This is a genomic window from Pseudarthrobacter sp. B907 (assembly GCF_040137805.1).
In the GTDB taxonomy this organism is placed as follows: domain Bacteria; phylum Actinomycetota; class Actinomycetes; order Actinomycetales; family Micrococcaceae; genus Arthrobacter.
This window is the reverse complement of record NZ_JBEEQE010000017.1, coordinates 56029-100614: the sequence shown is the minus strand read 5'-3', so window position 1 is coordinate 100614 and position 44586 is coordinate 56029. Positions and strand designations below refer to the sequence as shown.

At 68.6% G+C, this 44586-nt stretch carries 40 protein-coding genes and 1 tRNA gene; 25 read left to right on the top strand and 16 right to left on the bottom strand.

Going from position 1 to position 44586, the window contains the following annotated elements:
- Positions 1-1039, top strand: a 1039-nt coding sequence (locus ABLI39_RS14370; RefSeq protein ID WP_349414118.1) for an HNH endonuclease signature motif containing protein, incomplete at its 5' end; no start/stop codon positions are given.
- 70 nt (positions 1040-1109) lie between these two features.
- Here ABLI39_RS14370 and ABLI39_RS14365 read toward each other — a convergent pair.
- Entirely contained in the window at positions 1110-1604 is a 495-nt protein-coding gene (locus ABLI39_RS14365; protein ID WP_349414117.1) for a GNAT family N-acetyltransferase, read from the bottom strand.
- A gap of 119 nt (positions 1605-1723) precedes the next feature.
- On the opposite strand from ABLI39_RS14365, the gene ABLI39_RS14360 reads away from it, so the two are divergent.
- The 4 genes from ABLI39_RS14360 (at position 1724) to ABLI39_RS14345 (ending at position 4563) form a co-directional block, all read left to right on the top strand.
- Positions 1724-2227 (top strand): RNA polymerase sigma factor, encoded by a 504-nt coding sequence (locus ABLI39_RS14360; protein ID WP_349414116.1) that lies wholly within the window; start codon positions 1724-1726, stop codon positions 2225-2227.
- Between the two features lie 2 nt (positions 2228-2229).
- Positions 2230-2988, top strand: a complete 759-nt coding sequence (locus ABLI39_RS14355) for a hypothetical protein (protein ID WP_349414115.1) — start codon at positions 2230-2232, stop codon at positions 2986-2988.
- A gap of 35 nt (positions 2989-3023) precedes the next feature.
- A complete protein-coding gene (locus tag ABLI39_RS14350; protein WP_349414114.1) occupies positions 3024-3512 on the top strand; it encodes an 8-oxo-dGTP diphosphatase in 489 nt (162 codons plus the stop codon).
- A 151-nt stretch (positions 3513-3663) separates the two neighbouring features.
- A complete protein-coding gene (locus ABLI39_RS14345) occupies positions 3664-4563 on the top strand; it encodes a DUF1330 domain-containing protein (protein WP_349414113.1) in 900 nt (299 codons plus the stop codon).
- A 79-nt stretch (positions 4564-4642) separates the two neighbouring features.
- On the opposite strand, the gene ABLI39_RS14340 is transcribed toward ABLI39_RS14345, so the two are convergent.
- From ABLI39_RS14340 to ABLI39_RS14325, 4 genes are all read right to left on the bottom strand, one after another.
- A complete protein-coding gene (locus tag ABLI39_RS14340) occupies positions 4643-5782 on the bottom strand; it encodes a bifunctional 2-methylcitrate synthase/citrate synthase (RefSeq protein WP_349414112.1) in 1140 nt (379 codons plus the stop codon).
- Between the two features lie 61 nt (positions 5783-5843).
- Positions 5844-6746, bottom strand: coding sequence for a methylisocitrate lyase (gene prpB, locus ABLI39_RS14335; RefSeq protein WP_138769677.1), 903 nt, complete (start codon positions 6744-6746; stop codon positions 5844-5846).
- On the bottom strand, positions 6746-8266 hold the full coding sequence (locus tag ABLI39_RS14330; RefSeq protein ID WP_349414111.1) for an MmgE/PrpD family protein: 1521 nt from the start codon (positions 8264-8266) through the stop codon (positions 6746-6748). Before ABLI39_RS14330 ends, prpB begins: the two co-directional genes overlap by 1 nt.
- 10 nt (positions 8267-8276) lie before the next feature.
- Positions 8277-8918, bottom strand: a complete 642-nt coding sequence (locus ABLI39_RS14325) for a GntR family transcriptional regulator (protein ID WP_349414110.1) — start codon at positions 8916-8918, stop codon at positions 8277-8279.
- A gap of 171 nt (positions 8919-9089) precedes the next feature.
- Between ABLI39_RS14325 and ABLI39_RS14320 the strand changes: the two genes are divergently transcribed.
- Complete coding sequence (locus ABLI39_RS14320; RefSeq protein ID WP_349414109.1) at positions 9090-11012, top strand: AMP-binding protein; 1923 nt, start codon at positions 9090-9092, stop codon at positions 11010-11012.
- On the opposite strand, the gene ABLI39_RS14315 is transcribed toward ABLI39_RS14320, so the two are convergent.
- Both ABLI39_RS14315 and ABLI39_RS14310 read right to left on the bottom strand, forming a co-directional pair.
- Positions 11009-11728 (bottom strand): response regulator, encoded by a 720-nt coding sequence (locus tag ABLI39_RS14315; RefSeq protein ID WP_349414108.1) that lies wholly within the window; start codon positions 11726-11728, stop codon positions 11009-11011. The two genes, ABLI39_RS14320 and ABLI39_RS14315, sit on opposite strands and share 4 nt — an antisense overlap.
- Complete coding sequence (locus ABLI39_RS14310) at positions 11725-13461, bottom strand: sensor histidine kinase (protein ID WP_349414107.1); 1737 nt, start codon at positions 13459-13461, stop codon at positions 11725-11727. The genes ABLI39_RS14315 and ABLI39_RS14310 overlap by 4 nt, the downstream gene beginning before the upstream one ends.
- A gap of 134 nt (positions 13462-13595) precedes the next feature.
- On the opposite strand from ABLI39_RS14310, the gene ABLI39_RS14305 reads away from it, so the two are divergent.
- The 10 genes from ABLI39_RS14305 to ABLI39_RS14260 all read left to right on the top strand — a co-directional run bounded on the left by ABLI39_RS14305 (position 13596) and on the right by ABLI39_RS14260 (position 23343).
- A complete protein-coding gene (locus ABLI39_RS14305; RefSeq protein ID WP_349414106.1) occupies positions 13596-14963 on the top strand; it encodes a cation:dicarboxylate symporter family transporter in 1368 nt (455 codons plus the stop codon).
- A 286-nt stretch (positions 14964-15249) separates the two neighbouring features.
- On the top strand, positions 15250-16149 hold the full coding sequence (locus ABLI39_RS14300; RefSeq protein ID WP_349414105.1) for a ParA family protein: 900 nt from the start codon (positions 15250-15252) through the stop codon (positions 16147-16149).
- An 8-nt stretch (positions 16150-16157) separates the two neighbouring features.
- Complete coding sequence (locus tag ABLI39_RS14295) at positions 16158-17003, top strand: segregation and condensation protein A (RefSeq protein WP_349414104.1); 846 nt, start codon at positions 16158-16160, stop codon at positions 17001-17003.
- Between the two features lie 98 nt (positions 17004-17101).
- The gene (gene scpB, locus ABLI39_RS14290) at positions 17102-17683 is read left to right on the top strand and encodes an SMC-Scp complex subunit ScpB (RefSeq protein WP_349414123.1); all 582 of its coding nucleotides are present in this window, start codon (positions 17102-17104) and stop codon (positions 17681-17683) included.
- A 109-nt stretch (positions 17684-17792) separates the two neighbouring features.
- Positions 17793-18980, top strand: coding sequence for a pseudouridine synthase (locus tag ABLI39_RS14285; protein ID WP_349414103.1), 1188 nt, complete (start codon positions 17793-17795; stop codon positions 18978-18980).
- Positions 18981-18982: 2 nt separating this feature from the next.
- Entirely contained in the window at positions 18983-20092 is a 1110-nt protein-coding gene (locus ABLI39_RS14280) for a prephenate dehydrogenase (protein WP_349414102.1), read from the top strand.
- Complete coding sequence (gene cmk, locus ABLI39_RS14275) at positions 20092-20820, top strand: (d)CMP kinase (protein WP_349414101.1); 729 nt, start codon at positions 20092-20094, stop codon at positions 20818-20820. The genes ABLI39_RS14280 and cmk overlap by 1 nt, the downstream gene beginning before the upstream one ends.
- Positions 20821-20869: 49 nt before the next feature.
- Complete coding sequence (locus ABLI39_RS14270) at positions 20870-21568, top strand: lysophospholipid acyltransferase family protein (protein WP_349414122.1); 699 nt, start codon at positions 20870-20872, stop codon at positions 21566-21568.
- The gene (der, locus tag ABLI39_RS14265; protein WP_349414100.1) at positions 21565-23115 is read left to right on the top strand and encodes a ribosome biogenesis GTPase Der; all 1551 of its coding nucleotides are present in this window, start codon (positions 21565-21567) and stop codon (positions 23113-23115) included. The genes ABLI39_RS14270 and der overlap by 4 nt, the downstream gene beginning before the upstream one ends.
- Positions 23116-23266: 151 nt before the next feature.
- Positions 23267-23343 (top strand) — tRNA-Pro (locus tag ABLI39_RS14260).
- Positions 23344-23423: 80 nt separating this feature from the next.
- On the opposite strand, the gene ABLI39_RS14255 is transcribed toward ABLI39_RS14260, so the two are convergent.
- Positions 23424-24293 (bottom strand): Fpg/Nei family DNA glycosylase, encoded by an 870-nt coding sequence (locus ABLI39_RS14255; RefSeq protein WP_349414099.1) that lies wholly within the window; start codon positions 24291-24293, stop codon positions 23424-23426.
- 153 nt (positions 24294-24446) lie between these two features.
- On the opposite strand from ABLI39_RS14255, the gene gcvH reads away from it, so the two are divergent.
- From gcvH to ABLI39_RS14230, 5 genes are all read left to right on the top strand, one after another.
- A complete protein-coding gene (gcvH, locus tag ABLI39_RS14250) occupies positions 24447-24833 on the top strand; it encodes a glycine cleavage system protein GcvH (RefSeq protein WP_349414098.1) in 387 nt (128 codons plus the stop codon).
- A 118-nt stretch (positions 24834-24951) separates the two neighbouring features.
- On the top strand, positions 24952-25425 hold the full coding sequence (locus ABLI39_RS14245) for an FHA domain-containing protein (RefSeq protein ID WP_146337876.1): 474 nt from the start codon (positions 24952-24954) through the stop codon (positions 25423-25425).
- A gap of 23 nt (positions 25426-25448) precedes the next feature.
- Entirely contained in the window at positions 25449-26165 is a 717-nt protein-coding gene (ftsR, locus tag ABLI39_RS14240) for a transcriptional regulator FtsR (protein WP_349414097.1), read from the top strand.
- Positions 26165-26668: a bifunctional nuclease family protein gene (locus ABLI39_RS14235; protein ID WP_349414096.1), complete on the top strand. Its 504-nt coding sequence runs from the start codon at positions 26165-26167 to the stop codon at positions 26666-26668. The genes ftsR and ABLI39_RS14235 overlap by 1 nt, the downstream gene beginning before the upstream one ends.
- Before the next feature lie 200 nt (positions 26669-26868).
- A complete protein-coding gene (locus ABLI39_RS14230) occupies positions 26869-27465 on the top strand; it encodes a MerR family transcriptional regulator (RefSeq protein WP_028275903.1) in 597 nt (198 codons plus the stop codon).
- Positions 27466-27562: 97 nt separating this feature from the next.
- Here the strand turns inward: ABLI39_RS14230 and ABLI39_RS14225 are convergent, their stop codons facing one another.
- Positions 27563-28432 (bottom strand): ParA family protein, encoded by an 870-nt coding sequence (locus ABLI39_RS14225; RefSeq protein WP_349414095.1) that lies wholly within the window; start codon positions 28430-28432, stop codon positions 27563-27565.
- 317 nt (positions 28433-28749) lie between these two features.
- On the opposite strand from ABLI39_RS14225, the gene ABLI39_RS14220 reads away from it, so the two are divergent.
- A complete protein-coding gene (locus ABLI39_RS14220) occupies positions 28750-32145 on the top strand; it encodes a pyruvate carboxylase (protein ID WP_349414094.1) in 3396 nt (1131 codons plus the stop codon).
- Between the two features lie 198 nt (positions 32146-32343).
- Here ABLI39_RS14220 and ABLI39_RS14210 read toward each other — a convergent pair whose 3' ends face one another.
- Together ABLI39_RS14210 and ABLI39_RS14205 are read right to left on the bottom strand one after the other, a co-directional pair.
- On the bottom strand, positions 32344-32925 hold the full coding sequence (locus ABLI39_RS14210) for a dihydrofolate reductase family protein (protein ID WP_349414093.1): 582 nt from the start codon (positions 32923-32925) through the stop codon (positions 32344-32346).
- Positions 32926-33075: 150 nt separating this feature from the next.
- A complete protein-coding gene (locus ABLI39_RS14205) occupies positions 33076-34893 on the bottom strand; it encodes an AMP-dependent synthetase/ligase (RefSeq protein WP_349414092.1) in 1818 nt (605 codons plus the stop codon).
- Positions 34894-35080: 187 nt separating this feature from the next.
- Between ABLI39_RS14205 and ABLI39_RS14200 the strand changes: the two genes are divergently transcribed.
- The gene (locus ABLI39_RS14200; RefSeq protein WP_349414091.1) at positions 35081-36169 is read left to right on the top strand and encodes an ROK family glucokinase; all 1089 of its coding nucleotides are present in this window, start codon (positions 35081-35083) and stop codon (positions 36167-36169) included.
- 14 nt (positions 36170-36183) lie between these two features.
- On the opposite strand, the gene ABLI39_RS14195 is transcribed toward ABLI39_RS14200, so the two are convergent.
- From ABLI39_RS14195 to ABLI39_RS14185, 3 genes are read right to left on the bottom strand one after another with little or no spacing between them, the layout of a single operon-like run.
- Positions 36184-36726 carry a hypothetical protein gene (locus tag ABLI39_RS14195; protein ID WP_349414090.1) on the bottom strand — a complete coding sequence of 181 codons (543 nt, stop codon included), beginning with the start codon at positions 36724-36726 and terminating at the stop codon, positions 36184-36186.
- Entirely contained in the window at positions 36719-37522 is an 804-nt protein-coding gene (locus ABLI39_RS14190; RefSeq protein WP_349414089.1) for an alpha/beta hydrolase, read from the bottom strand. The genes ABLI39_RS14195 and ABLI39_RS14190 overlap by 8 nt, the downstream gene beginning before the upstream one ends.
- Complete coding sequence (locus ABLI39_RS14185) at positions 37519-38343, bottom strand: alpha/beta hydrolase (RefSeq protein WP_349414088.1); 825 nt, start codon at positions 38341-38343, stop codon at positions 37519-37521. The genes ABLI39_RS14190 and ABLI39_RS14185 overlap by 4 nt, the downstream gene beginning before the upstream one ends.
- A 111-nt stretch (positions 38344-38454) precedes the next feature.
- On the opposite strand from ABLI39_RS14185, the gene ABLI39_RS14180 reads away from it, so the two are divergent.
- Together ABLI39_RS14180 and ABLI39_RS14175 are read left to right on the top strand one after the other, a co-directional pair.
- Positions 38455-39195 carry a lysophospholipid acyltransferase family protein gene (locus tag ABLI39_RS14180; RefSeq protein WP_349414087.1) on the top strand — a complete coding sequence of 247 codons (741 nt, stop codon included), beginning with the start codon at positions 38455-38457 and terminating at the stop codon, positions 39193-39195.
- Between the two features lie 128 nt (positions 39196-39323).
- Entirely contained in the window at positions 39324-40697 is a 1374-nt protein-coding gene (locus tag ABLI39_RS14175) for a class II 3-deoxy-7-phosphoheptulonate synthase (RefSeq protein ID WP_349414121.1), read from the top strand.
- Between the two features lie 81 nt (positions 40698-40778).
- On the opposite strand, the gene ABLI39_RS14170 is transcribed toward ABLI39_RS14175, so the two are convergent.
- Both ABLI39_RS14170 and ABLI39_RS14165 read right to left on the bottom strand, forming a co-directional pair.
- Positions 40779-42899 carry a protein kinase domain-containing protein gene (locus tag ABLI39_RS14170; protein WP_349414086.1) on the bottom strand — a complete coding sequence of 707 codons (2121 nt, stop codon included), beginning with the start codon at positions 42897-42899 and terminating at the stop codon, positions 40779-40781.
- Between the two features lie 100 nt (positions 42900-42999).
- Positions 43000-44400, bottom strand: a complete 1401-nt coding sequence (locus ABLI39_RS14165) for a LysM peptidoglycan-binding domain-containing protein (protein ID WP_349414085.1) — start codon at positions 44398-44400, stop codon at positions 43000-43002.
- Between the last annotated feature and the right edge of the window lie 186 nt (positions 44401-44586).

The window sequence follows — 44586 nt, the reverse complement described above, 5'->3', positions numbered from 1 at the left end:
CTGCGGCGCCGGGGAGCTCGTCCCGGGCCGGTTCCGGGCGAAGGCGCGCGCCTGGCGCGAACGCCACCACCCGGTCAGCATCCAGGCGCGCCACACCAAGAGTGCCGGGGACCGGCGGGTCGAATACGCCCCGGACCGGGACGGCATGGCCTGGCTTTCGGCCTACCTGCCGGCCGACACCGCCGCCGGGATCTGGGAACGAACCACCGCTGCCGCCCGCGCCCTGCAGGGCCCGGCCGAAACCCGGACCCTGACCCAGCTCCGCGCCGACATCGCCGCGACGTGGCTCCTCAGCAGCGGCACTGACTCCCTAACGCCCGACGACGGCACGGGAACCGGTGGCGTTCCGTCGCCCCGGGCGCAGGTCCTGGTCACAGTCCCGGCCCTGTCCCTGCTGGGTGCCACGGACGAACCGGCAATGCTGGACGGATACGGGCCGATCCCGGCATCGATGGCCCGCCGCCTCGTCGCGGACGGCGCCGAGTCGTTCCACCGGGTCCTGACCGACCCGCGCGACGGCGCCCCGCTGGAAATCGGCCGGACCAGCTACCGGGTCCCGAAGGCCCTGCGGCAATGGCTCCGCCTGCGCGACGGCAAATGCCCGTTCCCCGGCTGCAACAACGCCTCCCTCGACAACGACGCCGACCACCTCCTGGCTTGGGCCGACGGCGGGACCACCGGCATCGCCAACCTCGGCCAGCCCTGCCGCAAACACCACCGCCTCAAACACGGCTCCGCGTGGAGACCCACCGCGGGCGGCAAGAACCACCCGCCAGGCTGGACCTCACCATCAGGACGGACCTACCCCAGCGAACACCAGGACTGGGAACCACCCCACTGGCCGCCGCCAGCCGTTGCTGCGCATATGATCCAAGTCCAGGAATTTGGGTGGGAGCTCGAAGCGGAACCACCCCCGGATCCCGGACAATACCTCGACCCAGGTCCGGAGGCCGAGCTGCCTGAGGACCCCCTACCGGACTGGCACCTGTTCGCGGCCGGGCACCCTGTGCCCGAAAGCTCCCTGCTGCCTTGCGCCTGACCGGCCCGTGGCGTCGCTAACGACAGGCCCCCTGGTCGCGCCGCCGGTTTCGTACCACAGCGACCGTTTCCTACCTGACCATCCGGGCGTCGACGATCCGTGGAGCACCCGGGTCGATCTGCTCCGTACCGTCGAACGCAAACCCGTTGCGACGATAGAAAGCGATCGCCCGGGGGTTGTCTTTTGCGACCCACAACATGGCCGCAGCATCGCCAACAGACGCGTCCAGCAACCCCTGTCCCACGCCAGTTCCGTAGTGCTCCGCCGACACGTACAGGCTGAAGAGTTGACGATCGCGGGGGAGGTCCTGGCCTTCCGCTCCGTAGCTGGGGCCGGCAACACCGAAACCGATGATCTGCGCGTTGTGCTCCGCGATTCTGATCGTCCAATCCGGGCGTGGATTCTCAAGAATCTGGTTCCACATCAGGTGTCTGCCCTGGACGTACTCCGCGGTGAAGAACCCCTCGGGCAGCAAATGAGAGTACGCCTCCCGCCATGTGGCCACGTGCAGTTCGGCGATCAGGGGTGCATCCGGAAGCGTGGGTTCGCGCAAAGTGAAGGCCATCAGCACATCCTGCCAGAATCCTCGCCCGGTGAATGTTGTTATTGGTTCGTGTAAGAAAACCTGCCTGACGGGACACTTAGTCTTCAGGAAGAAGTCATCCGAGGTCCGGGGGAACCACCATGTTGGCTGCGAAAGAGCAAGCATTCATAGACCTGCACACCCAGCATTCCGCGCGGGTGTACAGCTACATCGCGTGCCGCATCAACGACGGGCACCGCGCTGAGGAACTTGCTGCCGATGTCTTCAGGATCGCCTGGGAAAAACAGCTCCCGGAGCCGCCGGGAATCGGGTGGCTCCTGGCGACCGCGCGAAACGTCGTCGGGAATGAGTACAAGGGCCGCCGGCGCAGACAGGATCTGGTGGAACGGCTCAAAGAGGAAGCCCGCACCGATGTCCCCGCACCACACCCCGAAGAACGGTCCGCCGTGGCGGAAGTGCTCGTGCAACTCAGGGAGCGCGACCGTGAAGTGCTGATGCTCAGCTACTGGGACGATCTGACCACCGCTGAACTCGCCCAGGCGCTGGGATGTTCGACGTCGGCCGCAGCGGTCCGCCTGCACCGGGCCCGCCGTGCGTTCGCAAAGGCCGCCCCCTCACACCTCATGACCGAACGGAAGGACTAGCCATGGACCGCATCGAACAGCTCATGAGGGATGCCAAGCCGCGGGTGGGAGCACCTGGCGCAGTCCCCGGAAGTCAGCAGGCCCGCTCGATTGTCTACTCTGACGACCCGAATGTCGTCAGCCTCGCAGGGCGAACTCCGGCGCGGCGCTCCGGGGCAAGGACTGGCGTCAGGACGGCCGCGGCGACCGTGCTCGCCGCCGCAGCGGTGGTGGCCGCCGTGGTTGTCGGCGGCAGCCTGATGCCACAGCCGGCGCCCGGGCCAGCACAGACCGGCTCCCCGGCCCCTGCTGTCTCGGCCACCTCCTCGCCAAACTCCCCAACGCCGTCCGCCGCCGTTCCCACCCCGACCCCCACGCAGGCGGCTTTGAGCACCGGCGGAGTCGCCTGCACTTTGGACAACGTGGACCAACAGCGCAGTGACCAGGTGCGGGCAATCATCCCGATCGCCCCCGCAGAACAGGGCTACTACACGGTGCTGGGCTGTGCCGGCGGATGGCTTGCCTACTCCATCTCCGATGACGGGATCAGGGCACTCCAGCTCGACGGCGGCAACGCCTGGTTCAAGATCGCCAAACTCCAGAACGGACGGTTCCTGTGCGATGTCCGGCAGCCGTGGTCCGACGTCCTGAACTGGGAGTTCCAGGCCACGAACAACGAAGGCCTCACGCCGCAGCAGGCTATGGACAAACAATTCGCGCAGAAAGGGATACCGGTTGAACTGCGCCCGCAGCTCGTGGGAGACGGGCCGGCCGCCGGGTGACTGCGGTCCACGGCGCCGGTTATAGGGTGGAGCACATGACGTCTACACCAGTCACCCTCTGCTTCCTGCTCCGCGAATCGGGGCGCGGCACCGAGGTCCTGCTGGGCCTGAAGCGGACCGGCTTCGGCCTCGGCAAGATCGTGGGCATCGGCGGCCATGTGGAGCCAGGGGAGAGCGACGCCGAGGCCGTGGTCCGCGAGGTCTGGGAGGAATCCGGCGTCGTGGTGCTCCAGGAGGACCTCGCCCACGCCGGCGTCGTCGAGTTCATCTTTCCCGCCCGGCCCGCGTGGAACATGTCCTGCCGGCTTTTCACCACCCGGCGCTGGGAGGGCGAGCCCGCCGAAAGCCCGGAAATCACGCCCGAATGGTTCGACGCCGCATCGTTGCCACTGGAGAGGATGTGGCAGGACGCGGAGCACTGGCTGCCTCCGGCGCTGGCGGGGGAGACGATCGACGTCGTTGTCGTCCTCAACGAGGACAACGAAACCGTCGCGTCGGTCAGGTACCCCTCTGCGCCCGGATGATCCGTAACCCCGCACCACCTAAGTTGGCGGCGCGGAATTACCCCGAATGCCGTCACGGGCCGGTAGCCTAGGGATCGACTCTCACACGCGGCAATCCGCGCTCTTCGTCGTTGAAGTCGGGAGCGGCACACTCACACTTTGGGGGCAGGGCATGGACTTGAGAGATCGCAACGCCGAGCGTTACAACGAAGACAGTTACGACGACGAACAGTCCCCAAACACCGGGGTTCGGCGGCGCCGGGTGTGGGCGGCCGTTGTCGTCGCCGTGGCTCTGGCGGCCGTGGCCGGGGGCGTTGCCCTGGCCGGAACCATGGGATTAGGGAAGCCGGCCCCCGCAGCAGCTTCGACGGCCGCTGTAGTCTCTCCCACGGCATCCGCAGGCATTTCGACGACGACGGCGCCCACCGCCGCGCCATCGGCGTCCGCGACGTCCCCCGCGGCCAACGCCTCCGTTCCGGCAACCGGGGCAGCTGCCGCCGGAGAATGGAAGACTTTCACCACCGCCGATTCGAGGGCGAGCTTCGAGTATCCGGCCGCCTGGCGTGTGTCCCCGACGCCCGGGGCTTCCGCCTACGCCGGCAACTCAGTCGACGTCGCCGATGAGGCCGGTGTGGTGGTGGCCTCCCTGACTTTTGGCCCGTCGGGCGGGCTGGGGGGCGCGTGCCAGGGCGCCGTTCCCTACACGGTGCTGGATACAGTTGAAGTCGATCTCCCGTACCAGGCCACGAAGGGGTCTGTCACGCCGAGGTTTGTCTTCCGCGCCCTCCAGGAAGCGGACCATGTCTCCGCCACCTACGGGCTGACCAACTCCGTGGCCGGGCAGAACGGCACCACCTGCATGTTCTACAACGTCGTCACCACCCTCGCCGACCCGCCGATGTACTCCTTCGCCGACCAATTTTCGGTCCGGGCGGGCGAGACGCAGCAAGACCCGGCCCGCAAGGGAGTCAAGTCCTTCCCTTCGATGGACGCCGCCCGGGCCTACATGCAGACCCCGGAGTACCTGAACGCGAAGCGCATGATCACCTCGCTGAAGTTCACCGCGGGCTAGCAGCGCCTTTAATCAACAAAAAGCGCGGGCCGGCCACCTCTCCAAGGTGGCCGGCCCGCGCTTTTACTCGTGGCAGGAACTACGGCACGTGCCGTTCCTCCACGCCGTTGTACTCGCTCAGCGGGCGGATCAGGGAGTTCGAGTCCAGCTGCTCCATGATGTGCGCGGTCCAGCCGGTGATCCGGCTCGCCACGAACAGGGGCGTGAACGTCGCGGTGTCGAAGCCCATCAGGTGGTACGTGGGACCGGCCGGGTAATCGAGGTTCGGCTTGATTGCCTTCGCCTCGTCCATGGCGGTCTCAAGCCCGTTGTAGAGCCCCAGTAGCTCCGGACGCCCGTAATGCGCGATCATCTTGTCCAGGGCGGCCTTCATAGTGGGAACGCGGGAGTCGCCGTGCTTGTAGACGCGGTGGCCGAAGCCCATGACCTTCTTCTTGTGCGCCAGGGCGTCTTCCATCCAGGCCTTCGCCCGCACCGCTGCCTCGTCGAGTGACTCCTCCTGCCGGATGCCGATCTCGTCGAAGGTGTGCATTACTGCCTCGTTCGCGCCGCCGTGCAGGGGGCCCTTGAGCGCTCCGATCGCACCCGTGACGGCCGAGTGCAGGTCGGAGAGCGTCGAGGTGATCACCCGGGCCGTGAAGGTCGAGGCGTTGAAGGAGTGCTCGGCGTACAGGATCATCGAGACGTTGAAGGCCTCCACGACTTCCTGGACCGGCTCCTCGCCGAACGACATCCACAGGAAGTTGGCGGAGTAGCCCAGGTCGTCGCGGGGCTCCACCACACCCTGGCCGTGTCGGCGCCGCTGGTCGTAGGCGACCACGGCCGGCATCGCGGCGAACAGGTCCACCGCCTTGGCCATGTTGGCCTCGCGCGAAGAGTCCTCGGCGAGCGGGTGCCGGGCACCCATTACCGAAGCCGCCGTCCGGCAGACGTCCATCGGGTGCGACGTCGTCGGCAGCGCGTCGATGACCTGCTTGACCACCGGGTCCAGCGCACGTCCCGCGCGTTCGCGTGCGGTGAACTCGGCCAGCTGCTCCTCGGTGGGCAGCTCCCCGTTCCACAGCAGGTACGCCACTTCCTCGAAGCTGCACTTGGCGGCCAGCTCCTGGACGGGGTAGCCGCGATAGAGCAGCGAATTGGTGTCCGGGTTGACCTTGGACACCGCGGTGTAGTCCACCACGACGCCGGCAAGGCCCTTTTTGATCTCATTTTCAGCCATGCTGAACTCCTTTGTTCCTAACGCCTGTTTACCGGCCGGGGCCGGCAGTCCGGTGGGGGTGTCAGATGCCGGGGATCTGGAAATTGAACACCCCGGTGTCAAAGCGGTTGTAGGCCTCGTAGTCCACAAGGTCGTAGAGCCGCGCACGGGTCAGCATGCTCGAAACCTGTGCCTCCTGGGTGCCGTCGGATTTGATCGATTCCAGAGTACGCTCAGCAGCGCCCATGGCACTACGGAGCAGCGTCACCGGGTAGATCACCATGTTGACGCCGACGCCGGCCAGCTCGTCCACCGTGAACAGCGCACTCTTGCCGAACTCGGTCATGTTGGCCAGGATCGGCACGTCGACGGCGTCGCGGATCGCCTGGAACTCGCTGAGGTCCTTCATGGCTTCCGGGAAGATCGCGTCCGCGCCGGCCTCCACGAGGGCCTTGGCCCGCTGCTGCGCCGCCTCCAGCCCATCCGTGGCCCGGATGTCGGTGCGGGCCATGATCAGGAAGTTCGGGTCCCGGCGGGCGTCCGCCGCGGCCCGGATCCGCTTGGTGGCGGTCTCCAGGTCCACAACGTTCTTGCCGTCGAGGTGGCCGCAGCGCTTCGGGTTGAACTGGTCCTCGATGTGAAGGCCTGCCAGGCCCGCGTTCTCGAGTTCCTGCACGGTGCGCGCCACGTTCATCGGCTCGCCGAAGCCGGTGTCGGCGTCGACGATCGAGGGCAGGTCGGTCATCCGGGCGATCTGCCCGGCCCGGGTGGCCACCTCGGTGAGGGTGGTCAGGCCGATGTCCGGTAGGCCCAGGTCATTGGCGAGGACGGCGCCGGAGATGTAGACCCCGGCAAAGCCCTTCTCCTCGATCAGCCGGGCCGAGAGCGGGTTGAACGCGCCCGGGAACTGCTGGATGGTCCCGGAGGCTAGCAGCTCCCGGAAACGGATCCGCTTCTGCTCCGGTGTGGTCTTCGAATACAGCATCAGAAGAGTCCCTTCGGTGCGGACGCCAGGTCGATCACGCCGTCGGCGGCCTTGATGTTGAGCTGGTCCAGCTCGCCGGCGGCCAGCTCGGGCAGCCGCGCGGCGGCGGCGAGGAAGCGCTCGATCTCTTCCTCGGCCACGAGGCCGGCGGCGAGGGTACGGAACTTGTTGACGTACTGCTCGCGGGCGAACGGCCGGGCGCCCAGCGGGTGGGCGTCGGCGACGGCGATCTGGTCGGTGATGACGGTGCCGTCTTTGAGGGTGATCTCGACGGAGCCGCCGAAGGCCTTCTCCGCGATGTCCAGGGAGTGGTAGCGGCGGGTCCATTCCGGATCCTCGACCGTGGTGACTTTGTGCCACAGTTCCACGGTGTCCGGGCGGCCCGCGCGCTCCGGGGCGTAGGAGTCGACGTGGTGCCAGGCGCCGTCCTGCAGGGCGACCGTGAAGATGTACGGAATGGAGTGGTCCAGGGTCTCGCGGCTGGCGGTGGGGCTGTACTTCTGCGGGTCGTTGGCGCCGGAGCCGATCACGTAGTGGGTGTGGTGGCTGGTCTTGATCAGCACGGATTCGACGTTGGCCGGGTCGGTGACCTCGGGGTGTTCGCCGTGCAGCTTGCGGGCCAGGTCGATCCACGCCTGCGCCTGGTACTCGGCGGAGTGTTCCTTGGTGTAGGTGTCCAGGATGGCGCGCTTGGCTTCGCCGTCCTCGGGCAGCGGCACGGTGTAGTTGGCGTCGGGGCCGTCCAGCATCCAGGCGATGACGCCGTCTTCGCCTTCGTAGATCGGCACGGGGGAGGTCTGGCCGCGCATGGCACGGTCGGCGGACTCAACGGCCATCTTGCCAGCGAACGCGGGCGCGTGCGCCTTCCAGGTGGAGATCTCGCCCTTGCGGGACTGCCGGGTGGCGGTGGTGGTGTGCAGCGCCTGGCCGACGGACTGGAAGATGGTCTCGACGTCGAGGCCCAGCAGGGTGCCGATGCCGGCGGCGGCGGACGGGCCCAGGTGCGCGACGTGGTCGATCTTGTGCTTGTGCAGGCAGATGGCCTTGACCAGATTGACCTGGATCTCGTAGCCGGTGGCGATGCCGCGGACCAGGTCCTGGCCGCTGGAACCGACGTGCTGGGCGACGGCGAGGATCGGCGGGATGTTGTCGCCCGGGTGGGAGTAGTCCGCGGCGAGGAACGTGTCGTGGTAGTCGAGTTCGCGGACGGCCACGCCGTTGGCCCAGGCCGCCCATTCGGGCGCCACGCGCTCCTCGATGCCGAAGACCTTCGAGCCCTTGCCGCCGGTGCTGGGGCCGTGGGTGAGCGCCTGGGCGCGGGCCGCGACGATGGGAGCGCGGTTCAGGGACGCGATGGCCACCGAGGCGTTGTCGATCACGCGGTTGATCACCATGTCGGTGACCTCGTCGGAGACCGCGACGGGATCCGCCGCCACCTTGGCGATTTTGTAGGCGAGCTGGTCCTCGCGGGCCAGGTTTTCCTCGCTCTTGTAAACGCGGACGTGGTGTTCCTTAACCATGGTTCTCCTTCTAGTGAGGTACGTGGGTGGCTTTGACGTGGGAAAGGCTGCGGTGCAGGTGCACGGTGGTGGCGGCCTCAGCGAGCCGGGGGTTGCCGGCGGCGATCGCTTCGGCAATGGCGGCGTGCTCGGCGGCGGCGGCGGTGAGGCGTTTGGCGTCGTCGGCCGCCAGCCTGCGGACCCGGACCAAGTGCACACGCAGGCTGCGCATGGCCTGGGCCAGGTAGGAATTGGAGATTGCGGCGTCGATGGCGGTGTCGAGCCGGCCGACCAGGCTGTAATAGTCGTGCCGCGCGGGATCGGCCCCGTTGATCAGTTCCGGCGCCCGCAGCAGCTCGCGCTGCAGCAGCTCGAACGTCGCTGCGTCGCCGCGTTCGGCCGCCAGCGCGGCGGCCTTGCCCTCCAGGGTTTCGCGCAGTTCGAAAAGCTCGTCGATGTCCTCCAGGGAGATGTCGGTGACGACGACGCCGCGGCCGCCGGCCGTCGTCGTCAGCCCTTCGGCGGTGAGCCGGCTCAGGGCTTCCCGGAGCGGGGTCCGGGAGATGCCCAGCCGCTCGGACTGCTCCACTTCGGCGAGCACGGTTCCGGGCGCCAGACGCCATTCGATGATGTCCTCGCGCAGGGCCGCATAGGCCTTGTCGCTGGCGCGCATCCTGACTCCTTCGTTGGCTGACCCCAACAGTGTATACACAATTCGAGTGCTGGCCCAGCTTTTTGTGTAGAAAGGGGGAATTACGCCGTCCACTGTATACACAGCTCTTGTGGAGGGACCCCCGCCGGGCTACCATGAGCTGCATCACAACGTCGTGGACGGGATTACTTCATGGTCACCAGCAGCTACCGGGACAGCTACGAACGCAGCGTTGAGCAGCCCGAGGAATTCTGGCTCGAGGCCGCCGAGAAAATCGCCTGGAGCACACCGCCGGTCCGCGCGCTGGATGCCGCCCGCGCCCCGCTCTATGCCTGGTTTCCGGACGGCGAGTTGAACACCTGCTACAACGCCCTGGACCGGCATGTGGCGGAGGGCCGCGGCGCCCAGGACGCCCTGATCTACGACTCGGCCATGCTGGGCATCCAGCAGCCCTTCAGCTATGCCGAGCTCACCGGCCTCGTGGCCCGCTTCGCCGGGGTGCTCCGCGGCCAGGGGGTGGGCAAAGGGGACCGCGTGGTGATCTACATGCCGATGATCCCCGAGGCTGCCATCGCGATGCTGGCCACGGCCCGGCTCGGCGCGGTCCATTCGGTAGTTTTCGGCGGTTTCGCGCCGAAGGAACTCGCCGCCCGGATCCGGGACGCCGCCCCCGCCGCGGTGGTCACCGCCTCTGGTGGGATCGAACCCTCTCGCCGGATTGAATACCTGCCGGCCGTCGCCGAGGCGCTTCAACTGGCCGGCACCCCGGAAATCCCCGTGCTGGTCAAGGCGCGGGACGGGTTCGTGGCATCTGCGGCGGACCATGCGGGCTGGCTGGACTGGGACGCGGCGATGGCAGCCGCCGAGCCCGCGGACCCGGTTGGCGTCAAGGCCACCGACCCGCTCTACATCCTTTACACCTCCGGGACCACCGGCGCCCCCAAGGGCGTGGTGCGGGACAACGGCGGCCACGCCGTCGCCTTGAGCTGGACGCTGGAGAACATCTACGACGTCGGCCCCGGAGACGTGATGTGGACCGCCTCCGACGTCGGTTGGGTGGTGGGACACTCCTACATCGTCTACGGGCCGCTGCTCGCGGGCGCCACCAGCGTGATCTACGAGGGCAAGCCGGTCGGCACCCCGGATGCCGGAGCGTTCTGGCGCGTGATCCAGGACCACAAGGTCAATGTGCTCTTCACCGCGCCGACGGCGCTGCGCGCCATCCGGAAGGCCGACCCCGAAGCGAACGTTCTCGGGCAGTACGACATCTCCAGCCTGCGGACCCTTTTTGCCGCCGGCGAGCGGCTGGATGCCGACACCTTCCACTGGGCGTCGCGCGTCCTCGGCGTCCCGGTGGTGGACCACTGGTGGCAGACCGAGACCGGCTGGGCCATCTGCGCCAACCCGCGCGGCCTGGACGGGCTGCCGATCAAGGCGGGCTCGCCAAGTGTGCCAATGCCCGGCTTCAGGCTGCGGATCCTCGACGGCGCGGGCGAGGAAGTGGAGGCCGGCACCGAGGGCAACATTGTCCTGGGCCTGCCGCTCCCGCCGGGCACCCTGACGACGCTCTGGGGCAATGACGAGCGCTACATCTCCTCCTACCTGCAGGCCTTCGAGGGCTACTACGCCACCGGTGACTCCGGCTACCGGGACGAGGACGGCTATCTGTTTGTGATGGGCCGCACCGACGACATCATCAACGTTGCCGGCCACCGGCTCTCCACCGGGGCCATGGAGCAGGTGATCGGCCAGCACCCGGCTGTCGCCGAATGCGCCGTGATCGGCCTCGCGGACCCGCTCAAGGGCCAGCGCCCCAGCGGCTACGTGGTCCTCAAATCCGGGGTGGACGTGCCGGAGGAGGTGCTGGTCAAGGACCTGATCGCCCTGGTTCGGCGCGACATCGGCGCCGTGGCGGACTTCAAGCATGTCACCGTGGTGGAGGCGCTGCCCAAGACCCGTTCGGGCAAGATTCTGCGCAAGACCATGCGCCAGATCGCCGACGGCGACGACTACGTGGTACCCTCCACGATCGAGGACGCCGGTGTGATCGACCAGCTGTTGGAGACGCTGCGGCCTGGTGCCGCGGGGGAGCGGCAGGGCCAGGTGTCCAGCTAGGACCCGGACCGGCTCCAGCGGTATTCGTTTTCCGGCCGGCCGGGCGCGCCGTAGCGGGCGGTGCGGGACACCGTGCCGGCGTCGGCGAGGTATTCGAGGTACCGGCGTGCGGTGACCCGGGACATGCCCAGCGCCTCCATCACCTCGCTGGCAGACACGGCCCCGGCCTGCTGTTTCATGAAGTCCTGGACGGCCTCCAGGGTGGACCCGGACAGGCCTTTGGGCAGCGGCAGTTCCGACGGCGCCCGGAGGCTCGCGAAGGCCTGGTCCACGTCGCTCTGGGATGCCCCGGCCCCGGCGCCGCCCGGTCCGGGGGAGGCCAGCTGCTCGCGGAACTGCCGGTAGCTGCGCAGTTTGTCCGCGAAGGTGGCGTAGGTGAAGGGTTTGATCAGGTACTGCACGACGCCGGTCGCGACGGCGCTGCGAACGATGTTCAGTTCGCGCACCGCGGTGATGGCGATGATGTCGGCGAACAGGCCGGAGGCGCGCATCCGGCGGGCGATGTCCAGGCCATGCAGATCCGGCAGGTTCATGTCCAGCAGGACCAGCTCGACGGGCTGCCCGGCGGCCGACAGCTCCGTCATCAGGCGCAGGGCGGACTGCCCGTCCGGGGCGGAGCCGGCCAGGGTGAAGCCGTCCAGCCGGCCGATGTAGGCCGCGTGGGCCGCCGCGGCAATCGGTTCGTCCTCGACGACGAGTACGCGGATGTCACTCATTGCTGTTCCTTCGCTGTCCCGGCGGGTTCATCGGCGGGTTCATCTGCGGAGCCTGCGGGGGCCGGCGCCGTCGGCAGCGTGACCCGGAACAGAGCCCCGGCCGGGCTGGTGATGCTCATGCTACCGCCCAGCCGCTGCACGGCCTGGCGGACCAGCGCCAGGCCCAGCCCGCGCCCGAAGGGCCCCGGGGCCTTGGTGCTGAAACCGTGCCGGAAGACGTCCTCCACCGCATTCGGATCGATGCCGGGGCCGCTGTCCTCCACCGAGATCTGCAGGGCGCCGCCCTCCGAGACGACCGAGAGCTCAACCAGCCGCGGCGGCGGCGCATCGGCGGCGGCGTCGATCGCGTTGTCGAGCAGGTTGCCCAGGATGGCCACCAGGTCCTGGACGGCCAGCCCGGTCACCGCCGTGGAGCCGCCGGTGGTGAGGATCAGTTCGACGCCGCGTTCGTGCGCCTCGGCCGCCTTGCCCATGACGAGCGCGCCGAGCACGGGCTCCTCCAGGGAGCTGACCAGGTCGTCCGTCAGCCGCTGGCTCAGCTCCAGGTCCTTGGTGGCGAAATCGAGGGCCTCGGCGGCGCGGCCCAGCTCCATCAGGGACACCATCGTGTGCAGCCGGTTGGCGTGCTCGTGGGTCTGGGCGCGGAGAGCGTCCGAGAGTGTGCGCATGGTTTCCAGTTCGCTGCCAAGGGACTCGATTTCCGTGCGGTCCCGGATGGTGGCGACCGTGCCGTAGACCGGACCTGCAGTTTGGCGCTGGCGGGACGCGGGGGAGCGGGGACCCACCGCCGGGCCCTGGTTGACCACGAGCACGCGCTCGCCGGTGAGGTGGATTTCGTCCTGGGCGGTCCGGCCGGACTCGAAGAGGTCCTTGAGGCTCGGGGCCAGCGGCAGTTCGGCCAGCGACGGTGCCGCCGCGCCCCGACCGCCCGCCGCGCCGCGGCCGGCCGGGGCCACGCCGTCGCCCGGGGCCACGCCGTCGACCGCGCGGGGCGGGACTCCGAGCAGCGCGGCCGCCTGGTCGTTATACATCACCACCTTGCCCCTGGGATCGATGAGGATCACCCCCTCACGGACCGAATGCAGCACCGATTCGTAGTAGGCGAACAGCTGCGCGAGCTGCTCCGGGCCCCAGCCGCGGGTCACCCGGCGCAGGTACCGGGCCAGCAGCCAGGAGGCCACCGATCCGGCCGCCAGCAAGGCGAAAGCGATCGCCAGCAGGGCCGGGAGCCGGCCGGAAAACGCGACATCCACCGTCCCCACCGTCACGCCCGCCGCCACCAGGGCCCGGACCGTGCCGTCCGCGTCCTTGACCGGGGCGATGGTGCGCACCGAAGGCCCGAGCGTCCCGGCCATGATCTCGGTGATGACCTCGCCCCGCAGGGCGGCGTCGATCGAACCGATGTACGGCTTGCCGAGCTCCTCGTCGCGGGGATGGGTCCACCGGGTCCGGTCCGGCGCCATGATCGTAATGAAGTCCGCGCGGGCGTCCCGCATCACCTGCAGGGCGTAGGGCTGGAGCCGCGCGGACGGGTCGGGGGAGGCCGCCGCCTGCAGGACCAGCGGGTTGTCGGCCACCGCGGTGGCGATCCCCGCCATCCGCCGGCCCGCTTCCTGGTAGGCGTGGTCGCGGGCGTCCACAAACGTCGCCGTGCCGACGACGGCGGTCAGGGCCAGCATGAACAGCAGGTGGGCCACGAACAGCCTGCGGGCAATGCTCCAGTGATGGATCAACGGCACCTTCCATGACCAATATGAACGCAACGGTGATGCGCGTCACTCCATCCCCAATGATGGAGGAACACGCAGAACGGACGTGATGCGCGCCCCAAGCCGCATCGAAGTCCAGCCTATCCAAGGAGAACACCATGGCCTCTCAACGAGGAGAGTCAGCGGCACCGGCCGCGGCGCCGGTCAAGCAGCGCAAGGGTCTGGACAAGTCCCACTACCTTTACATCGCGGTCATCGCCGCCGTCGTCCTCGGCGCCCTCGTCGGCCTGATGTTCCCGGAGGTCGGGAAGTCCCTCAAGCCCCTCGGCGACGGCTTCATCAAGCTCATCAAGATGATGATCGCCCCCGTCATTTTCTGCACCATCGTCCTCGGCATCGGCTCCATCGCCAAGGCCGCCACGGTTGGCAAGGTCGGCGGCCTGGCCCTCGGCTACTTCATTGTGATGTCGACGTTCGCCCTGGCCATCGGCCTCGTCGTCGGCAACCTGATCCACCCGGGTGAGGGCCTCAAGCTCGCCCCGTACGATCCGAACAAGAAGGCAGCGACGGACAGCACCGTCGACTTCCTGCTCGGCATCATCCCCAGTGACATCCCCGTGCTGCCCACCCTGCTCGCCGCCATCCTGGTCGGCTTCGCGCTGCAGAAGATGGGCCCGCAGGGCACCCCGATCCTGAAGGCCATCGGCCACGGCCAGGCCCTCGTGTTCCGCATCCTCATCATGGTCATGTGGCTCGCCCCGGTCGGCGCCTTCGGTGCGATCGCCGCCGTCGTCGGTGCCACCGGCGTCCAGGCCATCATCAGCATGGCCACCCTGATGATCGCCTTCTACATCACCTGTGCAGTGTTTATCGTTGTGATCCTCGGCGGCCTGCTCCAGGTCGTCTCGGGCGTCAACATCTTCCGCCTGATGAAGTACCTCGGCCGCGAATACCTGCTGATCTTCTCCACGTCCTCCTCCGAAGCGGCGCTGCCCCGCCTGATCGCGAAGATGGAACACCTCGGTGTTTCCAAGCCGGTCGTCGGCGTCACGGTGCCCACCGGCTACTCGTTCAACCTGGACGGCACGGCCATCTACCTGACCATGGCCTCGCTGTTCGTCGCCAACGCCATGGGCACCCCGCTGGACCTCGGCGCCCAGATCTCGCTGCTGATCTTTATGATCATCGCCTCCAAGGGCGCCGCCGGGGTCACCGGCGCCGGCCTGGCCACCCTGGCCGCAGGCCTCCAGGCCCACAAGCCGGAACTGCTCGGCGGCGTCGGCATGATCGTCGGCATCGACCGCTTTATGTCCGAGGCCCGCGCGCTGACCAACTTCACCGGCAACGCCGTGGCGACCGTCCTGATCGGCACCTGGGTCAAGGAGATCGACGGCGGCCAGGTCGAGCGGGTCCTCTCCGGAGCCGCTCCGTTCGACGAGCAGACCATGATCGCCGGCCACGCGGCTGAGCAGCCCGCTGCTGTGCCGGCTGCCCAGCCCGCACACCCGGTGCCCGCCAACGCCTAAGCACCGGCAGCTCCGCTTTCACCTCACACCAAAACCGCCCGGACGCGCCACCCGCGTCCGGGCGGTTTTGCGTGCCCCCGGGATCCGCCGGAGCGGAACCCTCGACCTCTACCAGAGGGTCAGACGCGCCGGTCGGCGGTTGTCAAGGTCCGTCGAATACCGTGTCGGGGGCTGTAACCTTGGGAGGAATAACGATCCGTGCCGGGCGGAGCCAGCCTCAGCAGGCAGCGCCGGACCGGCCGGATCCGGCAGGAAAATCACCGTCATCGAAAGTGTGGATAGATACGTGAGCAGCGAACAGGGTTCAGCCACTCTGGAAGGCACAGAACTCGACCTGGACGACGCCGTCATGGGCCCCACCGGGCGCCCCTACCGCGATTTCCCGGAGCCCGCGCCGCTGTCCTCCCACGGCCCGGCCCGGGTCATCGCCATGGTCAACCAGAAGGGTGGCGTGGGCAAGACGACGTCCACGATCAACCTCGCGGCGGCGCTGGCCGAATACGGCCGCCGGGTGCTGCTGGTCGACTTCGATCCGCAGGGCGCGCTCTCCGCCGGCCTTGGCACCAACCCGCACGAACTGGACCTGACGGTCTACAACGTCCTGATGGACCGCAAGGTCGACATCCGCGATGCCATCCAGAAGACCGGCGTCGAAAACGTGGACCTGCTGCCGGCCAACATCGACCTCTCCGCCGCCGAAGTCCAGCTGGTCAACGAGGTCGCCCGCGAACAGGTCCTGGACCGGGCGCTGAAGAAGGTCGAGGACGACTACGACGTCGTCCTGATCGACTGCCAGCCCTCCCTCGGCCTGCTCACCGTCAACGCCCTCACCGCGGCGCACGGCGTCATCATCCCGCTGATCTGCGAGTTCTTCGCCCTCCGCGCGGTGGCGCTGCTGGTCGAGACGATCGACAAGGTCCAGGACCGGCTGAACCCGCGCCTGCAGGTCGACGGCGTGCTCGCCACGATGTACGACGCCCGCACCCTGCACGGCCGCGAAGTCATCGCCCGGCTGGTGGAAGCCTTCGGCGACAAGGTCTTCGAAACCGTCATCAAGCGCTCCATCAAGTTCGCCGACGCCACCGTCGCCGCCGAACCGATCACCAGCTACGCGGGCAACCACGCCGGTGCCGACGCCTACCGCCGACTGGCCAAAGAGCTGATCTCGCGCGGCGGCGCACCCTAACCACGGCCGTGGCAGCGACAGCCCCGACGGCCGAACTGTCGCCGTCCGGAAAGAAGCCGGGCTTCGAGGTGCGGCTGGAGAACTTCACCGGCCCGTTCGACCTGCTCCTGGGACTGATCTCCAAACACCAGCTGGACATCACCGAGGTGGCGCTGGCCACGGTCACGGACGAGTTCATCAAATACATCAAAGGGCTGCAGCGGCTGGGGGAGGACTGGGCCCTGGATGAAGCCAGCGAGTTCCTGGTGATCGCCGCGACCCTGCTGGACCTCAAGGCCGCCCGGCTGCTGCCCGCCGGCGAAGTCGAGGACGACGAGGACATCGCCCTGCTCGAGGCCCGCGACCTGCTGTTCGCCCGGCTGCTGCAGTACAAGGCCTTCAAACAAGTCGCCGGGCTGCTCGCCTCCACCCTGGAGCTGGAGGCCCGGCGCTACCCGCGGCAGGTCGCCCTGGAGGGCCACTTCGCCGCGCTGCTGCCCGAGCTGGTCTGGAAGCACAGCCCCGCGGAGTTCGCGGCCCTCGCCGAGGCGGCCCTGAAACCCAAGGACGCCGCCCCCACCGAGGTCGGCCTCGCCCACCTGCACGGGACGCCGGTCAGCGTGAAGGAACAAGCGGAAATCCTCGGACTGCGGCTGCGGCTCGGCAAGCCGCTCACCTTCCGGTCCCTGATCGCCGACGCCGAATCCACCCTCGTGGTGGTGGCCCGGTTCCTTGCCCTGCTGGAGATGTTCCGGGACAAGGCGGTGGCCTTCGACCAGCTACTTCCCCTCGGCGAATTGTCCGTGCACTGGACCGCCGACGACGCGGACTGGAGCAGCCAGAACCTGAGTGAAGAATACGAGGAGCAGCCGTGAGCGACGCGCCCAACCTTCCCGCCGACGCCGGAGAGCCCGGCGTTCCCGACCTGGCAGCGCTGCCCGGCGGCGCCCGCGCGGCCCTCGAAGCGGTGCTGATGGTCATCGACGAGCCGGCCACGGCCACGGAGCTGGCCGCCGGCCTGAACCTGACGGTCGACGTCGTCGAGGGTCTGCTCGGGGAACTGCAGCGGGAGTATAACGGCTATACTGGTAATGCCCCGGATGCGGATGAGGCCAGCACGTCGTTGAATACTGCTGGATTCAGTGCCGCCCCCCGGGGTTTTGAATTGCGGAATATCGCCGGAGGCTGGCGGATCTATTCCCGCGCGGAGTTCGCCGACGTCGTAGGCGGCTTCGTGTTGGAAGGGCAAAGTGCCAGGCTGACGCAGGCGGCGCTCGAAACGCTCGCCGTCATCGCCTACCGCCAGCCCGTCTCCAGGGCGCGGGTCTCTGCGATTCGAGGGGTCAATGTTGACTCGGTGGTGCGGACGCTGACCCAGCGCGGCCTGATCGAAGACTCGGGAAACGATCCCGAGTCCGGGGCCATCCTGTACCGCACGACGTCGTATTTCCTCGAACGCATGGGAATCGGCTCGGTGGCTGAGTTGCCTCAGCTTTCACCCCATCTTCCAGGGCTTGAAGGCATAGCAGAGTTTTACGACGCAGGAAGAATGTAGGCAGGAATGCTGCCTGCGTAAGAGTATCCACCAGGGCAGAACCATTTGCCCGGCCGGTGGGGGACTGCCGTGAGGCAGCCGTCGCGGGCCACCAAACGAAGGACGGGTCATGACACAGGCGGGACGCCAGGGTTCACCACGTAACAGTTCGGGACGCACCAGCGCCGGACAACAATCAGCGCGCACCCAGGGTGCGGGCGGCGCCGGCCGCGGCCAGCGCGACTTCTCCAAGGGCGGCGTCGACCGTCCGTTCAAGCGGCCCAAGCCGCGCGAAGAGGCTTTTGTTGACCCGGACCTAAACCCGGGCGGCGGAGCCCCCGAGCAGGCTGACCGGAAGGCCGGCGCGAAGCCGGCACGGAAGCCCGCGGCCCGCAAGCCCGGTGCCGGCAAGGCTCCCGGCACCCCGGGCGCGCTCAAGCCCAAGCCGCGCATCGGCGCGGGGGCGGCCAAGGCCACCGGTTCCAGCGCGTTCGGCAGCGAACGGTTCGGCCAGAACCTCGGCCCCGTCCGCAAGCCCACCCGCAAGCGCGGCCCGCGCGGGCCCGTGCCGCAGTCCGAGCTGCACGACGCCGACGGCGTCCGCCTGCAGAAGGTCATGGCCTCCGCCGGCGTCGCCTCGCGGCGCGTCTGCGAGGAAATGATCGCCGAAGGCCGCGTCGAGGTCGACGGCCAGGTCGTGACGGAACTCGGCGTGCGCGTCGACCCCAAGACCGCCGTGATCCATGTTGACGGCCTCCGCATCCAGCTGGACGAGAACATGGTCTACATGGTCTTCAACAAGCCCAAGGGCGTTGTCTCCACCATGGAGGATCCGGACGGCCGCCCCTGCATCAGCGACTTCGTCCGCAACCACCACGGCGAACGCCTCTTCCACGTCGGCCGGCTCGACGTCGCCACCGAGGGACTGCTCCTGCTGACCAACGACGGCGAGCTCGCCAACCGCCTGACGCACCCCTCCTACGAGGTGCCCAAGACCTACCTCGTGCAGGTCCGCGGGCCGTTCCCGCAGGGCGTCGGCGCGCAGCTCAAGGCCGGCATCGAACTCGAAGACGGCATCGCCTCCGTGGACTCCTTCAAGCTCGTCGACTCGACCCCCGGCCACGTGCTGATCGAGGTCGTGCTGCACTCGGGCAAGAACCGCATTGTCCGGCGCCTCTTCGACGCCGTTGGATTCCCTGTGCTGCGGCTGGTCCGCGTCAAGGTCGGACCCATCGGCCTGGGCGACCAGCGCCAGGGCAGCATCCGCAACCTCGGCAAGCAGGAAGTCGGCCACCTGCTGGCATCCGTGGGGCTGTAGGCATGTCTGCATTTCGCACCCACGGCCGCGGCCACCTCAACGGCCCGGTGGTGGTTGTGGGGACCGGGCTGCTGGGCACCAGCATCGGGCTGGGGCTCCGCGGCCGCGGAGTCGCTGTGTACCTCTCCGACCCCTCGCCGACCAACCAGGCCGTCGCCGTCGACATCGGCGCCGGCCTGCCCTTGGCGCGCCTTGAGGGCGAGGCGCCGGAACTCGTGGTGGTCGCCGCGCCGCCGGACGTGACCGCCGACGTCGTCGCCCGCGCCCTGGCGGACTACCCGGAGGCCGTGGTGGTGGACATCGCCAGCGTCAAGGCGTCCATCCTGGCGGAGCTGCGGACCCGCGGCGCCGACCTGGGCCGCTACGTCGGAACACACCCGATGGCGGGCCGGGAGAAGTCCGGCCCGGTCGCCGCCCGCGGCGAGCTGTTCACCTCGATGCCGTGGGTGATCTGCCCAACGCCCGAAACCCGGCCCGAGGCGCTGCAGGCCGCCCGTGCGCTGGCCGGTGACCTGGGCGCCGTCGTCTCCGAATTCGGCGCCGAGGAACACGACGAAGCCGTGGCACTGGTCTCGCACCTGCCCCAGGTCATGTCCTCCCTCGTGGCCAGCCGGCTGCAGGGAACCCCGCTGCACGCCCTCTCGCTGGCCGGCAACGGCCTGCGGGACGTGACCAGGATCGCCGCGAGCGACACCACGCTCTGGGTGCAGATCCTCGGCGCCAACGCGGACAAGGTCGTGGACATCCTGCACGGCGTCCGCGAGGACCTGAACCGGCTGATCGGCACCTTGGAGGATCCGACGGCGCCGGGCGCCAGGCTGGACCTGGCCCAGCTGATCAGCGAAGGCAACGCCGGCCAGTCCCGGATCCCGGGCAAGCACGGCGGGCCGCCGCAGGCGTACTCCTGGCTGACCGTCCTGGTGGACGATACGCCCGGCCAGATCGCCAAGCTCCTGACCGAGATCGGCGAGATCGGCGTCAACCTCGAGGACCTCCGTCTGGACCACTCCTCGGGACAGAATGTCGGCATGGTGGAACTCTCCGTGCTGCCCAACAAGCACGAGCTGCTCATCGAAGCCCTCAACGACCGTGGATGGCGGGTACTCCAGTAATGACCCAGGAACTCATCGAAACGGTGGACATCGTCCGCCCCGGCAAGAGCCTCGTCGTCGCGATCGACGGCCCCTCCGGCTCCGGCAAATCCAGCGTCAGCAAAGAGGTGGCACGCCGGCTCCGGCTGGCGTACCTCGATACCGGCGCCATGTACCGGGCCCTGACCTGGTTCTGCCTGGACAGCGGCACGGACCTGGCCGACGGCGAGGCCATCGAGGCCGCCGCCGAGGGCCTCCAGCTCGAGATCAGCACCAGCCCCCAGGACGAATACGTCCGGGTCGCCGGGACTGACATCACCGAGGCCATACGTGAGCCTGCCATCTCCGCAGCGGTCAGCGCCGTCGCCACGACGCTCGGCGCCCGTACCGAACTGATCCGCCGGCAACGCGAGCTGATCGAAAAGCACCACCGCCGCATGGTGGTGGAGGGCCGGGACATCACCACCGTCGTCGCGCCCCACGCCGAGGTGCGCATGCTGCTCACCGCCAGCGAGGAGGCCCGGCTGCGCCGCCGCGGCATCCAGCTGGGCGGCAGCCAGAACGCCGAACAACTCGCCGCGCAGGTCACGGCCCGGGACGCCAAGGACTCCACCGTGGTGAACTTCACCCAGGCCGCCGACGGCGTGGTCACCCTGGACTCCTCGGACCTGGACTTCGCCCAGACCGTCGACGCGGCCCTCGGGATCGTGCACAAGGTTCTCAACCACACGGCCATCAACCGTGACTGAAGGCGCAGTCCGGGCGGGGCAGCCCGGCCGGGCGTTCCTCGACGGGACCATGGCCTGGAGCCGGCCGGTCGGCTGGATCCTGGACCACCTGGTCTACCGCACCACCGTCAAGGGCCGCGCCAACGTGCCGGACGCCGGACCGGTCATCTTCGCCGGAAACCACATCAGCTTCCTCGACGGTCCCGTGATGTTCGGGGCCGCGCCGCGGCCGATGCACATCTTCGTCAAGAAGGAGATGTTCCGGGGCTTCCCGGGCCTGGTACTGAAAGCCTCCGGCCAGCTGGCGGTGGACCGCTCCGGTGACCGGACCGCGCTGCAGCGGGCCAAGAGCGTCCTCGACGCCGGACGGTGCGTCGGGATCCTGCCCGAGGGCACCCGCGGGAGCGGCGAGGCCGCCACGATCAACAACGGGGTCGCCTGGCTCGCGCTGAACTCGGCCGCCACCGTGATCCCTGTCGCCATCCTGGGCACCAGGATCGGCGGCGAGCACCTCAATGCGGTTCCCCGGCCCGGCCGCCGGCTGCACGTCAGCTTCGGTGGCGCCCTCAATCTCAGCCGCAGGCCCGGCGAGACCGGGCGTGCTTCAATGGACAGGGTGGGAACCGAGATCCGCGCCGCCCTCGCCCGGCACGTCCAGGACACCATTCAGTCCACCGGGCAGGGCCTGCCCGACGCGGATTCCCCGCAAGAACGCCAGACAGCAGTAGCCGGGACGCCGGCAGATCACCACCTAAGGAAAGTGCAATGAGCGATACGACTCAAACCCCCGGCCACTTCGGCGCCGGCGAAGACGAATACACGCCCACCGGCACGGACCAGGTGGCTGAGAACCTTGCCGCCCTGGACGACGAGGAAGCCGAACTCTGCGCGGCCTCGCTCCGCGCCGGCCTGGATGACTACGAACTGGACGAGGAAGACGCCGCCCTGCTCAGCGGCCGCTACGAGGACGAAGACTTCGACGGCCCGGTCAAGCTCGACCCGGTCCTGGCCATCATCGGCCGCCCCAACGTCGGCAAGTCCACCCTGGTCAACCGCATCCTGGGCCGCCGCGAAGCCGTCGTCGAGGACACCCCCGGCGTCACCCGCGACCGCGTGATGTACTCCGCCAACTGGAACGGCCGGAACTTCACCGTGGTGGACACCGGCGGCTGGGAACACGACGCCCGCGGCATCCACGCCCGCGTCGCCGAGCAGGCCGAGATGGCCGTGGAGCTCGCCGACGCCGTGCTGTTCGTGGTGGACTCCGCCGTCGGCGCGACCGCCACGGACGAAGGCGTCATGAAGATGCTGCGCAAGTCCAAGAAGCCCGTCATCATGGTGGCCAACAAGGTCGACGACTTCGCCCAGGAAGCCGACTCGGCCGCCCTCTGGGGCCTCGGCTTCGGCGAACCCTACCCGGTCTCCGCGCTGCACGGCCGCGGCGTCGCCGACCTGCTCGACCACGTGATGGACACACTCCCGGAGTTCTCCACCATCGAAGGCCTCGAGCGCAGCGGCGGCCCGCGCCGCATCGCACTGATTGGCCGGCCGAACGTCGGCAAGTCCTCCCTGCTGAACAAGCTGGCGGGCTCCGAGCGCGTGGTCGTCGACAACACCGCCGGCACCACCCGCGACCCGGTCGATGAGTTCATCGAACTCGGCGGCCGCACCTGGCGCTTCGTGGACACCGCCGGCATCCGCCGCCGCCAGCACATGGCGCAGGGCGCGGACTTCTACGCCTCGCTGCGCACCCAGAGCGCGCTCGAAAAGGCCGAGGTCGCCGTCGTGCTCCTCGCCGTGGACGAAGTGCTCAGCGAGCAGGACGTCCGCATCCTGCAGCTGGCGATCGAATCCGGCCGCGCGCTGGTGCTCGCGTTCAACAAATGGGACCTGCTCGACGACGAACGCCGGACCTACCTCGAACGCGAAATCGAGCAGGACCTCGCCCACGTGGCGTGGGCCCCGCGCGTGAATATCTCGGCCAAGACCGGCTGGCACAAGGACCGGCTGGTTCCGGCCCTGGACACCGCACTGGAAAGCTGGGACAAGCGCATCCCCACCGGACGCCTCAACGCCTTCCTCGGCGAACTGGTGGCCGCACACCCGCACCCGGTCCGCGGCGGCAAGCAGCCCCGCATCCTTTTCGGCACCCAGGCCTCCAGCCGGCCGCCGAAGTTCGTGCTCTTCACCACCGGCTTCCTCGACCCCGGCTACCGCCGCTTTATCACCCGCCGGCTCCGCGAAACCTTCGGTTTCGAGGGCACACCGATCGAGGTCAACATGCGGGTCCGGGAAAAGCGCGGCAAGAAGCGTTAATTCCGACACACGCCGCCTGTGACATGGTGAAAGTGTCACGGGCACCCTCCGGAATCGTGTAAGCTTTTGGAGGTGGTTCGGCCGGACTGCTCAGATGAAATCCTATGGGGAACAACAGGAGATCATCGGGAGCGGAGAACGGCAGAACCAGCGGGCTGTAGCGCAGCTTGGTAGCGCACTTGACTGGGGGTCAAGGGGTCGCAGGTTCAAATCCTGTCAGCCCGACCAACAAGAAAGTACCCCGCCATTCCGGCAACGGAATGGCGGGGTTTTCTGTTTCCCGGGGGTGGGCTGTTTCAGGGAAGCGCCTACTTGAGGAAACGCGACGTCCGCCGGTCCGCGAGGATCTTCCCCTTCGTCTGGCAGCTTGGGCAGTACTGCAGCGCGGTGTCCGCGAACGAAACTTCGCGGACCGTGTCGCCGCAGACCGGACACGCCTCGCCGGTCCGGCCATGGACCCGCATGTGGCTCCGCTTGGCGTCCTTGAGCTCGCTGGGCGGTTTCCCGGCGGCCTCCGCCAGCGCCGTCCCGAGGATGTCGTGGATCGCGTCGTAGAGGCGCTCCACCGCCGCCCGGTCCAGGGAGCTGGCAATGGCGAACGGGGACGTCTTCGCCGCGTGCAGGATCTCGTCGCTATACGCGTTGCCGATGCCGGCGATGACGCCCTGGCTGCGGAGCACACCCTTGATCTGCTGGGAACTGCCCGCCAGGATCCCGGCCAGGGCATCGACGTCGAACCCGGGGCTGAACGGATCCGGGCCGAGCGCCGCGATCCCGGGAACGTCGGCCGGGTCTCGGACCACGTACATCGCCAGGGACTTCTTTGTGCCGGCCTCGGTCAGGTCCAGGTCGAGTGCTCGGTCCCCACCCGAAAACGACAGCCGGGCCGCGATGTGCCCGCCACCTTTCTTCAGCACCGCGCCGGTGGGGGCATCGGTGACCCGGACCCAGCCTGCCCGGGCGAGGTGGAAGACCAGGTGCAGCCCGCCGGCGTCCAGGTCCACGAACTTGCCGTGCCGGCCCACGCCGGTGACGGTCCTGCCTTCCAGGGCGGAGACGGGCGGATCCGCGGTCTTGAGCACCGCGAAGGAGACGATCTGGACCTTGGCCAGGCTGGATCCGCGCAGGCGCGCGTCCAGGAAGTCCGCCAGCGCCGCCACTTCCGGGAGCTCAGGCATGGGCAAATCCCTCCGTAACGGGTGCAGGTGCTGCCATGGCAACATCATGTCAGAGTCCTCCCGGGGCCCGGGCGGATGTGCCTATACTTTCAGCGGCGGCCCGATCGATCGGCCGCCGAAGACCTTGGTGATTGACCCGACGAAAGGCCCGTCATGAGCAACATTCCCGAAGAGCTGTCCTACACCGCCGAACACGAATGGGTCTCCGCGCCGAACGCCGACGGCGTCGTGCGCGTGGGCATCACTGATTTTGCCCAGGACGCCCTCGGGGACGTCGTCTACGCCCAGATGCCGGAGGTCGGCACCGACATCAAGGCCAACGACGTCGTCGGGGAAGTGGAATCCACCAAGAGCGTCAGTGACATTTACGCCCCCGTGAGCGGTGAAGTGGTGGCCCGCAACGAGGCGCTGGACACCGATTCCGCCCTGATCAATTCGGATCCGTACGGCGAGGGCTGGCTGATTGAAATCAAGCTGGCGGAAGCCGACGCGGTGGAGTCGCTGCTCAGTGCATCGGAGTACGAACAGCAGGTAGGCTAATGCCTAAGGTTCCCGGGCTGTGCTACTACGCCGGGAACTGACCACCGGATCTGCCAGGCTTTTCCGGACGCATGCGTTGTTTGCAGGGGGGACACCTGCAACGAATGAGGAGGACTCAATGGTTGGGCACGGACAGAACGACACCGGTGAATACGGCACGGGTGGAGTGAAAGCCTCGGAGACCACGTCGATCCATCTCACCCCCGTGCGCGATGAGCCCACCATCACCCCGAAGGTCTCGAACGAGGAACGGACGGCCATTGAGTCGCTCCCGGCCGGGTCCGCCCTGCTGGTGGCCCACAGCGGCCCCAACTCCGGCGCGCGCTTCCTGCTCGACTCCGACGTGACGACGGCGGGCCGCCACCCGGACGCGGACATCTTCCTCGACGACGTCACGGTTTCACGCCGCCACGTCGAATTCCGCCGCACGGCGCGCAGCTTCGAGGTGGTGGACACCGGGAGCCTGAACGGCACCTACGTCAACCACGACCGTGTCGACAGCGTGGAGCTGAAGTCGGGTAACGAGGTGCAGATCGGCAAGTTCCGGCTCACCTTCTACCTCAGCCCTGCCCGTACCGCAGGCCACGTCTGATATCGGGGTAGTTGCCGGTGGCCATGGCACAAGCCGAACGGCGCGGACCCCAGGTCCTGAACATCGGGGAGGTCCTGGCTCAACTGAGCGACGACTTCCCCTCCATGACTGCGTCGAAAATCAGGTTCCTTGAGGAAAAGGGCCTCATTAATCCGCAACGCACCCCGGCCGGCTACCGGCAGTACTCGGAAGGCGACGTCGAACGGCTCCGCTTTGTGCTGTCGCTGCAGCGGGACCAGTACCTGCCGCTGAAGGTGATCAAGGACTACCTCGACGCGATCGACCGCGGCGAACGCCCGGAGAGCCTGCCGCCGGGGGTGACGGTGTCGCCCCGGATCGTTTCCGAGGAGCTCGCCTCAGAGCTGAACAACCGGGTGCGGCTGCTCAGCGAGGAACAGCTCCGCACCGAGTCCGGGGCCAGCGTCCCGCTGCTCGAGTCCCTGCTCAGCTTCGGCCTGATCGGCCACGTCAACGGAAAGTTCGACGACCACGCCCTGCAGGTGGCCCGCGCCTGCGTGCAGCTGGAAAGCCACGGCCTCGAACCGCGGCACCTGCGGCCCTTCCAGGCCGCCGCCGACCGCGAGTTCGGGCTGGTGGAACGCGCGGTGGCCACGCTGACGTCCCGCAAGGACGCCGCCTCCCAGGCCCGCGCCGCCGAGGCTGCCCGGGAGATCAGCGAACTGTGCCTCTCGCTGCACCGGGCCCTGGTGCAGGACCGCATCTCGAGGATGGACAGCTGATGATTGAGGTGGAAATCGTAGGCGTGCGGATCGAACTGCCGTCCAACCAGCCGCTCGTCCTGCTCAAGGAACTGCACGGTGAGCGCCACGTCCCCATCTGGATCGGCACTCCGGAAGCCAGCGCCATTGCCCTCGCCCAGCAGGGTGTGGTCCCGCCGCGGCCGATGACGCATGACCTGCTCGTCGACGTCGTCGAAGCGCTCGGCCACTCGATCGTCAGCGTCAACATCGTGGCGGTGGAAGACAACATCTTCTACGGCCAACTCCAGTTCGAGGACGGCACCACAGTCAGCTCGCGGGCCTCCGACGCCCTGGCCCTCGGCCTGCGCGCGAAGTGCCGGATCTGGTGCGCCGACGCCGTGATGGACGAAGCCGGCGTGCGGATCACCGAACACGACGACGGCGAGGAGGCCCAGCCCGGGCCCGCCGTCGACGAAGAGGGGGAGCTGCGCCGGTTCCGGGAGTTCCTGGACGACGTCGAACCCGAGGACTTCGCCGGCTGAAACGGCTCAAAGCTTAAAGTCGAGGTCGAAAGTTTCGACACGCCCCGGCAATAGGCCCAAGGTCTTTGACCTTGGCCCCCGGCAGGCCTAACGTCAGAGGTACAAGTTCCCATTGCATACAACAGCCGCGCAAGTCACACTGGACAGTGGCGCGCTGGTGCTGCAAGTTCCCGCGGGAACTCATGACAAGGAGGATCCACGTGAGTCCGAAAGGCGAAGCAGGCGAGCTCAAGCAGGCCTCGACGGCAGGCGTTGCTGTGCCCGCGAGCGGTGCCCAGGGACTGCTCTTCACCGAGGATCTTCCCGTCCTGGACGAGGACGCGGGGTACCGCGGACCGACGGCCTGCAAGGCGGCCGGCATCACCTACCGCCAACTGGACTACTGGGCCCGCACCGGACTCGTTGAGCCCGCCGTGCGCGGCGCCGCAGGGTCCGGTTCGCAGCGGCTCTACGGCTTCCGCGACATCCTGGTCCTCAAGGTCGTCAAGCGGCTCCTCGACACCGGTGTTTCGTTGCAGCAGATCCGCACCGCCGTCGAACACCTCCGGGAACGCGGGGTCGAGGATCTCGCCCAGATCACCCTCATGAGCGACGGCGCCAGCGTCTACGAATGCACCTCGGCGGACGAAGTCATCGACCTGGTCCAGGGCGGCCAGGGTGTCTTCGGCATCGCCGTCGGCCGCGTCTGGCGCGAAGTGGAAGGCAGCCTCGCGGCCCTTCCGAGCGAGCACGCCGCGGACCAGTCGTTCCCCGACGATGAACTCAGCAAGCGCCGCGCGGCCCGCAAGATCGGCTAGCACGGCTCGAAGATTCAACTAAAAACGCGGGGCCACTTGGTGGCCCCGCGTTTTTTCATTTGCCGACGTCCCGGGCCGGGCCCGGGACGTCGTCCCGTCAGCGCTGGCTGCGGTTGCGAACCCGGCCCGCGGAAGCCACGTCCGTGTTGGAGCCGCCCGTGCGCATCAGGTTGGCCAGCAGCGAGTCGAACAGGGCCGCGGCGTTTTTGGCGGAATCGCCGGGCCAGTGGTGGACGGAGTGGGCCGCGCCCTGGATCTGCTGCCAGTTGGCCTGTTCGGGGATGTGCGGGGTCAGCAGCAGTTCACCGAACATGGACTGCATCTCGGCCAGGCGGAAGCTGTGCTCCGCGGAGCCGGTCCGCACCCGGTTGGCCACGATGCCGGCAGGGGAGAGGGCCGGCGCGAATTCCTGCCGGAACAGCTGGATGGCCCGCATGGTGCGCTCGGTGCCCGCGACGGAGAACAGCCCGGGCTCGGCGACCAGGGTGACCTTGTCGCTGGCCGTCCAGGCCATCCGGGTCAGGCCGTTGAGCGAGGGCGGGCAGTCGACCAGGACCAGCTCGTAGTCCCCGGCGCCGGCCAGTACGGCGGAGAGCCGGCGCAGGTCGCGGCGGCCAAGGTCGGGCCGGTCGTAGATGCCGGTGTAGGCGGACCCGACGGCGACGTCCAGGACGGGCGCCGTGCGGTGGCCGGAGCCGCCGTTGGAGGAAGCGAGGCTGGCGTGCTCCACCCAGCCGCTGGGAACCACGTTGTCGGCCAGGTGTGCCCGGCGCGGGGATTTCAGCATCCGGCCGATGTCCAGCTGTTCGTCGGGCCGGACGCCGAGGGCCGTACTGGCATCCGCGTGCGGGTCGAGGTCGACCACGAGGGTTGGGATGCCGGCTGCGAGTGCTGCCGACGCCAGTCCGGTTGTCACGGATGTCTTGCCGACCCCGCCTTTGAGGCTGCTGATGCTGACTACTTGCACTTGAAAAACCAATACCTAACGCCGGTTGCCGAGACTGGGTCATGCCGGCCCGTGCGTTCCTTCGGACCGGGGCGTGCATGCGCCACCCACCACCTCATCATATGTTGACCCGCCGTCGAATCCCGTCTCATCGGACCCGGCGGGCGCCCGGAGGGGGCCCGGACGGCCCGGGAGCACCCGCAACGTCAACGATCTGCCTTCTCCGGCCGAAATGACGCATAATCTTGTGACGGGCGCCACAATGATTTGTGTTTGCGCACGCCGGTCTTAGAAACTGTGACGACTTACCGAACCGCCCGCGATGATGCAGGAGAAGTATGTTTTCCAAGATTCTGGTGGCTAACCGCGGCGAAATCGCGATCCGCGCCTTCCGTGCCAGCTACGAGCTGGGTGCCAAGACCGTTGCCGTGTTCCCGACCGAGGACCGCAACTCCATCCACCGCCAGAAGGCGGATGAGGCATACCTGATCGGCGAGGAGGGCCACCCGGTCCGGGCGTACCTCGACGTCGACGAGGTGGTCCGGGTCGCGAAGGAAGCCGGCGCGGATGCGATCTACCCCGGCTACGGCTTCCTCTCGGAGAACCCCAACCTGGCCCGGGCTGCCGCTGCCGCCGGCATCACCTTCGTCGGGCCCCCGGCGGAGGTCCTCGAACTTGCCGGGAACAAGGTCGCCGCCCTCGAGGCGGCCCGCAAAGCCGGGGTCCCGGTGCTCAAGTCCAGCAAACCGTCCAAGGACGTTGACGAACTCATCGCCGCAGCTGACGAGATCGGCTTCCCCATCTTCGCCAAGGCCGTCGCCGGCGGCGGTGGCCGCGGCATGCGCCGGGTCGACACCCGGGAGGCCCTGCCCGAGGCCCTGCAGGCCGCGATGCGCGAGGCCGACGCCGCCTTCGGCGACCCCACCATGTTCCTGGAGCAGGCCGTGCTGCGGCCGCGGCACATCGAAGTGCAGATCCTCGCCGACGCCGAGGGCAACGTGATGCACCTCTTCGAGCGCGACTGCTCCATCCAGCGCCGCCATCAGAAGGTCATCGAGATCGCGCCGGCACCCAACCTCGACGAAGGCATCCGGCAGGCCCTGTACCGGGACGCCGTGAAATTCGCCAAGGCCCTGAACTACGTCAACGCCGGCACCGTGGAGTTCCTCGTCGACACCGTCGGCGAGCGGGCCGGCCAGCACGTCTTTATCGAGATGAACCCCCGCATCCAGGTCGAGCACACGGTCACCGAGGAAGTCACCGACGTCGACCTCGTCCAGGCCCAACTGCGCATCGCCTCGGGGGAGACCCTCGCGGACCTGGGCCTCTCGCAGGAGACCGTCAAGCTCAACGGCGCCGCGCTGCAGTCGCGCATCACCACCGAGGACCCGGCCAACGGCTTCCGCCCCGACGTCGGAAAGATCACCGGCTACCGCTCCGCCGGCGGCGCCGGCGTCCGGCTCGACGGCGGCACCGTGTACTCCGGCGCCGAAATCAGCCCGCACTTCGACTCGATGCTGGTCAAACTGACCTGCCGCGGCCGCGACTACCCCACCGCCGTCGCCCGCGCCCGGCGCGCCCTCGCCGAGTTCCGCATCCGCGGCGTCTCCACCAACATCTCCTTCCTGCAGGCCGTCCTGGACGACCCGGACTTCGTCGCCGGCGACGTGGCCACCTCGTTCATCGACGAGCGCCCCGAACTGCTCAAGGCCCGCGTCTCCGCGGACCGGGGCACCAAACTGCTGACCTGGCTCGCCGACGTCACCGTCAACAAGCCCAACGGCGAGCTCACCGTCCACACCGACCCGGCGGACAAGCTGCCCGCACTGCCGGACGGCGAAGCCGCCGCAGGCTCGCGCCAGCGGCTGCTTGAGCTTGGCCCGGAGGGCTTCGCAAAGGCGCTCCGCGGCCAGAACGCCGTCGCCGTCACGGACACGACCTTCCGCGACGCGCACCAGTCCCTGCTCGCCACCCGGGTCCGCACCCGGGACCTGGCGGCAGCCGGGCCGGCGGTGTCCCGGATGCTCCCGGAACTGCTCTCCGTCGAGGCCTGGGGCGGCGCGACCTACGACGTCGCACTGCGCTTCCTGGGCGAGGATCCCTGGGACCGCCTGGCGGCGCTGCGCAAGGTGCTGCCGAACATCTGCCTGCAGATGCTGCTCCGCGGCCGCAACACCGTCGGCTACACCCCGTACCCCGAAGAGGTGACGGTTGCGTTCGTCAACGAGGCCGCCGCGGCGGGCATCGACATCTTCCGCATCTTCGACGCCCTCAACGACGTCAACCAGATGGCGCCCGCAATCCGCGCCGTGCGCGAGACCGGCACCGCCGTCGCCGAGGTGGCGCTGTGCTACACCGCTGACATGCTCGACCCGGACGAGAAGCTGTACACGCTGGACTACTACCTGGAGCTCGCGCAGAAGATCGTCGACGCCGGCGCGCACATCATCGCGATCAAGGACATGGCGGGGCTGCTCCGCCCCGCAGCCGCCGCGCGCCTCGTGACGGCCCTGCGGGAGAAGTTCGACCTGCCGGTCCACCTGCACACCCACGACACCGCCGGCGGCCAGCTGGCGACCCTGCTGGCGGCCGTGGACGCCGGCGTGGACGCCGTGGACGTGGCATCGGCCTCCCTGGCCGGCACCACCAGCCAGGTCTCCGCCTCCGCCCTGGTCGCGGCGCTGGCGCACACCCCGCGCGACACCGGGCTGAGCCTGGCCAATGTCTGCGCCCTGGAGCCCTACTGGGAGGCCGTGCGCCGCGTCTATGCCCCCTTCGAGTCGGGCCTGCCCGGTCCCACCGGCCGGGTCTACCAGCACGAGATCCCCGGCGGCCAGCTCTCCAACCTGCGCCAGCAGGCCATCGCGCTTGGGCTTGGCGAGCGCTTCGAGGCGATCGAGGACATGTACACCGCGGCCGACCGCATCCTGGGCCGGCTCGTGAAGGTCACCCCGTCCTCCAAGGTGGTGGGCGACCTCGCCCTGCACCTGGTGGGCCTCAACGCCGACCCGGCGGACTTCAACGAGAACCCGCAAAAGTACGACGTCCCGGACTCGGTGATCGGCTTCCTCTCCGGCGAACTGGGCGACCCGCCCGGCGGCTGGCCCGAGCCGTTCCGGACCAAGGCCCTGCAGGGGCGCAGCGTGAAGGTCCGCGATGTTGAACTGAGCGCCGAGGACAGCGCGGCGCTCAAGGCCGACTCCAAGACGGTGCAGCAGACCCTCAACCGGCTGCTCTTCGCCGGCCCCACCAAGGACTACCAAAAGAGCGTTGAGGCGTACGGCAACCTCTCGGTGCTGGACACCCGCGACTACCTCTTCGGGCTCCAGCGCGGCGCGGAACACGAGATCGAGCTGGAGAAGGGCGTGCGCCTGATTGCGTCGCTGGAAGCCGTCTCCGAGCCGGACGAAAAGGGCATGCGCACCGTGATGTGCACCCTGAACGGCCAGTCCCGGCCGGTGGTGGTCCGCGACCGTTCCGTGGTCAGCAACGTCAAGGCGGCCGAACGGGCCGACACCTCGCAGCCGGGCCAGGTCGCCGCGCCGTTCGCCGGCGCCGTCACCCTGACGGTCAAGGCCGGCGACACAGTCAAAGCCGGGGACACCGTCGCGACCATCGAGGCGATGAAGATGGAAGCCTCCATCACGACGCCGGTGGCCGGCACCGTCTCACGCCTCGCCGTCGGCGCGGTTGAACAGGTCCAGGGCGGGGACCTGCTGCTGGTCGTGGAATAGCGGGCCGGCGCACGGCGGGCCAGGTGCCCGCCGTGCGCCCGCCGGATCGGTCAGGCCCCCGGATCTCTCAGCGGCGAACCCGGTAGCGCAGGTGGAGCACCCGGTTGCCCTGGATCACCGCGTCGGGATCCTCCAACAGCTGNGGTGGGTTGTTTCCCTCCCTTCCCCCCCGCCGGATCGGTCAGGCCCCCGGATCTCTCAGCGGCGAACCCGGTAGCGCAGGTGGAGCACCCGGTTGCCCTGGATCACCGCGTCGGGATCCTCCAACAGCTGCTGGGCGTGGACCGACCCGAAGTAGTTCTTGCCGGACCCGAACACCACGGGTGCGACGTCCATGCGCACCTCATCGACCAGACCCGCCGCGAACACCTGGCCACCGACGTCACCGGCGGCGACCTCCACCAGGCGCTCACCCGCCAGCTCCTGCGCCTTGGCCACGGCTGCCCCGACGCCGTCGACGAAGTAGAACGGCGCCCCCGGGTCCCAGCCCTCCGGCGCCGGCCGGTGCGTCACGACGACCACGTACTCAACCCCGCCCGGAGGCGTCCCGTCCCAGCCGTCCGTCAGGTCGAAGACGTGGCGGCCGACGACGGTGGCCCCGATCTGGTCCCAGTACGGCCTTATGTAGTCGTATGACGTCTGCGAGACCTTCAACACTCCGCTGTCGTCCAACGGCACGTCACCACCGGTCAGCCAGTCGAACAGGAGCCCGGGCTGGTCGTTGCCGTCCGCGATGAAGCCGTCCACCGACACCGAGCTGTACATGACCACCGTGCCCATGGGGCTCTCCTTTGCTTGAGGATGCCCCCAGATTAGCGGCTCTTGCCGGTCCGTGGCAGGTGGATAAAGCACAACGCGGGGCCAGCTACGGCCCGTCCGGTGACCCGGGGACGGGCGGCAGCTGACCCCGCGTTGCTGCGGGCCGGCGGCTTACGCGTTGGCGCGCTTCGCCGAGTACATCTCTTCGATCACGTTCTCGAAGTCCTTCATCACCTGGGCGCGCTTGACCTTCATGGACGGCGTGAGGTGCCCGGACGCTTCGGTGAAGTCGGAGGGCACAATCCGGAAGGACTTGATCGCCTCGGCCTGCGAGACGGACTGGTTCGCGCGGTTGATCAGTTCCTGGACGGCCGCGGTCACGGCGGCGTTCGTCGTCGCCTCGGCCCCCGTAGTCGACGCCGGGAGGCCGTGGCGCTGCAGCCAGCCCGGGAGCGCCTCTTCGTCGAGGGTCACCAGGGCACCGATGAAGGGACGGTTGTCGCCGACTACCAGGACCTGGGAGACCAGGGCGTCGGCGCGGATCTGGTCCTCGAGCAGGGCCGGGACGACGTTCTTGCCGCCCGCGGTGACGATGATTTCCTTCTTCCGGCCGGTGATGGTCAGGAAGCCTTGCTCGTCGAGCTGGCCGAGGTCGCCGGTGCGGAACCAGCCGTCAACGAAGGTCTCGGCCGTGAGGTCATCGCGGTTGAAGTAGCCGCGCATGACGCAGACGCCCTTGGCGAGGATTTCGCCGTCGTCGGCGATCTTCACGGCATTGCCGGGGATCGGCGCGCCGACGGTGCCGATCTTGATCAGCGACGGCGTGTTGACCGTGACCGGCGCGGTGGTTTCGGTGAGGCCGTAGCCTTCGAGGATCTGCAGGCCGATGCCCTGGAAGAAGTGGCCGAGCCGTGCGCCGAGCGGGCCGCCGCCGGAGACCGCGTGCGCGACCTGGCCGCCCATGGCGGCGCGGAGCTTGCCGTAGACGAGCCTGTCGAACAGGGCGTGCTTGAGCTTGAGGCCCAGGCCCACCTTGCCGGCCTGCCGCGCCCGCGAGTAGGCGATCGCGGTTTCCGCGGCGCGGTGGAAGATGGCGCCCTTGCCGCCGTCCTCGGCCTTGGTCAGGGCGGAGTTATAGACCTTTTCAAAGACCCGCGGCACCGCGAGGATGAAGGTCGGCTTGTAGCTCTGCAGGTCCGGCAGCAGGTTCTTGATGTCCGGGGTGTGCGCGACGGTCACGCCGGCCGCGACCGCGAGGACCGAGATGAAGCGGGCAAAGACGTGTGCCAGCGGCAGGAACATGATGGTCCGGGCGTGCTCGTGGACGGCCTGGCCGAGCGAGGTGGCGAGCACGTTGTCGGAGAGCTCCACGAAGTTGCCGTGGGTCAGTTCGCAGCCCTTGGGACGCCCGGTGGTGCCCGAGGTGTAGATGATCGTGGCGATATCCGAGAGCGAGGCCTGGCTGCGCCGGGCCTCCAGCTCCTCATCGCTGGTGTTGGTGCCGGCGCCGCGGAGCTCGTCGAGGGCGTCGCCTTCGAGCTGCCAGACGTGCCGCAGGCCGGTCAGCCCCTCCGAGGTCGCCGCCTGCCGGATGATGTCTTCGTGGTGGGCCGACTCGCCAAAGGCAGCCACGGCGCCCGAGTCGCCCAGGTTCCAGGCCACCTGGGAGGGTGAGGAGGTCTCGTAGATCGGGACCGAGACAGCGCCGGCGAACCAGATCGCGAAGTCGATCAGGGCCCACTCGTAGCGGGTGCGAGACATAATGCCGACGCGGTCGCCGGCCGCCACGCCGCTGGCCATCAGGCCCTTGGCGAGCAGGGACACATCGGCCAGGAAATCGGTGGCCCGGATGTCCTGCCACTGCCCGGCGGCGTCGAGCCGGGAGAACAGGGCCGGGTTCGATGCCTTGGCGGCCTGGCGCAGCACCAGGTCTGTGATGTTCGTTTCCGGGGGGACGGTGACCAGGGGCGGGACACTGATTTCTCGCACGATAGCTCCTTTGATATCCATAGACCCGCTAGGGGGTACGACTAACAGTAGTATGTGGCCACCGCGGGGTGTGTTCCACTTCACCTACTGGCGAGTAACTTTACGGTCAAGCCGCGTGCCGGCGCCACTTGCCCCGGCGTCCGGCTGCCCCGGCGCGCCCCTTCGTGCGGGCCTAGAATGGGGAACGATGCTAACTCCAACACCCGGTCCGCAACCCGGTCCGCAACGCAGGACCGCCGCCTGGCGCCCCAGCACACCGGCCCGCCCCGGGTCCGCCCGCGCCGGCCGGCTGCGCGAACACCTGCGCCTCGGGCGCAAGGGCCTGGCGATCGGCGTGGACATCGGCGGCACCAAGGTAGCGGCCGGCGTGGTGGACGCCGAAGGGCGCATCCTCAGCGAGGCCAGGCGGTCCACGCCTGGGAGCGACCCGCGCGCCGTCGAGCAGGTGATCGTCGAGCTCGTGGAGGAACTAAGCCGCGGGCACCGCATCTGGTCGGTCGGGATCGGCGCGGCCGGCTGGATGGACCTCGACGGCGCCACGGTGCTGTTCAGCCCGCATCTGGCCTGGCGCAACGAACCGCTCCGGGACAACCTGCAGCGGCTGATGCGCCGGCCGGTGCTGCTGACCAACGACGCCGACGCCGCCGGCTGGGCGGAATGGCGCTTCGGCGCGGGCCGGGGCGAGAGCCGGCTGGTCTGCATCACGCTCGGCACCGGGATCGGCGGGGCGATGGTGATGGACGGACGGCTGGAACGGGGCCGCTTCGGCGTCGCCGGCGAATTCGGCCACCAGATCATCGTGCCCGGCGGCCACCGCTGCGAGTGCGGCAACCGCGGCTGCTGGGAGCAGTATGCCTCTGGTAACGCGCTCGGACGCGAGGCGCGGGAACTGGCCGATGCTAACTCGCCGGTGGCCCAGGAACTGCTGCGGGCGGTCGACGGCCGGGCCGACCGGATCACCGGCGTGATCGTCACCGAACTGGCCAAGGCCGGCAACGCCACCGCACGGGAACTCCTAGAGGACGTCGGGGAGTGGCTCGGCCTGGGGCTGGCCAACCTGGCCGCGGCCCTGGACCCGGGCACCTTCGTCATCGGCGGCGGCTTGTGCGACGCCGGCGAGCTGCTGGTAGCTCCGGCGCGGAAGGCTTTCGCCCGCAACCTGACCGGCCGCGGCTTCCGTCCGGCGGCCGGGATTGAGCTCGCGGCGCTAGGTCCCAACGCGGGCCTGATCGGCGCCGCGGACCTCTCCCGGGTCAGCAGCCGCATGCACAGCTAGCAGGCCACGTCCGGTTAGACCCTGGCGCCGTCGTCGTGTTCGTCTTTTTCGTGCGGCAGCTTCATGATCAGGAACACCACCGACGCCGCGAAGGCGACCACCATGCCCACCACCGCCAGCAGCGGTGCGGAGCGCCAGAAGATGGCGGACAGGAGCAGCGCGATCGGACCGCCGACGGCTCCCAGCCAGGCCAGCACCGTCATCGGATCCGACGAGGCCAGGCTGGGCGGCTCTTCGGGCACGAAAGCGCCCTCGTCCTCGTCCGCCTCGTAGTCGCGCGGGCCGGGCGGGGCATTCCGGTCGGCGGAGCCCTCGGAATCGCCGCCCGCGGCCGGGCGCGTCCCGGCCGGGGGAGTCAGTTGCTGCGGGACAGAGAGCCCCAGCGGGTCGAAGTCACGGAACGTCCGCGCGGCAGGGGTCTTGCCGCCGGGTCCGGGCAAGGGACCGGAATCGGTGCCCTCGAGCCGGGCCACCAGGTCCCGCCAAACGGCGTCGTCCTCGTTGGCCCCGGAGTCCGGGGAATCCGGGTCGGGGGAGCCGGGGTCGAATCTAGTCATCTGCCGTTTCTTTCTGGCTGGCGCCGGCTGCGCCCGGGGTGTGCCCTTCCACGACGGACCGGATGAATTCGGCCGTGCCGGTGAAGATCCGGGGCGCGTCGTTGTCCATGGTAGCGACGTGGTAGCTGTTTTCCAGCCGGATGACCTCCAACGGGGCGTGGGTCAGGCCACGGCGCAGCGCCGCCAGGCTGGCGTCGGAGACAACATGGTCCACGGTGGAACGGTAGACCCGGACCGGGGTGGTGATGCGCGGCAGCAGCCGCAGGGTGTCTTTGAACATCTTGTTCAGCTCGTGGGCCGCCGCGACCGGGGTCCGCGGATAGGCGCCCTCATCCACGCCGGCTTTGAGGATGTCGTTGGCGATCGCCGGGGTGGACTTGAGCACGTACTTCAGGATCCCGGCCAGCGGCGCCCGGGGGTCATCGATCACCAGCCCCGGGTTGACCAGCACCGCCCCGGCCACCGGGCGGGTGGCAGCCAGCCGAAGCGCCAGTGCCCCGCCCATCGAGAGGCCGGCCACAAAAACCTGATCGCACTCGGCGGCCAGTTCCAGATAGGCGGCGTCGAGGCCCGCGTGCCAGTCCTGCCAGCGGGTCCGGGCCAGTTCCTGCCAGCTGGTGCCGTGGCCGGGCAGCAGCGGCATTCGCACGGCGTAGCCGGCCGCGGCCAGGGACTCGGCCCACGCCCGTACCCCGTGCGGACTGCCGGTAAAACCGTGGGAAACCACCACGCCGGTCCCGGGACCTGAGCCGGTGAACGCGCTGCTGAACGGTGAGTGGTCGGGGGCTGTGCTCATGCGTGCTCCGTAGTTGTTGGCCGCCGGCCCCAGGTGGCAGGGGATTGGGCTGCGGGGCGGGACGTGGGTTCCCGGAAGAAGCGGGCCGACTCCGCAAAAATCGTGGGAGCGTCGACGTCGAGCGTGGCCACGTGGCCGCTGCCCGGCAGCGGCACCACGGAGAGCTCCCGCGATCCGAGCCGTTCGCGGAGCAGCGCCAGGGACGTCGGCGGCACCACGGCGTCGGTGTCGGATTTGAACACCAGGGCCGGGACCTCGACGGCGGGCAGTTCACGAAGCGTGGCGTTAAACAGCCTGCGCAGTTCGTGCACGGCAGACAACGGGGTCAGCGAGTAATCCCCGTCCTGGGTGGGTGCCGCCGTCGACTCCGTTTCCCGGAGCGGCACCGTGGTGCGCTGCAGGTACTTGAGCACACCGAGGTAGCGCACCCGGCGGTCGTAGAAGCTGAGACCGGGATTGACGACGGCGACGCCGGCCACCCGGTGGCGCGCCGCGGTCCGCAGGGCGATGGTCCCGCCCATGGACAGCCCGGCGACGAAGCAGCTGTCGGTGCGGGCCGCGAGGTCGAGATACGCGGACTCGAAGGCCTGGTACCAGTCCTGCCAGCGATGCCGGGCGAGGTCCCGCCAGTCGGTGCCGTGGCCAGGCAGCAGCGGGACGGTGACGGCGTGGCCGAGGGCCGCCAGATGTTCGGCCCAGGGCAGGACGCTGAGCGGGCTTCCGGTAAAGCCGTGGCAGATGGCCACCCCGATGCCCGCGTTCGCGCCGTGGCCCGGGTAGCGATAAGCGGCAGGCGCCATTGGAGTGCTGCTTTCGCTCATGAGCCCATCGTGTCACTGTTCGCGACAAAACTCACTAGAGTAGGGTGTCATTGAAGTCCTGGCCGGGCCCGAGGAAGGGCCGGCCAGACGCCTGCCGGAGAGGTTCACCACGTGTTTTATTGGTTCATGAAGACCTTCGTCCTTGGGCCGGTCCTGAAGACGCTGTTCCGGCCGTGGGTCAAGGGACTGGACAATGTTCCGGCCCAGGGCGCCGCGATCCTGGCCTCCAACCACCTCTCCTTCTCCGACTCCATCTTTATGCCGCTGATGGTGCCCCGACCGGTGGTGTTCCTGGCCAAGTCGGAGTACTTCACGGGCAAGGGCATCAAGGGCAAACTCACCGCGGCTTTCTTCCGCCTGACCAACCAGCTGCCGATGGACCGGTCCGGGGGAGCGGCGTCCGCACGCTCGCTTGACGCCGGCATGGACGTGCTGAAGAACGGTTCGCTCCTGGGCATTTACCCGGAGGGCACCCGCAGCCCGGACGCCCGCCTGTACCGCGGCAAGGTCGGGGTGGCGCGTCTGGCGCTGCAGGCCCGGGTCCCGGTGATCCCGGTCGCCATGATCGGCACCGACAAGGTCCAGCCGATCGGCAAGCGGATGCCCAACATCCGGCGCATCGGCATGATCTTCGGCGAACCGCTGGACTTCAGCCGCTACTACGGAATGGAGGATGACCGCCTGATCCAGCGCTCCGTCACTGACGAGATCATGTACGAACTGATGCGGCTCTCCGGCCAGGAATACGTCGACGAGTACGCCGCCGTCGTGAAGCTGCGGCTGGCCGGCAAGGCCACCGAGGTGCCGGAGAGCGGCGCCGGCCAGGGGACCGAGACCCCCGGGGCTGTGTGACGGAAGGCCCGCGGTCAATGACGCGGGGCGCCCCCGATAGGGTCCCGGGCGCCTATCCTTAGAAGGTGACTGAGCTATCCGAGCCTTCGACGTCCCCCCTCAACAACTTCCAGCAGGCCGGCCCTGCCCTGGCCGGCACCGCGTTCGCCAGCACGGCCCAAAGCGGCGCCGCGGACTATCCCGGGCTTGACCACTGGCGGGAACTGCCCGCCTCACAACAGCCCAGTTGGTCCGACCCGGCCGTTTTTGAGGCCTCGGTGCAGGAACTCTCGGTGCTCCCGCCGCTGGTTTTCGCCGGCGAGGTGGACATCCTGCGCGAAAGGCTCGCCGCCGCGGCCCAGGGCAAGGCTTTCCTGCTCCAGGGCGGGGACTGCGCGGAGACCTTCGAAGCCGCGACGGCGGACAAGATCAGCGCCCGGGTCAAGACCATCCTGCAGATGGCCGTGGTGCTCACCTACGGCGCGGCCATGCCCGTGATCAAGATGGGACGCATGGCGGGCCAGTTCGCCAAGCCGCGCTCCTCCAACGACGAAACGCGCGACGGCGTGACGCTGCCGGCGTACCGCGGCGACATCGTGAACGGCTACGACTTCACGCCGGAGTCCCGCGCCCACGACGCCGGCCGGATGCTCAAGGCCTACCACACCTCGGCATCGACCCTGAACCTGATCCGCGCGTTCACGCAGGGCGGCTTCGCGGACCTGCGCCTGGTGCACCAGTGGAACAAGGGCTTCACGGAGAACCCGGCGCATGCGCGCTACGAGTCGCTGGCCCGGGACATCGACCGGGCCATCCAGTTCATGGCCTCCTGCGGGGCGGACTTCGAGGCGCTCAAGCGGGTGGAGTTCTACGCGAGCCACGAGGCGCTGCTGCTGGACTATGAGCGCGCCCTGACCCGCATCGATTCGCGCACCGGCCTGCCCTACGACACCTCCGCGCACTTCCTCTGGATCGGGGAGCGCACCCGCGAGCTGGACCACGCGCACGTCGATTTCCTCTCCCGCGTCCGGAACCCGATCGGGGTGAAGCTCGGCCCCTCGACCAGCGGCGACGACGCGCTGCGGCTGATCGACAAGCTTGACCCGAACCGCGAACCGGGCCGGCTGACCTTCATCACCCGGATGGGCGCGGGCAACATCCGCGAGAAGCTGCCCCCCATCGTGGAGCGCGTCACGGCCTCCGGCGCCCAGGTCCTCTGGGTCACCGATCCGATGCACGGCAACACGGTGACCTCACCCAACGGCTACAAGACCCGCAACTTCGACGACGTGATCGACGAGGTGCGCGGTTTCTTCGAGGTGCACCACGGCCTGGGCACCGTCCCGGGCGGCCTGCACGTGGAAATGACCGGCGACGATGTGGCCGAGTGCCTCGGCGGCGCCGACCCGATCGACCAGGACGCCTTCCTGGACCGGTACGAGTCCGTCTGCGATCCGCGCCTGAACCACATGCAGTCCCTCGAGATGGCGTTCCTGGTGGCGGGAGCCCTGTCCAAGCGCTAGGCCGCAGGCTCAGCCCAGACTAATAAGCTCCGCCCCGGCTGGATCCAGCCGGGGCGGAGCTTATTAGGTTTGCGGGAGAAATCAGGTCACGGTGATGGTGACGAGCGAGCCCTCGGGCTGCTGGCCCCTCTTGTCCTGGCCGGCCACGAGGCCCAGCACGGACGAGCCGAAGGTGTAGCTGACCTTCACCTCGAAGCCGGCGTCCTTGAGGGCCTTGACCGCCTCCGCCTCGGGCCTACGGAACACGTCGGGCACCTGGACCAGCTTCGGGCCCTTGGAGATGGTGAGGTTAACCGCGCCGCCCTTCGTGAGGTTCCCGGTGGCGGGGTCCTGGCCGGCGACTTTCCCCTTGGACACCGTCCGGTCGAAGACCGGCTCCGGGGCGACGACGGCCTTGAGGCCGGCCGCTTCGAGCGTCTTGACTGCGGCGTCCTGGTCCTTGCCGCGCACATCGGGGACCGGGATAGGCTGCGGGCCCTTTGAGACGGTCAGTGCCACCGGCGTCCCGTGCTTGGCAGGTGTTCCCTTACCCGGGGCCTGGGCCAGCACGGTACCGGCGGCCGCCGCGTCGTCGTAGCTTTCGGTGACAGGCCCCAGGGACATACCGGCGCCATTGAGGGCCGTCTTTGCTTCATCGAGCGATTTGCCGGCCAGCCCGGGCAGGGGGAACAGCTCGGGGCCCTTGGACACGGCGAGTGAAACGGACTCGAACTTCCGGACCACCTGTCCGGCTTTCGGTTCCGAACCGACCACCAGGCCGGGCGAGACGTCGTCGTCGAAGACGTCCCGGGTGGTCGACTGGAAACCGGCGGTGCGGAGCAGTTGCTGCGCCTCCGCCACGGTTTTGTTGGCCAGTTGTGGAATGGTTCCGGGAGAGCCCGGGCCCATGCCAAAGAACCAGCCGGCCCCGGCGGCGAGCAGGGCCAGGACGGCCAGCAGCAGGATCCAGACCAGGCCGCGGCGGCGGGGGTTGCCCGCCCGCAGGCTGCGGCTGGGCGTTGCCGCCGCACGCTGGCGTGCCTTCTCCTCGTCACGGTCCTGCTTCCGCAGTGCCCGTTTGCTGGCCGGTGCCGCGGCTGCGTCCGCGGGTTCCGCCGCGCTGGCGCCGAATGCGCCGTCGTCCGGGGCCGAGAGCGGTCCGTACGCGCCGGGCCGCGGTGTGCCGGAGAGCACCGTCGTCGGGTGCTGGCCGCCGCGGTTGATGACTTCGGTGGGCTGCTGGATGCCGCCGAGTAGTTCGGTGTGGGCTTCTCCCGTTGCGGCAGCCGCGCCGGACGCGGTGCCGGCGGCTCCCGCCGGTGCTCCGCCCGGCATCGGGGCGGGCCGGGCGGCGGGAGGCCGCAGGTCCAGCTCAGCGTCGCTGAGGTTGGTCCGGATGTGGCGCAGTTCGGCCAGCAGGGCGTTGCCGTCCACCGGACGCTGCTCCGGGTCATTGGCGGTGCACCACTGCACCAGCTCGTCGAGTTCCCCGGCCAGGCCGGGGACCAGCTCCGAGGGTGCGCCGACGCTGGAGTTCACGTGCTGGTAAGCGACCTGGATTGGGACTTCGCCGTCGAACGGCTGCCGGCCGGTGATCATCTCGTACAGCATGATGCCCAGCGAATAGATGTCGCTGCGCGCGTCGGCCTGCCGGCCCATTACCAGCTCGGGGGAAAGGTAGGCCACGGTGCCGATCAGCGCCCCGGTGCTGGTGGTGGTGGTGATGGCCCGGGCCAGCCCGAAGTCGCCGATCTTGATCCGGCCGTCGTCGGCGATGAGCACGTTCTCCGGTTTGACGTCCCGGTGGATGAGGCCGGCGGCGTGGGCCGCTCCGAGTCCCTCGACGACCGGGTCGATCAGGGCCAGGGCCAGCCGCGGGGTGAGTGCGCCCTTGTCCTTGAGTACGTCGCGCAGTGTGTGGCCCTTGATGTACTCCATCACCAGATAGGCCAGGGGGCCGTCCTCGCCCTGGTCCAGCACGCCCACCACATGAGGGTGCGAGAGCCTCGCGGCAGCCTTGGCTTCGCGGCCCAGCCGGTCCAGGAACTGCGGGTCGCCGGCCATGTGCGGATGCAGGACTTTGAGCGCCACATCCCGCTCCAGCCGGCGGTCGGTGGCGAGGTAGACCGTGGACATCCCGCCGCGGGCCAGCTTGGACCGGATCAGGTACCGGTTGTCCACCAGGGTCCCGACTAGAGCGTCCGATGTGTATTCCTGCACCATTTGATCCTAAGCTCTGCACGGAAACGGGCCCGGATTGACATGCAATCCGGGCCCGTATCGTTACGCGACGGAGGGCTCAGCCCCGCGCGATGCTGGCGGTTTAGCTGAACTGTTTCTGCAGCTTCTTGATCGAGGCCACGTAGACCTTCGTGTCGTCGTACATGCCCCGGGTGTTGACCGAGTACTGGCCCTGGTAGTAGCCGGCGATCGCGTAGTCCAGGTCCTTGCTGGTGCGCACCAGCTGGCGGATGATGGCGACGCCGGCCGTGGCGTTGTCGTACGGGTCCAGCAGGTTCAGCTGCCGGCCGACCAGGTCCGAGGCCCACTGGCCCGAAGAGGGAATCACCTGCATGGTGCCGATCGCGTTGGCGGGGGACACTGAGCGGTGGTCGAAGCTGGACTCCTGGAAGGCGAACGCCATCGCGAGGGAGGGATCCACGCCCATCCGGCGCGCGGTGTCCGCCACGATCTGCTTCATCTGCTCGCGGCTGGGAACCGGCGAGGCGTTGAGCAGAGCCTTGTTCTGGTTGGCCGAGTTGAGGACGGCCGCCGGGTAGCTGAAGCCAAGGAACGTGCTGGGCACCAGCGGGGTCACGGTGGCGGGCGGCTGGCTCGAGGACGGGTTGATGGCGCCGGACGTTGAACCGGGGATCACCAGTTTGTTGCCCGGGTAGATGACGCTGCTCATGGTCAACTGGTTCGCAGAAAGGATGTCAGAGAGCTTGACCCCGTTCCTGGCCGCGATGCCCGAGAGGGTGTCGCCCGACTTCACGGTGTAGGACCCGGAACTGGCCGGGGCCGGTGCCGGGGCGGCCGGAGCCACGGGGGCCGGGGCGCCCGGCGCGGCCACGCCAGCACCGACCTTGATCTGCTGGCCCGGGTAGATCACGGAGCGCATGCTGAGCGCATTCCAGGTAAGGACCTCGGAGAGGCCGACGCCATGGCGGGACGCGATGCCGCCCAGGGTATCGCCGGACTTGACGGTGTAAACCGAGCCGCCGGCCGTTCCCGGGGCCGGGGCCGGAGCGGCGGGTGCGGCGGGAGCCGGCGCCGCTGCAGCGGCCTGGTCAGGTGCGGAGCCGTTGAGCTTGATCTTCTGGCCGGGGTAGATCACGGTGTTGGCCTGCAGGTTGTTCAGCTTGAGGACCGCATAGGTGTCCAGACCGAACTTGCCTGCGATCGCGCTGATCGTGTCGCCGCGGGCGATCGTGTATTCGGACGGTGCGGAGACCTGGGCCGCACGGAAGGCTGCAGGGATGGTTGCCGGGACGGAAGCCGCGGGAATCAGTGCGGAGGTGACCAAGGTGGCGGCCAGCCCCTGGGCCTGGGCCTTCATGGCCGCTGCAAGCGTCGCCGGGATCGCGCGGGGGCGCGGTTCGGCCGCGGCGGGCTGCGCGATCGCCAAAGACGAAAGTACGACGGCGGGCAGCGCCGCCGTCGTCGCCGCGATCAGCGGGAGGCCTGGCCTCGTGGGGGGCTTCGGCGAACGTGACGTCGTCATGGGAAAGATCCTCTTCTCAGCGGCGAACGCTGCAGGTCAGGCCGGTGTGACTGGTGTTAACAGTGTGACTAAAGAAACTACAGTTACAAATGTGATCTATGTGAATCTCTCATGAATTGCAAAATAGCACAAGAACGGTTTGACATTCCGCAAACACGGCTTTCTGGAGTGTCGCCGCGGACGGCA

Excerpts from the sequence above, each read along its gene's own strand:
- ABLI39_RS14365 (WP_349414117.1), bottom strand. The coding sequence starts at position 1,604 with ATGGCCTTCACTTTGCGCGAACCCACGCTTCCGGATGCACCCCTGATC.
- ABLI39_RS14360 (WP_349414116.1), top strand. The coding sequence starts at position 1,724 with ATGTTGGCTGCGAAAGAGCAAGCATTCATAGACCTGCACACCCAGCAT.
- ABLI39_RS14355 (WP_349414115.1), top strand. The coding sequence starts at position 2,230 with ATGGACCGCATCGAACAGCTCATGAGGGATGCCAAGCCGCGGGTGGGA.
- ABLI39_RS14350 (WP_349414114.1), top strand. The coding sequence starts at position 3,024 with ATGACGTCTACACCAGTCACCCTCTGCTTCCTGCTCCGCGAATCGGGG.
- ABLI39_RS14345 (WP_349414113.1), top strand. The coding sequence starts at position 3,664 with ATGGACTTGAGAGATCGCAACGCCGAGCGTTACAACGAAGACAGTTAC.
- ABLI39_RS14340 (WP_349414112.1), bottom strand. The coding sequence starts at position 5,782 with ATGGCTGAAAATGAGATCAAAAAGGGCCTTGCCGGCGTCGTGGTGGAC.
- prpB (WP_138769677.1), bottom strand. The coding sequence starts at position 6,746 with ATGCTGTATTCGAAGACCACACCGGAGCAGAAGCGGATCCGTTTCCGG.
- ABLI39_RS14330 (WP_349414111.1), bottom strand. The coding sequence starts at position 8,266 with ATGGTTAAGGAACACCACGTCCGCGTTTACAAGAGCGAGGAAAACCTG.
- ABLI39_RS14325 (WP_349414110.1), bottom strand. The coding sequence starts at position 8,918 with ATGCGCGCCAGCGACAAGGCCTATGCGGCCCTGCGCGAGGACATCATC.
- ABLI39_RS14320 (WP_349414109.1), top strand. The coding sequence starts at position 9,090 with ATGGTCACCAGCAGCTACCGGGACAGCTACGAACGCAGCGTTGAGCAG.
- ABLI39_RS14315 (WP_349414108.1), bottom strand. The coding sequence starts at position 11,728 with ATGAGTGACATCCGCGTACTCGTCGTCGAGGACGAACCGATTGCCGCG.
- ABLI39_RS14305 (WP_349414106.1), top strand. The coding sequence starts at position 13,596 with ATGGCCTCTCAACGAGGAGAGTCAGCGGCACCGGCCGCGGCGCCGGTC.
- scpB (WP_349414123.1), top strand. The coding sequence starts at position 17,102 with ATGGTCATCGACGAGCCGGCCACGGCCACGGAGCTGGCCGCCGGCCTG.
- ABLI39_RS14285 (WP_349414103.1), top strand. The coding sequence starts at position 17,793 with ATGACACAGGCGGGACGCCAGGGTTCACCACGTAACAGTTCGGGACGC.
- ABLI39_RS14280 (WP_349414102.1), top strand. The coding sequence starts at position 18,983 with ATGTCTGCATTTCGCACCCACGGCCGCGGCCACCTCAACGGCCCGGTG.
- cmk (WP_349414101.1), top strand. The coding sequence starts at position 20,092 with ATGACCCAGGAACTCATCGAAACGGTGGACATCGTCCGCCCCGGCAAG.
- ABLI39_RS14270 (WP_349414122.1), top strand. The coding sequence starts at position 20,870 with ATGGCCTGGAGCCGGCCGGTCGGCTGGATCCTGGACCACCTGGTCTAC.
- der (WP_349414100.1), top strand. The coding sequence starts at position 21,565 with ATGAGCGATACGACTCAAACCCCCGGCCACTTCGGCGCCGGCGAAGAC.
- ABLI39_RS14255 (WP_349414099.1), bottom strand. The coding sequence starts at position 24,293 with ATGCCTGAGCTCCCGGAAGTGGCGGCGCTGGCGGACTTCCTGGACGCG.
- gcvH (WP_349414098.1), top strand. The coding sequence starts at position 24,447 with ATGAGCAACATTCCCGAAGAGCTGTCCTACACCGCCGAACACGAATGG.
- ABLI39_RS14245 (WP_146337876.1), top strand. The coding sequence starts at position 24,952 with ATGGTTGGGCACGGACAGAACGACACCGGTGAATACGGCACGGGTGGA.
- ftsR (WP_349414097.1), top strand. The coding sequence starts at position 25,449 with ATGGCACAAGCCGAACGGCGCGGACCCCAGGTCCTGAACATCGGGGAG.
- ABLI39_RS14235 (WP_349414096.1), top strand. The coding sequence starts at position 26,165 with ATGATTGAGGTGGAAATCGTAGGCGTGCGGATCGAACTGCCGTCCAAC.
- ABLI39_RS14220 (WP_349414094.1), top strand. The coding sequence starts at position 28,750 with ATGTTTTCCAAGATTCTGGTGGCTAACCGCGGCGAAATCGCGATCCGC.
- ABLI39_RS14210 (WP_349414093.1), bottom strand. The coding sequence starts at position 32,925 with ATGGGCACGGTGGTCATGTACAGCTCGGTGTCGGTGGACGGCTTCATC.
- ABLI39_RS14200 (WP_349414091.1), top strand. The coding sequence starts at position 35,081 with ATGCTAACTCCAACACCCGGTCCGCAACCCGGTCCGCAACGCAGGACC.
- ABLI39_RS14195 (WP_349414090.1), bottom strand. The coding sequence starts at position 36,726 with ATGACTAGATTCGACCCCGGCTCCCCCGACCCGGATTCCCCGGACTCC.
- ABLI39_RS14190 (WP_349414089.1), bottom strand. The coding sequence starts at position 37,522 with ATGAGCACAGCCCCCGACCACTCACCGTTCAGCAGCGCGTTCACCGGC.
- ABLI39_RS14185 (WP_349414088.1), bottom strand. The coding sequence starts at position 38,343 with ATGAGCGAAAGCAGCACTCCAATGGCGCCTGCCGCTTATCGCTACCCG.
- ABLI39_RS14170 (WP_349414086.1), bottom strand. The coding sequence starts at position 42,899 with ATGGTGCAGGAATACACATCGGACGCTCTAGTCGGGACCCTGGTGGAC.
- ABLI39_RS14165 (WP_349414085.1), bottom strand. The coding sequence starts at position 44,400 with ATGACGACGTCACGTTCGCCGAAGCCCCCCACGAGGCCAGGCCTCCCG.